This is a genomic window from Corynebacterium kutscheri, assembly GCF_000980835.1.
Classification (GTDB): domain Bacteria; phylum Actinomycetota; class Actinomycetes; order Mycobacteriales; family Mycobacteriaceae; genus Corynebacterium; species Corynebacterium kutscheri.
In genome coordinates this window covers 2076179-2133849 of record NZ_CP011312.1, presented here as the reverse complement: position 1 = coordinate 2133849, position 57671 = coordinate 2076179, and the positions used below count along the sequence as shown (strand labels likewise).

Genomic DNA, 57671 nt, shown 5'->3' with positions numbered 1-57671 from the left:
CACGTCGAGTTGGCCAAATCGGTGAATTTCGCGATGAGGAAAATCCGCTTCCGGTAGTAGCGTATCGACGTCGGCCTTTGTATTTATTAGGTCATGGCGAACAATGACCACACCAATTCCTAGGCGTTCTAATTGTGCCTGGGTAGGATGTTTCGAAGTCATGCTTAAGCTGCGGATCATATCACCATCAACAAGTGGTATTGCATCACGAACTGCCCACGGTACTTCTAGAAGTGCCTGTGCTGGTTCGTCACGGGTGGTTCCCCATTCTTGCCGGGCAAAAGATGCCTGCGGCAGGATAAGTGTGCGTGTTTTTTGGGCATGGGTATTAATAAATTCAGCCGCTTCGACCCAATAATCAGGGATGCGTTCATATGCCCCAATTGGTAACAACCGTGTTGACCATGCGGGAGCACTCGCACCGATCATACATAGCGCAACCAGTAGTGTGCCAGCTAGACGCCTGCTAGTGATTCTATTTGTAGTAGCGTTTGCTTTGCTCACCGAGACTGTCTGAGCTATCCCCGCTATCTTGGTACTTTCTCTTCCTCGATTAGCAGCTACTTCTGATTGCGTAGAGAAAACTCCTAGCGAAGCAGGCAATGCAGCAATTCCAAGCATTAAGGGCATGCGAATGAGCAGATCAAATTTATGCACATTTCGTAGGGCAGCACCAGAACCATTGAGAAAATCCGTTGCTAAGTGCGCCCCACCGAGCACACTAAGGCCAACCCCAAAAAGGAATAACCAAAAATGATTGTGGGCACAGATAGAGCGCAAACCAATTAACCCTGCAGCAGCTACCATTAGTGTGAAAAACACAAAAATGGGTTGACTGACTAAAAGCGTTCCTGCCTGGCGTTCCCCATCAACAAAGGGTAACCAGCTTGTTGTACCCCGAAGAATTTCTGGCAGGCTAAGCCAGTGTGTTGTCACGCCTGCTGATTCAATATAATCAGTGAAATTAACCGAATAATGCCCCAAAACCAACAGTGGGACAATCCACCACATGCTTACTAATGCACAACCACATAACCAGCCAGCAAGCACCTTAAAGTGACGGCGGTACAACAAATACAATCCCGCTGGTACACACGCCGCCAGTGAGGCTGTGGCATTAACCGCTCCGAGCATTCCCACGGCACATACCGATAGTGCAATAGTGCGTATGGGAAGTTTAGTTAGTGGTTGTTTTTTTTGCTTTTCGACGTCTCCTACAGCGCTATTTTTCCCACGTGCAGGATCAGTAACACTCGGGCGGATAAAAGGCGCTAGTATCCAGGGGGCGACCATCATCGGCCAGGTTTCTGATGAAATAGCGGTCAAAGTGGTGAGCACACGTGGTGATAAAACATAGCCAAGTGCACCAAGCACTGCGCATGCTGTTACAAAACCATTACTGCTAGTTTTCACAGTGCTTAGGCCAGCACTGCTTAGGCCAGCACTCTTAAAAAGAATGCGCTGAATAAGTAGGTAAAAACCGGAGTATCCTACCCCAATAACTAGTGTCCACCACAGCCGTTGTGCTACCCAATCGGGAAGGCCATCGGTGAGTAGAAAAAATAGTCCCTGCGGAAAGAGATAACCATAAGCCTGGTTTTGTAGTTGGCCCATAGTAAAGGTATCAGTCCACGCCACGAGCGCGCCGCTAAGAAATTTAAGCGGATTAACCGCAAGATCAAGTTTGGTATCAGCAGCGGTGAGCCCCCACGGTTGACTAAAACAAAGAATAAGGGCGCATACCCAACCAAAAAGATGTGGTGCGAGCGGCATAATTTTTTTTAACCACATACTTTTTGATGCAGTTCGTAACACAGACAGTACAGACGACAGAGAGGACACAGTTGGCAGCACTTTTTGTGGCGCAGTAGCTATTTCAGTACCTATTTTCTGTGGTGTTTTTCGTGGCGTCATTATTGCCGCCTATCCCCGGTGGGTTAGTTCCGGGATCCGTATTCGGGATCGCCAAGGCGAGCCTCATCGGCATTGACTGCGCTGGAAGCGGGAACAGTGTTGTTATCAGAGAGTTGATTAACTCCTGCAACAGCAACGATTCCTAAAGCAATGCCTACTGCGGCGCTGGCCAGTGCCGGGCCAATGCTGCGCTTGGTTAAGGAATCGGATGTGTACGCCATGGGTATCAACAATAGCAGAGCTTAATAGCAGAGCTTGAACGCTGGCTTATGCCAATACAATCCGATAAGAGCCTTATCTAGCAGGTAGTATGTTGCATAATTAAAAAAGCTGATTAACTAGAAGAAGTTATGTTTTCTTCATTTTCTACCCTGGGCAAGGGTATTAGCACGGTTACTGGCACCGCTATAAGCATTGCTTTGTTCGTTGCGCTGTGTACAGCTTGCGCAGTAAATCCCGATTCAGATACGAAGACAGACAATAAAGCAGAACATAACTTAGCCAGCGAGGTCTTAGACAACACATCTGCTACCTCTACCAGTCCAACAGGTAGTTCCGCACCCACAGCACTTCCACAAGCAGCGCGTATTGCACCGATACTTCAACCAGTGGGGGATCTTCGATTAGCAGCGGCAAACTTGATGATGGTGGGTGTCCGCGATTATGACGATGCTTTGTGGGCATTGCAACAGGGTGTGGGCGGTATTTTTCTGTCATCAACAACTAACCCTGAGCTACTCACTACACCCGGAAGAGATATTGCGGCTTTGCGCGCTGCGATAGGGCGTGATTTTGATGTGAGCATTGATTTCGAGGGTGGCCGGGTACTGCGGTTTGCTGATATCTTGGGCTACTATCCCGCGCCGGGGCAGATGGCAGCCACTATGTCAGTAGAGCAGGTGCGTGCTTTAGCGCAGAACATGGGCTCATCTTTGGCTGCACGCGGTATCACGGTGGATTTTGCGCCAGTTGTTGATCTCGATGGTGCCGGCCTGGAAGTTGTAGGTGATCGTGCATTTTCCGCTGATCCATATCGTGCCGCCGATTATGCTGTGGCCTTTGCCCAGGGGCTTATCGACGCTAATGTGACCCCTGTTTTTAAGCATTTTCCCGGCCATGGGCGTGCTAGTGGTGACACCCATCTTGGTCAGGCGATAACCCCACCGTTAGCAGAATTACAACAACATGATCTGCTTGTTTACCACCGGCTTGCTGAGTTTAATAATGCGGCGGTCATGGTTGGTCATCTGGTGGTTCCAGATCTTGGTGAGCTACCTGCCAGTATTAACCCAGCAGTGTATAGTGTGCTGCGCAGTGGGCAAGTAACAGGCGGAGTGCCTTTTTCTGGGGTTGTTTATACTGATGATCTTTCCGGAATGAAGGCGATGTCTGATCGGATGAGTCTTCCGGAAGCGGTTTCTGCTTCCTTAATTGCTGGTGCGGATCGGGCATTATGGATTTCGACGGTAGGACTGAGCGAGGCTATCGACGCAGTTGTTCGTGATGTTGAATCGGGTGTGTATCCTTATCGGCAATTTGCGCAGTCAGTGCACCGGGTACGCGCAGCGACGGCAACCAGCTAGCTTAAGTGGTACTACCTAAGATCATCTATCTTCTGTTGAGACTTCGTTGCGCTGTGCAGTAGGTTAACCAGGCATTATGTTAGTGGCACTGGTCTAAGAAGAGGTAGAATGTGGCAAAAAGAATTGCTGCAATCGTTGGCTTATCCAGTACATTAGTTAGGGTGAGTGCTCAGTTAGAGAAGAATTCTTCTAAGAAGAACAACGTCGCCAAGTTTGCTGGTGGAGTGCTTCTTGGATTAACCGTGATTATTGGTGGCGCCTATGGGGCGGACTATTTTCTCAATAAGGATGCCGTGCCCCGCGGTGCTGCTGTCGGTGGTGTAGAAATCGGTGGACTTTCTCATGCTGAAGCAATTGATGTACTGAGTACTTCTCTTCATGATGTCACCTCTTATCCAGTGACGGTGGCAGCAGGTGAGTTACGTACCCAGATTGTTCCTGCTGATGCAGGTATCAGTATTGATTATGCGGCCACGGTTGCTGCCGCTGGTGAGCAACCCTTGAACCCTATTACTCGGATTACCAGCTTTTTTAGCCCCTATGAGGTAACTCCGGTAGTTGATACCCAACAACAGCAGTTTGCTGATGCAATTAATGAGGCTGAGGCTGCTTTGACTAGACAAAGCAGCGATGGTGGTATTCACCTTGGCGGTGGTGAAGTAGTTATTGATCCGCAGCCGGTTAATGGACAAACCATTTCTCGTAGTGAGTTAGAAAATACTTTTCTTAAACAATGGCTGAGTACGAGCAGTCCTGCCATGCGGACAAATTCGGCAGCTGAGGTTAACTCAGATGCGGCTGCCACCAAAGAGTTAAAGATTAATGCGTCGATTACCACGCCGGCTTTAGATGAAAAGGCATTGGATAAGGTAGCTAAAGGTGATGCTAAGCAGGCATTATCGGCTCCGATTACAGTTACTGGCCGTGATGGGGTGACCGGGGTTATTCCGGTTGATCGTATGGGGGAAGTGGTTACTTTTGTCCCTGAGGGCGATCACTTCCGCACGAATGTTGATCCGGATCGTGCGCAGGCTATTTTAAGTGAGACCCTAAGCAGTACTGAGGTAGCAAAGCGTAATGCTCAGATTTCTTTTGTCGGTGGTGGAAAATCAATTACTCCGCATGCTGATGGTGTGAAAATTGATTGGCCGGTTACGTTGGCTGATTTTTCTCACCGGGTTATTGGCAGTGGTGAGCGAACTTTTGATGCTGTCTATATTGATGAACCAGCAACTTTTACTACTGAGCAGGCACAAACTGCCACCTTCGATGAGGTGGTGGGAGAATTTACTACCTCTGGTTATTCGGCAGCATCCGGGATTAATATTGCCAAAGTTGCAGCTACAGTCAATGGGGCCATTGTTGCGCCAGGAGATACTTTCTCGCTCAACGGTTACACCGGACCACGTGGGGTAGCACAGGGATATGTGGAGTCTGGGGTCATTCTTAATGGCCGTTCTGATACTGCGGTTGGTGGCGGAATTTCTCAGTTTGCAACCACTTTGTACAATGCCGCTTATTTTGCCGGTATGGAAGATGTGGCACATACTGCGCACAGTTACTACATTTCGCGTTATCCAGCAGGCCGGGAAGCAACTGTGTATGAGGGCGCAATTGATTTGCAATTCCGTAATACCTCTCAGTATCCGGTGCGTATTGTTGCCTCGGCAGGTGGTGGTAGCGTCACAGTGCAGCTTTTGGGGGTTAAAACAGTTAATGTGGAGTCGATTAATGGTGGACGTTGGGCATATACTTCGCCACGTCCGATAACAGTCAGTGATGCAAATTGTACGCCATCGGGTGGTGCACAGGGCTTTACCACCAGTGATACCCGCATTATCCGCAACCTGTCGGGAGCAGAGATTAGCCGCGAAACCCAGACCACGGTGTATAACCCGCAGCCAATCGTGCGGTGTTCCTAATGAGTTAAGAAGTTTCAAACAGGCGTCGACAAGCACCATGCTTATCGACGCCTGTTTTTAATTCGGTTCAATGGAAAACACCCCTGCTTCTTTTTCCGTGAGGTAGAAGCAGGGGTGTTTACAAGTGTGAGGGTTAAAAAAATACTGAAGGAAATGAAAGTGCAACGAGGGTGGCGTCGATAAGACGCAGGTGTTCACTATGGGTGTGAACTTTTTCGGACAGACTGTGTGTCTGTACCAACTTTCATTTATTCAGATTTAACTATCTATGTTAGGCAGCCATGAACTCAGGAGCGCATTTTCCTGGCGTTGGGGTAATTCCCATGGAACCAAAAAGAGTGCGAATCTTTGTTTCAATGCTGTCTGCGACCATGCGGGCATGGTCAATATCGTCGTTAATCTCGTCGATTATCCAGTGGCGAGCGGCGATATCTTCGAGTTCCTCGAAGTTCAGGTTTCCCAGTATGACAACCTGATCGGCTTTATTAAAAGCATGTGGGTTGGCAGCCTTGGGGAAAAGGTTTTGTGTGTCGATTCCGCGTTCTTGTAGAACCTGCACAATGATTGGGCTAACCTCAGCGGCGGGAACCATACCGACTGATTTCACAAAGACATTATTGCCACCTAGGTGACGCGCAATCGCAGAAGCAAGCTGAGATCGACCAGCATTGTCTTCAGAGATAAAGAGGATCCCTGGAATGCTGTCGTTAGGGCGCTTGCTGCTGGATTTTTTGCCACGTTGGTCGCTGAATGCGCCGTTTTTAGCGCAGTGCTTTGCGATGGTGCGCTGCATAAAAGCATGCAATGCTTCGGTTGATTCGCCATCGTTGGTTAGCGTGGCACTGTGGAAAGGATCTTCCGCAGTGTTTTCTACTAGATTTGTCGCAAAAAGTTGCCCCCAACGGTTGGAGAGCTTCTTGGTGTTAAAACCAAATGTCATAGTCATAATGCGTGCGCCCCTTTCCGTATAGAGCAGTAGTAACAAGAAGACCGGGACCTACTGCGAGAGTCAAAGATGGTCATCTTAATTTATTAGCGATGATTAAACCTTACACAGGTCTAAACCATTGGTGCAAACCAATTATTGCTTTACTTCTATGATTAATTTCATGAAAATGGTCATTTTTGCAGCTCAACGCGGGTGAGTGGGCTTAAAAATTAGTGAAATTATTGGGCAAAATCTCACTAGTATCTACTGTGTGATGTGAATTTTTTCTTAGTTCAAAGATGTTGTAAACCCTAAAAAACCTTATTTTCTCCGTGTAAAAACATTACTCTGAGAAAAGTATGATGCAGCATGCTTTTGCCGCACGCCGCACTATATTTTGTTGCCTTTTATTGTCGTTATTGTCGATTATTCATTAAGGAAGACTATGTCCAGAAGTTTGATCGCCTTTGTTGCCAGTGTTGCTCTGGCGACAAGCATGACCCCTGCTTTGTCTGCACAGGAAGCAAAGCGGACAGCGGAAAGAAAATTCAACATCACCAATATCACCGATTTTCACGGTCACATTGAAGCCAATGATAAAGATCCTGGCGCAATAGCTTTGAAATGTGCTCTTGATAAGGCTGCTGACGGTTTACCTACCATTATTACTTCCTCGGGAGATAATGTTGGTGGTACGCCATTTTTCTCTGCGGTACTAAACGATAAACCAACTATCGACATTTTTAATGCCATGGGAGTACGCGTTTCTGCGCTAGGTAATCATGAATTTGATAAGGGCGCGGATGATGTTAAAACCCGTATTATCCCAGAGTCGAATTTTGTTACCTTGGGTGCAAATGTTACTGGTCTTGGAGATGGTCTGAAGGATTATTACATCGAAGATTTCAGTGGGGTAAAAGTGGCCTTTATTGGCACGGTTACCGATACCACTGATGATCTGGTTGCTGGTGATGCGGTAAAGGGAATCACTTTTACTAACCCTATTATCCGTACCAATGAGCTTGCCGACGAGCTGAAAAAATCCAATAAGGCAGATGTTATTGTCAGTTTGATCCATGAAGGATTAACCGGTGTTGAAACCTGGAGTGAAAACGTCGATATTGTTTTTGCGGGGCATACTCATCAAGTAATTCAGGCGCAACCAGGTAAGCAACCTCTGATTATGCAGGCCGGTGAGTATGGTCGCGCGCTCGCTGATGTTAACCTGACCTTTGATGCAGCGACTAAGAAGCTGACTATTGATGAGGCACAGGTTATTGAAGCGGAGGAAATTAAGAAGTGCACCACTCCTAATGCTGCTATTCAAAAAATCATTGATGAAGCTCGCCCGCAAGTGGAAGCAAAAGGTAATGAGGTAGTTTCCCATTCTCAAGTGTCCTTCTACCGGGGTAAGAACGAGGGTGGTGATTCTGGTACCAACCGTGGCGTGGAATCACAGCTTAACAACCTCTTAGCCGATGCGGCGAAGTGGGCAATCACTCAAAACACAGGTGCGAAAGCAAATATTGGTGTGATGAACGCTGGTGGTGTGCGTGCCGATTTAGAAAAAGGCGATATTACCTATGCGAAGGCATTTGCGGTGCAGCCGTTTGGTAATGACATCACCTACACCAAGCTTAGTGGCGCAAAATTTAAAGAAGCCCTTGAACAGCAGTGGAAAGGCGATGCCGAATCGCGTCCAGTGCTGAGCCTGGGGGTATCAGATAATGTCAGCTACACCTATGATCCTGCTCGTAGCCAGGGTGATCGGATTACCTCGGTTACTATCGACGGCGAACCTTTGGATATGAATAAAGAATATGTTGTTGCCGGTGCTACTTTCCTTCTTGGTGGAGGTGATTCTTTTACTGCGCTTTCTCAAGGAACCCCGTTAGCTCAGACTGGTTATGTTGATGTGCAGGCTTTTATTGACTACCTCAAAGAACATAAGAACCTTCAAGGTCGTGCTGGTCAGTCTAATATTGCGATTACCCCTCGGGGAAGCTGGAAAGCTGGCGAAAAGATTACCCTTGATCTTGCTTCATTGAAGTACACTCAAGGCGATGACTCTTCGATGGTTACGGTGAGCTTGGGTGAGGCAAAGGTGGAAGCACCGATTAATCCTACTTTGGGTGCTCCTGGTTATGGTGAGGCTGGAACCGCAACGGTTGAGTTGGCTATTCCGGCTGGTTTAACTGGTCAACAACAACTAGTAGTGACTACTGATGGTGGTACTCATATTTCCTTACCAGTAACTATCGACGGTTCCACTGATCCGCAAAACCCGAAGCTACCAGGTAGCTCAACTGGTTCCGTTATTATTGGTACGCTAGCAGTAATTGGTGGCTTGCTTGCGGTTATTGCTGGCCCGCTTCGTCAACAGCTTGTTGATCTACTGGCGCGGTTTAACATTCGCTTGCCATTTTAAAAATGTTTGTGAGTTTTCTAGTAAATATTTTTTGCTATGAAATTACATACAAAGTACCCCGAGCCTTGTGTGTAAGAAGCTAAGGTAAGAAAAGAAACGTTTCACCACCTGCACTAGCCTGCTAAAAACCAACTGGTGCTACGCAATGAGATAAGTTAACCCGGCTAGGTCAGCTCGCCAGGTTTATCAAGCTCGATACTGTGTGCGGTGGTGAAACTTTTTGGTCTTTATTTTTTGCTCGTTAGCAAGAGCAATACAAACCAGAGAGGCATTTCATGGGACGTCACGCTACAGCAGCTCCTTCATCTGCGTGGAATTTGTGGCGTCGATTATTGGCTGGGTTTTTAGCCCTGGCAGCCATGCTGACTATCGCCGGTATTGCCATGTTGTGGCCACATAAAGACGTGGTTAATATTGCTGAGGATTTTGTCACGACCTCCTCGCTCAATCAGGTGCAAGTGGGCGGCAAAGTAGTAGCACTTGTCGACGGCGCGTGTGCTAATGATGCCGTGGGTAAAGTATTCCGCGATAGCCCCATGTATACACCAGCAACTGGTGAGCATAGTTGCCAATTGGCTACAGTGGAGATAACCACTGGAAAAGACGCTGGTCAGCGTACTTTATTATCAAGTACTGGGCAACCTGGTGAACCGGTTTTTGCCATGGATGAAAAACTGCGCCTAGGGGTGTTAGAGAACTCAGATGGTAGTAGCACCTATACTTTTGCCGATTATGATCGTGGGCTTTCGCTAACCGTATGGGGCATTGTTATTGCCCTAGGCATTATTGTTTTTGCTGCTTGGCGTGGAGTACGTGCCATTATCGGCTTAGTCATTACTTTAGGTTTTATCGCCGCATTCTTATTGCCTGCGCTATTAACCGGTGGACACGCAGTATTGTTGGCAGTAGTAACCGGTTCGGCAATCCTTTTCGTGGTGGTTTTTATTGTCCACGGTTTTAATTGGAAGTCGGCATCTGCTCTTGCCGGTACGTTGGTTGCACTTGTTATCGCAGCTATTTTGACTAGTGTTGCTATTTCTTCAACCAGTTTGCGTGGCTTAGGCGAGGAAGCAAACCTAAAAATCTTGCTGTATTTACCTGAGGTAAGTATTTCGGGTTTGTTATTGTGTGGGTTCATTATTGGTTGTCTAGGTGTGCTCAATGACGTCACCATCTCGCAGGCATCGACGATTAAAGAACTCTATGAGCTTGATCCTCAAGCAACACCACTGCGGTTGTTTATTGGTGCAATGAAGGTTGGCCGCGATCATATTTCGTCGATGGTGTACACCTTGGCCTTAACTTATACCGGTGCTTTTTTGCCCACGTTATTGCTGGTTTCCGTAGCACAACGTTCGGTACTACAGACTTTAACTAGCGACGTTATGGCTACCGAGTTACTACGTTCTGGCATTGGTGCGCTCGCATTGACCTTGGCAGTGCCAATTTCTACTTTGGTTGCCGCAGTCACCGTACCGGATGCGACGCAGGCAAAAACTCCCGCGTGAGTATTACATGCGCTTAGCTATGTGCCACAGCATCGTAGCTATCTACCAAGAGTTCTTCTATGTCTACTGGTTCACACATATCAATGCGGGTACTTATCCAGTGAGTTTTGTTTATATGATAAGCCGGCGCATGCGCGGGGTGGGTAAGCAGCATGGCGATACGATCAGGATCGTTTTTGGTGATAAGAACATCGACAAGTTCTGTGGTTGTGCCACCGATCTTGTTGTCTTCGATACGCAGAAGTAACGCAAACCATTTACCACCAGGTACGCGAAATACAAAGTGCTCTGGATAAGTGGAAAATGGTGCGTCTTGAGGCGCCCCAAAACGGTGATGGATAAGTGTGATAACTTCTGAGCGGTTCACATTTTCAGGATAAAGCACTAGTGCAGGGTTAGCGCTGTACTAGCATCAGTACCACGATTGTGTGACATGTATATTGAAATACCTAGTGAATGTTTTCCAAACAGTGTCTGCAGATTTCAGAGGATTATCTCTTTTCATACGTCTTTTTGTGCTTATCGACGAACCTTACTAACTAGCTTGATTTGGCTGCTCTGGAAGCTTTAAAAGGCATTATTTTCGTGGCTAGACACTCTTATTACTAGTACTCACGATCAGTGGTTAATAAACCGGTGGCGGTAACAAGGTAATTCACTATTGCTCACCATGAGGTAACTTTGGCAGCAAGAATGTAGTGAGTGGGTGGTAGCTGTTAAAAAAGTAATCAGCACTTTTGGTTTTCACATAGGTGAGGATTGTTTAGTGACTGACTGGTTCATGCTAGTTGAAGCTCATTGTCGCAATATTAAATGGTGTATCTAAAAAGATGAAGCCCTCTTCACTTTTGTTTATAACAAGTGAAGAGGGCTTCAAAAAGATTCGTAGCTAGCTTATGCTACGTGGGTATTAACTAAGAATTAGTCCTTCTTATTTGCGCGACCACGGTAAGTAATGAACCCACCGACTACAGCAAGAAGAACCGCTACAAGTACTAACCAGATGACAGAAGCACCAGTATTAGCTAACCCTTTACCCTTATTCGTTTGGCTAGGGGCAGCAGCAGTGGTGTTCTTGCCACTGTTTTGCTGTGGCTGGGCAGTATTGTTGCCACCGTGGTGTGGTGCGGTGGTCACGCCTGGGGCAGGGCTATTGTTTCCACCATTCGGAGCAGGCACCGGTGCTGGTGCCGGTGCTGGTGCCGGTGCTGGTGCTGGTGGGAATGGTGCCGGAGGAACCGGAATAGGAATCGGGATTGGAATAATCGGCGGGAACTTAGATGTTGTGGTTGGAACAATCGGCTCAGTAGATGAGGTCGTTGTGGTTGGCTTTGATGACGAGGTGCTAGAAGCAGACGTTGTAGGCTTTACCGACGAAGACGTAGACGTTGTTGGTGTCACACTTGACGTTGCCGAGGTTGTTGGTGCTGGACGTGTTGTCGACGAAGACGTAGTAGTTGTTGTTGGCGCAGCAGAAGACGAAGTAGTCGTTGGTGCCGGCTTATCATCCTTGGTGTAGGTATTAACAGCCTTGACTACAAGTGGTTTTTCGCTTTCCTTATCACGTGGGCTAATAACAACTGCACCGTTTTCGGCTGCTTTTTCCTCATCATTAGTAAACCATTGAAGAGAATGGGTAAAGCCCTCAATATTTGAGTTCTTCTCTTTTACACGGCACTGGGAATCTAATGGAAGATCAGGAACTGTAAAAGTTTCCCCGTCTTTAAGCAAAGTACTACCACCAGCAACTAACTTGTTATCACTGCTATAGCACTGCCAGCTGAAATCAAACTTCTCTTCGGTCTTTGTGCCTTTAACTTCCTTCTTTAAAATGAACTCACCAATCGCAGACTTAGCAGTATATTCATTTTGAGCAATGAAATTAAACTTCTCATTTTGCTTCAAAGTGAATTGCACCTGAGATTCACCGATAAGTTTCAGGTTCTCAGGGTTACCGAGATAGTGAGCAGCAAACTGATGCGCAAAACCAGGAACCTGTGCACTGTTTTTATCCTCAGTCACAGTACACTCAGTGTTGAGCGGGAAATTCTCACTATTGAAACGACCATTAGCTTCCAGATCGAAGGTTCCATTGTGCTTTTTCTTATCTGGTGTGGTGCATTCCCACGTGAAGGTGAATTTCTTGTTTTCTTGCTTTAGTTTCTCAACGAGTTTTTGGGTTGCCAGATAGTCTTGGTTACCTTTGTCATCTTTAACTAAAACTGGTTTAAAGACCATAAAACTTGGCTGTGCAACCTTGCTATAAAAGTTCGTTGCGGTAAGAGTAAGTTCTTTTGCATCTTTTTTACGCGGAGTGACCGTGAAATCAGAACCATCTGGGCTTTTCTCGCCATTGGTTGACCAGGTTAATTCATGACTATAACCTTCAATAGTCGGATCCTTTTCGGACACCGTGCAGGAAGATTCCAGAGGTAGGTTTTCTACTACGACTTTCTTACCGGCTTGCAGCTTTTTAACGCCTTCGGTGACTTCCCCATTGTTGTCGACGCATTTCCAGGTGAACTCAAATTCTTTTTGGGTATCAACACCTTCAACCTTCTTTTCTAAGGTGAACTGACCTAGTTCTTCTTCAGGAGCGAGAGTGTACTCATTTTGAGCAATGAACTTAAATTCATCCTCGGATTTAAGAGTGAACTCTACCGTGTATAGGCCAGTCTGTTTGATGTTGCTGGTGTTACCCAAAGCATATACAACCAGGTCATTATGGAACCCCTTAATATATGCTGATTCAACATCCTCGGTGACAGTACACTTTGAACCCACAGGAATATCATTAGTTGTTCGCTGGGTATTATTTGGAATTTCAAGAGTACCGGTGTGCTTTGTGTTATCTGGATCAATGCATTCCCAATTGAAATTAAATTCTTTATCCGCCGATATCAGCACGTTCGGGGAATTTCCAGCCTCATCTTTTTTGATAACGGCGCGTTTGTACACCGTGAAACTTGCCAGGCCTTCAGATTCCGCGGGCACTGGGAGGTTTTCGTCATGTTGTGCAGGCGCAGGCTCAACCAAGTCCTGCCCAACAACAGGAATGTCTTCCCCAGCGTTTTCTTCTATGCCTAGAGCACCTTTCACAGCAGTGATAACCTGCTCAAGCAAAGAAGACTCTTCTACCGGAGTCTCTTCCACCTGGTGAGATACTACTTGTGCATCCTGTGGTGTTTGCCCACCTAGGTTATCAACACCATCACTACCGGTAGCATCAACGGTAGAAACCTGTGCATCAACAACAGGGGCGGCTTCTTGCGCAGTCGCAGTCAACAACACACGAGTCGAAAACGGAACAAGAGCAGCAACAAGAAAAACAACCGATAGCACAACAAGCCACGGGTTTTTCAACACACCTCTACCTACTCGAAATTCTCTATGAGAATGATTCATATTGTTTTTTCCATCTCTTTTTATCTTCCTAAAGAACAAAAAGACACCACACCCCTCATTCTTTTAGAAAACAAGCATGCAAAAAACAAACATGAGGCAGATAAAAGTGAGGGGAAAAACAAAAAACCTAGTTCATTAAGGAAAGAACTAAGCTTTTTGTGTCGATATCTTGCCACCACAATATTACTAAGAACAGGCTTACACAAAATTTAAATAACTATAAAACAAACAAAAAAACAAAAACCCTTACCCACACAAACAGAAAAACCCCTCTTTTTGTTTTTCTTTGAGAGTGTGCTTCTTCAAGAAAACAAAAAGAGGGGGTTGAGCTATTTATCTGTGATCAATCGTGTTTGAGCAACACGATTGATCTAAGAAGTATTAGCTTCTTCTCCTACCACGTGTGTAGAAGACGATAAGACCACCAATCATGGCTAGAAGTAGTGCTAACAGTGCTATCAGGTTCACTGAGGCACCGGTATTAGCAAGACCACTTCTACCTGTACCTGGTTGAGTCTTACCTGATGGTGCAGGTGTAGATGATTGTGTCACAGGTGTTGATGGTACAGGTGGTGTCACCTGGGTTGTTACCGGTGGAACAGGTTGTGGTGCCGGTGGGATTGGTATCGGGATAGGGATTGGAATGATCGGTGGAACCTGATGCGTCGTAGTTGGCACAATAGGCTCCGACGACGTGGTAGTCGTAGTCGTTGGTGTTGACGACGATGTGGTTGGCACCGGTTGCGTAGTCGAGGTGGTAGGAACAGGTTCCGTGGTCGTTGTTGTAGACGACGTAGTCGGAGCTGGCTCTGTAGTTGTCGTTGTCGCAGTCGTAGGAGCAGGCTCGGTGGTCATTGTTGTCGACGACGTCGTTGGAGCAGGTTCCGTTGTTGTAGTCGTCTCCGTTGTCGGTGGAACTGGAGGAACAACAGGGGTGTACTCATTTATCGCAGTAACAATCAAAGGATCATCAGACTGCTTACGTGGTGTTACCTTAATCGGATCCTCAGACTTTGGTTCACCATTGATTAACCACTTCAAAGTATGAGTGTAACCATCTAGTTTCTCAACACCGGTTTCTTTGATCGTGCAGGATGAATTCAGTGGCAGACCGCTAATAAGAGAACCTTGACCATTACCGAGTTCTACTCGACCCGTCTTGGAAGGCTCACCGTCATCAGTAATGCACTCCCATTCGAAAGTAAACTTCTTACCTTTTAGTTGAGCTCGCGCATCAGCATCTTTCACTTCTTTAACCAGTGTAAACTGACCCAACTCAGGTCCAGGCTTTTTAACTGGAGTGTATTCATTTCGTGCCTGAATAGTTAACAGAGTTTCAGAACCAATAGTGAAACTAAACCTGTTCCCCTCTTGTTTTACTTTTTCTCCATCAACGCGAAGTTCATGGGTAAATCCATTAACCTTGGCCGATTCTTCCGTCTCGGTAACAGTACAGCTGGTTCCTACTGGAAACTCTTGACTTTCAAATTCACCCTTGTGCTTGACCATGAAGTCACCAGTTTGTTTATCTCCTTGGCCTTCTGGTGGGGTGCATTCCCAGGTGAACTTGAATTCATGCGCACTCAGCTTTTCATCAAAGCTAGCTGTGTTGTCTTCATGGATAAGTGTAGTGGTCTTGGTGACCTTAAACTTACCCTTTTCAGGCTCAGGCTTCTTGACTGGGGTGTACTTGTTGTGTGCATTAATGCTCACCATCCGCTGAGAATCAATAGTAAAGGTAAGTTTAGTCCCGTCTTGCTGGATTTTATCGTCATCAACAACAAGTTCATGCGTGTATCCATCAAGCTTGGCAGATTCTGCATCCTCGATAACGGTACAAGTGGTACCTAGAGGAAAGTCTGGACTCTTAAAGGAGCTTGTGTCTTTAACCTTAAACTCACCGGTTTGCTTGTTCCCGTGTTCTTTTGGCGGAATGCACTCCCAGGTGAATTTGAATTCGTGATCAGTGATTTTTTTATCGTTAATCCAAGTACCATCGCTGTTGAAACCTGCAGCGTACTTGGAAATCCTGAAGTTACTGGTTTCAGGCTTCTTCTCTGGGGTGTACCGATTGACTGCAGTGATACCTACAGTAACTTTGGAATCAACCTTGAAAGTTAATCTATTTCCTTCTTTTTTAACTTTCTCGTCATTCACACTGAGCTCATGAGTATACCCATCAAGCTTGGCAGAGTCTTCGTCCTCAGTAATAACGCAAGTAGAACCTAAAGGAATATTCTCTTGCTTATGAACTCCCTTGTCTTTGAGTTTAAAGGAACCAGATTTTTTGTCCCCTTGCTGGTTGTGTGGAGTGCACTCCCAGTTAAACGTAAATTCTTTTGAACTGAGTTCTAGATTTACTGTTCTATCACTGCGCAAAGTCTGCTTGAGAATAGTAAAGCCACCAGTTTCAGGTTCAGGCTTTGGCTCAACAGGCTTATATGTATTAACAGCACCAAAAGTACCAATAAATTTGGCCTCAGTAACGGTAAACGTATAGCCATCTTTGTCTTGAGTCCGGCTATTAGTTTCGCTGTTTACTTGCCATTCTAATTTTTCGTAGTTATAGCCTTCAACATTTATGTCAGTTTTGTTTTCAGTTACTGTGCACTTGGTACCAATAGGTAATCCAGAGATGAGGGAACTGATTTGTCCATTTGCAAGTTCAACTGTTCCGCGTCTCTTTTCTGCTTCTCGCCCGTCGACGTTAGGAGGAGTACAAACGTAATCAAGCTTGAACTTTTTGTCTTTAATCTTGTTACGGAATTCTTCAGATGTAGTATCATCAGTAACGATTGCTGTCTTACCCAGCGTAAAGCTTCCGGTTGGTTCTTCAAACTTGTTGGTAACAACAACATGGATAGCTTCTGCAAATTTTTCATCAACGACGAAATCAATCATAGAAGCAGAGCCGATGCTCTTAACGTCCTTATTTTTTCCGTAAGCTACCCAGGATACGGTGAGTTTTCTTCCATCTTTTTGTGCTTCGGATATATTTTCTTTAACAACGCATGTCCAGCCTTTATCTAGGTCGTCGATGTGCATGAGATCTTCATGCTTGAGTGTCAAAGAACCATTTTTCTTAGAATTGCCTTGAGGATCTTTACACTCATAAGTGAATGTGTAGTCCTTGGCTTTGTCCTGTGGAGTTCCTACGACACTTTTTTCAACAGTAAAACCACCCTTACGACCGAATCCTTGACCACCGGAGTTTGGGAAGCGAACCTGACCTTCAACCTCAACAGTGTCAATCTTGGCTTTGTTTGTCACGATGCTACCTGGAGCAGGCTTGGTTTTTGTAACAGCCGTAAGCGTTAATATAGGACCACTTTGTTCGTCGAGCCCCCGAGGAAAGCTGACAGATACCTGCTTTTTGTCGCAGTTGATGGTGTAATTGTGTCCATCTCGGAAATCTTCAAGATGAGTTACGTTAGTAAAACCGGTTCGTGTTCCTCCACTGGGGGATCCGTCTCGATCATAGATTGCGTGACGAATTTGTTTCGGTTTATTGTCCTGCCCCTGAATAAAAGATGAAACGTATACCGGAGCATAACCGTCGTTATCATTACCATCACAAGTAAAATCCCAACCAACTGGGGCGATATCCGTAACAGTTACCGGTATGTCTTTATGTTTTTTAGGATTAATACCTACCGACCACTGGATGATATAGTTACCATTTTTCTTATCGTAACCACGATATTCGCCAATCTTAGAATCATCATGAAATAAGCCACCTTCGCGTTTTTCAAATTGTCCGTTTAATGTGTCATTACCGCAACCATTGAAACGTAATTGGCCATTAAAATTGTCGCTGGTATTCCATGCGACAGAGAGAAACACTTTACCGTGAACATCGAAGTGACGATCCTGGAAATCGGTTAAGGTGACAACAAATTTCTTTTTTTCATTATCCCATTGACCAGTAGCAACGATTTCACCTTTGTTGTCTTTAAGAACAACGAGACCTGTATCGACACCTTTAAGTTCTTTAGGTAGGTCGAATTCAAATTTACTTCCAGCTTCAGCTTCTTTTTTCGCTGTCCAGTCGAATTCAACTTCAGCATACCCACTAGGGCCTACATATTTACCATCATGAATGTTAGGGCTGTTTTTCCTCCATTGAAGATTTGACCAGTTACCGCCAGCACATTTTTCTTGCCCTAAGACGGTAGGTGCGTAGTGGGTGACAAGAGGAATAGAGCTTGCTACAAGAAGCAACACAAAAAGCACCACCAACCAAGGATTCTTTACAACACCCTTAGACATAGTGCGCTTTATAACTGATATATTCATATTCTTTTTTCCGTACCCACTACCCGGATGAGCCATCAAGGGGGTGAGTAACCGTAGGGGATTTGGATTACTAAAAATTAACTTTCTGAGAAAAATTAATACCGATGCTTCAAATATTTGATTTTCCTTATGAGAGATTTCAATATTTTTTCACATCACTCCTGGTGAGGATACTTTCTGTGAACCGTGTATGCAATTGCAACATTAAAAAATCCTAAGATTTTTGCTTTAGAAAAATATGGGGTAGTTATTTTTTGTGGTGCATCTTAAAAGGGGTGCGGTGGTGTATCTCTGAAAAGATGCGGTGTCATGTTGGGCTGGGCGGTAATTCCTAGTACGGCACCCGTGCACTTCTAATATTTTTGCGTTTCGTTATGTGGGGGGCGGATGGGTGGCGTCTGTGCCGTTTATTAATGTTTTTCTCTCCTTATATATATGCGCTTCTTTTCCCCCGTTTTCTTTTCCTCTGTTTATTGGGCACGTAGTAGCAAGGTGGGAATGTGAAAATTGGTTTCATTGGAGTTGGCTGCCGCAACCCTGATACTTGGGGCGTGATAACCGGTGGGTCTATGAAAGAAGTTTTATATCGAATGGCGCAGCTAACCGTGGGGGTATACCTGGGGCTAATTAAGATATAGTTAAGTTAGGTGAAGCTATCTTAAGGAATTATGATGTCGCCGTTCCCCTCATTAGATTCATTGTTGAAATGGAGTCGTTCGTTGAAGAGTCAACGTTTTCGTCACATGCTGACAACAACGGTAGCGTGTGCAACTCTTATGTCTCTTATAACTCCTCGTGCTTTTGCAGAACCAGCAGCAGAGGTTTCTCGGAATATTGATACTGTTCAGAGCATCGACACGGAAAAAGACTTTACGGTTACCGAAGAGGTAACCACAGATACCCATACTGTTGATCAGGCTGATTCGAAAAATATCACCGATACCTCAAAAGACCTTGATAAAGAAGACCTCGCTAAAGACATTAAGGATGCAGCAGACACTGCAGCCACTACCGGTGAGAAGACCTCAGCTCCTAAGAGTCCTGAGGCTGAAAAACCTGCTAAAGCTGAGGAAAAGAAGAGTCCTGAGGCTGAAAAACCTGCTAAAGCTGAGGAAAAGAAGAGTGCGGATAAGAAGAGCACTGAAAACGCCTTAACCTGGGGTGTACGCTCTTCTTTCAACAATTACACCGGTGGCCCTACCAAGGTGTTTGACGGTGCTGAGCAAAATGAGCAGAAGAACCAGTTCACTTTCCAGCTATATTCTGTTACTTACGATAAAGATAAAGAAAAGCTTGAAGCGAAGTTTAAGGGCGGTGTGCACTATCAAAAGTATTGCACTGATAACACCAACCACACTGGTTGTGAGCTGGATCTAAAGATTGAGAACCCACGGATCGTTATGAGCAAAGAGGGCTCTCATGTATTCGCTAAAGTTTCTTCGAAGAAGTATAAGTCTGCTGAAACTTATACCAATGAGGGTACCGACGATACTAAGCCCTTAGCGACGTTGTACACAGCTAATGCACGTTTTGAAGAAAAAGACGGCAAAGTCATTTGGTCGGAGATCCCAGCGCTGCTTACTAAAGACGGTAGCGAAATGTTCTCCGAATTCTATCCTGTTAACAGTGCGCTTGATTCGTTGACCTTTAGCTTTGAGAAGTCAAAACTTAATGGTTCCAGTGGGGACTATAAGCGTTTGTCCACGGATAACGCTAAGTATGTTGTGGCTGCAGAAAAGTTTGACAATGACGTTAAATATGAACAGCACCGTGAGTTGTTTAAATTTAAGGATCATGTCATTGTCGCAACCTCTGATCACCGTTTTACCCCTGAGAAGAACCCTGGCTTTGCACTTCTTGATCGTGACCTTAACCAGAAAGCCTCAAAGAACTTGAGGCTAAACAATTATGGTGCGGTTGCCTTCGATGAAGCTAATGGTGATCTTTACTATGTTGCGAAAAAAGAACCTGAGGGCAATGGTGGAAACCGGAATCTCCCAGCAAATGATGATCGAAAAGTTCTTCATAAGCTTCACGTAGATGTTAAAGATGGTTTCAAAGAAGCTAGCGTAGTTCATACGTTTGCTGATGAGATTACAGCTCTTGGATATAACCCATATACCAAGCAGGTTGTAGTGGTAACTGAAAAGCAAACAGCTATTGTCAACCAAGCTTCTATTTCTCCGATCAACCTGCCTGAGCAAAGTGAGCTAGCGAAACAGGGTGATTTTACTAATCCTGAGAACCTTTATGGTGAAGTGACAGATAGCAACCCAGAAGTTAATGAGCTTCTACCTATGAAGGATGGTTCTTTCGTTCTTAACGGTGATCTAAGCCGAGCTAAAAAAGGTGAGCAAAAATATTATGGTCTGATGGTGTCCATCAATCCTAAGGACACCAAGAATCCCGCTAAGCTTTTGAAGGATTCGGCAACCGAGTCAGCAGATATTGATTCTAGTGCTGCTCATACAAATGGTGAGACCATTATTCGCTACAACAAGAACGTGTCTGAAGAATACGCGGTCGCACAGTCCTTCAAGTTCAATAATGGCTCTTTGGCCAAGGAAAGTGCTGGCGTTGTTAAGGGTAAAGATGCCGATATCAAGAACTGGGGCAATGCTTTTGTCCTAGAAGATGGCATTGTTATGGCACTTGATGCTAAAGACGGCATGATCAAGCATGTCGATGCAAAGCTGTTCAAGACCATCTCGGATGAGAAACAAGATGAGTATGGTCGGAAGTTTGAGCCGATTGCCCTTCCTAAGGGGGCGAAGACTGGTTCTCATCAGCATGGTGCAATTTTGCAGCTTGATAAAGGAACTTTCTATGTTCCTTCCTATGAGGATGTAAAAGGTGAATCTGAGGAGACGTATGTTCTCCGCAAGATTTATGATCCGAAGTTTACTCCTAAGCCTCATGAGCAGGAGCGTGAGTTCCCTAATTTTGATGAGGATAAGGACAATGGCGATAACAATAATAACGATGGTCGCGACGGTAATAACCACAACAATGATGCCGGTAGTGCTCTTTCTAAGACCTGGGCGACCATTCTTGGTGTTCTCGGTGCGCTTGGTGGCATTTTAGGTATTTTTGGGGTGGCCAACCATTTCTTTGGTGATCATATCCGTCATCTCATTGATCAGTTCCGTCGCTAAATTAAGAATTTTTTATTTATCTTCTGAATAAAACTGTTAAATCGCCCTCTGCTAGTTAATGAGTGGAGGGCGATTTCCGTATATTTAGTGTGTTTTAGCTTAGAAGAATATTTTTAGAGCTTATCGACGTTTAATCTATCTGCCCTAGGTGCGCTTCACTAGTTGTGTTAGTTAATGCGTATGCATTAACTAATGTTCAGCAAATAGTGGGAAAAAATTTATTCCTTTTATATTGCATATTTAGGAATTGCTAAAAGTACGCAATATTTCAACTGTGTTGTTCCCTTGGTTATTGGTCGGTATGGAAACCGAAAATGTGATTAATCACAATACCTAAAACTTTATTCCCGATTTTTCCGTAACAATTTGCTTACGGCTTCATGGAAAAATGTGATCAGGTTAGCCTAATTCTTAAATAATGCTGTGTCGATACATTCTTGCCTGAAAGAGTTCTATTCCACTTGCTTTTACCGGTTTTATTTACCACATCATTGAAGGTCAGGGTGATGGCGGCGATGGACAATCCTTGACTCCAAAGCGCTCTTCTTTCAGATATTTTCCTTGCAGTTACCTTAGGGGAGATGTATCGAATTATATTCACATCATTTTTGGGGATGTGAAAATTAGGTTTTTCTTACTGAGTTGAGCGTGTGGAATTCTTTACTTGAAGATGATACGTTATGTGTGAACTGCTTAAGTGTCGCTGATGCATAGGTATGTCTCTAAATGATGCAGTATTGAACCCTGCCGGAATTTATTAATTTACTTAATTAATAATGAGAGTTTTAGCTCTGAATAGATAGTTAAGTGCTTTCTATTGCGTTAAGACTCGTGTGTGGGGTTGCACTTTTGGAATTTTAAGGAACAGTACACGGGTGTTTAGCAATAACCTGCGCTGTGTGGAAGTGGTTACTTCACGTGGTGTAGTCGCTTATCGCGGCATTGTTGTTGCCGGTGTTAAGAACTTTGAAAATCAGTACGCAAGTCAAGCAGTTGGCATGCAGTCAGAATGGCTGTTGGTCTTCTATGTCCATGTAGGAGATCGAGCAAATAACAAAATTTACTTCTGCACCATGATTTTCCCTCATGGTGTAGTTGTTGTGGCCGGTTCGTTGGGAAACGAGATGGGTAAGAGCGTTCAGCTGCCACAGCTTGGTAGTCAATCGACGGGTTCCCTTTGCTTGCATGACAATGCCATGGACATTAAGCCCCTCCTTAGTGGCGTGCTCCTCAAAGCGCCGCAAAGCCTAAAAGAATCTCTTATGTATAAATTAAGAAAGGATCAATATGCGTGCTGATAAGACGTCTATTGGCCGCCGGGTTATTGCGAGCCTTGGTGTTGTAGCTTTGCTGGCGAGCGGCTCGTTTGCTCCCGTTTCTGCGGAAGAATCACTCGGCGGAGCTGGTGCTGCGCAGAACAACCAGGCAGCTGCTGTTTATTTTGGCAATGTTGATAAGACTAAAAAAGGATCTGTAACGATCCATAAGCATGAGCACCAAGATGGTAGTAAGCCTGCTGTTGTGGGTAATCACCGTACCGGTGAGTACACCGGTACTCCTGCTGAGGGTATTGATGGTGTCAAATTTACCTATTTCAAGCTTGGTCTTGATCTAAGTACACAAGCAGGTTGGGATGCACTCCAAAACTATGGGACTCCTCCTAACGCATGTACCGGTGATGATCTCTCTGCTGAGGTTAAGCAAAAGTTTCCTCAGGCCACTAAAGTTGGAACAGTAACTACCGCTAATGGTGGTAAAGCTGATGTGACTGGTCTAGATGTTGACGCATATCTCTTCTGTGAAACTGATGCACCAGCTGACGTTGTTGACCGTGCAGCACCATTCATCGTTACTATTCCTTTCCCTGATACTGCGGAAAATCAGCAAAATCTTCCTACACCAACAAATGCTTGGCTCTATGATGTTCACGTCTTCCCTAAGAACGGTAAGACCAAACTAGGCAAGACTGTTGAACAGCAAGAACAGCATGGCTTGAGCATTGGTTCTGAAGTTCGCTTCCCAGTGACAGCTCAGGTACCTCGTATTGCTGACGGCAATGTATTTAAGCACTTCTACATTGTTGATCCTATGGATCCACGTTTTGCTCAGGATTCTCTTGGCGTTGAGTCCGTAACTCTTAACAATCTGCCTTTGACCCTGGATACCGATTACAAAGTTACTGTTACCGGTAGCCTTGTTACTGTCTCCTTTACTCAATCGGGACTCACCAAGCTTAAGCTTAATCCTGGCACGGAAGTTAAGGCTATCTTCAAGGGCAAGCTGGAAAGGCTTGATCATGCCGGACTTGATGCCGGAAAGATTAAGAACCGTGCCTACGTTTACTCTGATACCGAGCCAAAACCAGGCGACGATAACCCACCAGCAGAGCCTCCTACCACTCCACCAACCACCCCACCACTGACTCCTCCTCCAGGACCTACCCCTCCAGGTGGCACCCCTGAGGTCAACACTTTCTGGGGCGATTTGACCCTGAAGAAGGTTGATGCTGGAGATAGTGATACTCCACTAGAGGGTGCAAAGTTCAAGGTTTATCCTGCGGCTGATCCTTACCCAGCCACTGCTGATCAGTGTTCTAAGGACTATGGTAATAACTCTGCCATTAAGAAGGCTGGTACTACGGGTGAAGATCTAGAAGCAATTTCTGATAAAGACGGCAAGGTTGAATTCAAGGGTCTATTCGTTTCTGATGATCAGAATGATCCAAAGTCGAAAGAATTCCGTTGCTACGTGGTCGTAGAAACTGAAGCTCCTGCTGGCTTCGTTACCCCGCAGGGTGAGAACGCTAAGTTCGCTGTTGCTGTGAAGATCGGCAAGAACGCAGAAGGCAGCTACGACTTGACTGTAAAGAACAACAAGCGCGACACCCCTGATCTACCTCTTACCGGTGGCCAAGGCGTTGCTCTTATGCTTATCGCTGGTGGTATCCTTATGATCATCGCCGTTGGTTCAGGCTTCGTATTCGTTCGTCGTATGCGCGGCTAGTACCGGTTTGCCTCTCAATCCCTAGGATCAAAAGTTTAAAGTATGACAACAGTGACCGCTCAGCCAGAAAATCCAATTGAGGATTCTCCAACCGAATCAAAGAAATGGGTCTTCTCCTGGCTTGCATGTTTTGCTTGCGTAACGGCTGTGGCGGCACTTCTTGTCGGTCTCTACCCCGCCACCGCGTCGTGGTTTTCCGCACGTGAACAGGCGCGAATTGTAGATAGCTATGGTTCCCAAATTGAGAATGCAAAGCCGCGTAGTTCTAGTGAGCTCATGGCTTTGGCACATGAGTACAATGCGCAGCTAAGCGCAGGTGCTTCGTTAGACGCGTGGGCTAATATCCCACGCGGTACCGGCATGGTAGAAGATGTAGTCCCGTACAAAGACCAGTTGCGTTTTGACGGCTCAGATGTCATGTCACGTATCCGCATTCCAAAAATTAATGTGGATCTGCCTATTTATCACGGTACTGATGATGAAACTCTGCTCAAAGGTGCCGGCCACTTGGAAGGAACTTCTCTTCCAGTCGGTGGCTTAGGAACACACTCGGTGATTACCGCTCACCGTGGACTAGCAGAGGCAACCATGTTTACCAACTTAAATAAAGTTGGAGTCGGAGACCGCTTTACCGTCGAGACTCTCGGGGAAGTAATGACCTACGAGATTCGCGACACCAAAGTGGTTAGCCCGGAAAACACTGAATTTTTAAGAGCCAACGCAGACCAGGATTTGGTTACTTTGGTGACATGTACCCCCTTGGGTATTAACACACACCGCATTTTGGTTACCGCAGAGCGAGTAACACCAACACCACAAGCAGACATTGAAGCTGCCCGTGCAAAAGCCGAAGTTGGTTTCCCTTATTCCCTCCTAGGCTTAGGAATCGGCATCATCATCATCGGAATCCTATTCTGGCGTTCCGGCTATCTCGCCGTTAAAAAACCACACACCGATGATGAATAGCAACTAGAACGTACAAAACACACACTATTGCCCACCAGAAGAGAACTTCTGGTGGGCAATAGCACATTATGGGTTAAAAATAGCCCACCCCATTGCGGCCAGTGTACTTACAGCTGTACCATCAAAGAATCTTCTTCCCAGAAGAAAAAGCTAGCCTGCCAGTATTTCTACCCTGGCAGGCTAGCCCATTTTTCTCATCAATTAACTCAAGTCAGCGACCAACCCTGAGCATTCTTCCGTGCCTGTCACAACCTTCGATAGACACCATCAGAATGAATAAGCTCATCATGAGTACCCACCTGCGTTAAGGCACCGCTTTCATCCAACACCAAAATCTGATCAGCATTACAAATAGTATCTAGCTTATGCGCAATAACTAACACCGTAGAACGCGCACGAAGATCAGCAATAGACTGCGAAATATGGGCTTCATTTTCTGCATCCAGAGCCGAAGTAGCCTCATCAAAAAGCACAATTGGTGCACCTTTTAATAATGCCCGTGCTACAGAAACACGCTGACGCTCACCGCCAGAAAGACGCTTTCCAGCTTCACCAACACGTGCCTGCCAGCCACCAGGCAGACGCTTGGCAATCTCAGCAACCCCCGCGAGCTCATCAGCTGCTCGAACCTCTTCATCAGTAGCATCCGCGCGCCCATAGCGAATATTTTCCGCCAAAGTTGTGTCATAAAGATATACATCCTGGAACACCATGGATAGTTGCTCCATGAGCTGCTCGGTAGGCTGATCACGCACATCAACCCCACCTACTGTAATCTGACCACTCGTTGTCTCCCAGAAACGTGCAATCAATTTAAACAGAGTGGTTTTACCACTACCTGAAGGACCAACAATAGCTGTTAAACTGCGCGGAGGAATAACAAAATCAATATCTTTCAATACCGGATAATCAGGATCGTAGCCAAAATGAACCTGATTAAATACCACTTCGCCAGGTCGATTTAACACAGCGCGCTTAGTTGCTTCCGGAAGCTCTGGAGTAGCTAAAATCTGCTGGATTTCGGTAACCGGCTTACGTGAGACCTCAATGGCGATCGCAAATTCAGCAAGTTCGTTAAGAACCGTCGAAAAGCGCAGCGATATCCCAGCAAAAGCAACAGCTGCTAGCGGATCCAAGATGGCAGTAGAGCCAAGGAAAATCGACACAATAATCAAAGCGCAGCTCAGTGCTTGCCCACTTAACCCGTGAATAATATTAGCTGTAATACCTAACCAAAGATCTTTATGCGCAGCACGAAGATAAGTTTCCTTAGCCTGAAGCAGCGGCCGATAATTACTGGCCTGCCCACAGGAACGCAGCGAAGGCTGAGTAGCACTAAACTCTAAGATCCGATCGGCATAAGCAGTACTAGTGGGAAAAACTATATTTTCGCCGCGTGCTTTAAAATGCCTGGATGCTGTAGTTGCTAGGAACATTACCGGGATAGTAGTTAAAAGGATCAAACCTAGTTGCCACGACCAGAAAAACGCAAGGATAGTCATGGTTACTGTGGTACTGAGTCCACGCACAATTGGGCCGACAAAATGCGCAGCACCTTGACCAACATTCATCATAGAACTGGTCATTAATTGAGAAAGATTTGTACTGAGCGCTTGAGTAAAAAGTCCCAATGGAATGCGCGTGATTTTATTGCCTAATCGAATATTTAACTGGAATAAGGCATCAATAGCTGATAGATAGCTTGCCGTGGCCTGAAAATAGGTTGCTACTGAAGCAATAATTGCAAGACCAACAAGTACTACCACCCAGCCTATCCACTGCATCCCCAAAACAGCCTCACCACTGATAAAAGAAGTAATCGCTGGGATAATCGTAAAAATAGCAATGCCTTCTAAAACACCAATCAGGCCTGCCCAGAAAAGGCCTTTTTTAAACGTGTGGTAGCCCTTATGAGTAAAAATAACCCGGTATGCGTCGAGAAGAAAAATATCTACCGCCCATTGCAGCCACGCATTATGCGCCCTAGGGTTAGCTTGCTGGGTATCCGGGGACGGAGTGTGGAAGTTATTAGTATCTTTACTCATACGAGATTTCCTTTAAGTTGCTTCCAATATGGATGCTCAGCTAATTGCTCAGCCGTTCCCAATGCACTGATTCGACCCTGGTCAAGAATGCAGATTTGATGCGCACCCATCACAGATTCCAGATGGTGACCAATGGCTAAAACAGTACGCCCACGCGCTAAGCGGTTAAGTGCTGCCTGGATATGTGCCGCACAATCTGGGTCGGTAGCAGTGGTAGCCTCATCGAGAATAATGATGGGCGTATTAGCAAGCAGCGCACGCGCAATAGCAATGCGTTGTTTTTGGCCTCCAGATAAATCAGTATCGACTCCAAGGACAGTATCGAAGCCGCGGGGTAATGCGTCGATTTCCTGAAGGATGTGTGCATCCTTGGCCGCCTGGCGGATACGCTGCATGGACGCATCGGGATCACTGAGCGCTATGAGCTCAGCAATAGAAAGTTTTTGCAAATAAGGATTTTGCAGCACAAAAGAGACCGTGGAATAAAGTTCTTGTTCAGAGAAACTTTGAAGATCTTTGCCCCCAATAGTAATAGAGCCTAATTCGGGATCGGAAAAGCGGGCTAACATAGTAGCTAGCGTCGACTTTCCCGACCCCGAATGGCCAACGAGGGTAGTTACAGTTCCCGGCTTACACTCGATGCTTACATCGCTGACCGCTGTAACTAGTTCGTTATCTATTCGATAACTGTAACTAACATTACTGAATTCGACGACCCCAAGAGGAGTGGAGGGAGTGGGTGCATCGAGGTAATGGGAGGGAAAAGCTTCTGAGGAAGCCTGGTCACCTTTCATTATATCAACAAAACTATCAATAGTGTTAGTGTCTACCGTTTGGGGTGTGGCTACGGGGCTGATTTTTTGGGTTATTGGTGTGTCTGGGTAATCAATTTGCTCGGTGTTCAATATGTCGATAATACGTAGCGCTGCGTTGCCTGATTGTTGGTATGACCAGGCAGTATTGGATAAAACTTCTAGGGTTCGCGGCAGTACTAGCGCAATTAAACAACATACCAATACTTGTGGCACAGTCGACCAACCTAATTTAGTGATAAATAGGCCACAACCGATAATAATTGACATTAATGTAGCGGTAGAGATCGTGGCAACCGCTATAGATGAGGCTTTAATAAGTTGACCGCACCAATCCCAATAAAAGGTACTAAAAGCTTTACAAGCGGCAGAAAACCGAGAATGTACCTTTCCGGTATGACCAAAATTCTTAAGAACATAGATACCTTCGGTTAGCTCCACTGCTACCGCAGAAATATCGGCTAATTTATCATCCATTTCTGCGGTTTTTGAGCCCATATCTTTCATGCAGAACATTTGCAGTCCGATATAAATGGGCAAGGTTGCTAAAGAAAGCAGTCCTAGCCGCCAATTCACGCTAAAAGAATATATAAGCAATAACACTGGGGTAGTCGCTGCCGCCGTGTATTCCACTGGCGCATGTGCGATGAGCATGTGGATCTGCGTGGTATCGTCCTGTATCGCTTTGCGCACTCGGCCATGAGCGGTATCGCTAAACCACGATAGCGGGGCACGTGCCAAGGTAGCGATGATTTTGTCTTGAATAATGCGGCGAAGTTTGAGATCGGCAAAATGAGTGATACTTAATGCGAGAAAATAGAGGGAACCTTGAGTAAGAAAAGCATAAATTAAGATCAGCCCTTGTTGTTGAAGTGCGTGAGTATTTATCTCACCAGGGGCAAGTAGAATAGAGCCAATCTGGGTTAACGCATAATATGGGGCAACACCGGCTATGCAGGAAGCGATAGTAAGCACCCTGCTAATCAGAATCCGAGTGGCTACGGGAGCCATGAGTTCTTTTAATGCTCGCTGGGCTTGTTTGCGCTTAGTTTTATACTCGTGAGTGGTTTCTTTTACTGTCGGTCGGGTAACCAAGAGTTGATCGTCGGGAGTTACATCTTTTGACATTAGCGCGTTAATCCTGCCCGGTGGAAATGCTTGCGTGCTGTTCTTGCACCTAACCAACCACTACTCAAGGCAACAATAAAGATGACTACTGCCCAGATACCGATGATGGTAGGTGTAAAAAGGGAGCGCATGGAATCGGAATATTCTTGTCCCATGGTTGCGGTGATGGTTTCGTAGTAAGCATCGGCATTAAAAATAATGGGGATAAGCGGTACGACTATCCACAATTTGAAAACGGCATAAGCCAGGATTGCGCGGGTGGCTTGTAAGGCATCATTTTTGCCACAGTTACTCATGATCAGATCTGCGACAAAGCCAAATAGTGGGCACGCTACTAGAACCAGTGCAGTATGTCCTGGAGTCATAATCAATCCAGTAATCAAACCTACAACGCTTAGTGTGCCCACTTTAGGCACTCGTGCCATAAGTAACATGAGAACAATTCCACCTAGCACGATGCCGATGATCCAGCCGACAAACATAAATGGTGGGCCAAAGAACCCTAACATGCCTGGGATATAGAACGAGAGAATATAAACAACACTAAAAATCGTAATATTAACCAGATCGCGAACGTTGATTTTCTTCATAAAATCTTCCTTATCGAAGTAGACCTGCACGGTATTAACATGTAGGAGAGAGCTTGGGGATGCGAATAAGATAGTCACCGCACATCTGCACTAACTCAGGATCATGAGTAATAACAGCCACGATGCACCCAGAATCAGCAAGGCTACGAATAAGCTCACTAATGCCACGTAAATGGGTGTAATCAACCCCCGAAGTAGGTTCGTCAAAAATAACAATGCGGCGATGTGCGGCTACGGCTGCGGCAATAACAAGACGTTGTGCTTGCCCACCCGATAACGAAAGCGGGTGGCGATCCTGATACTCACTGAGCTCTAATTGAGTTAAAAGCTCATCAACGAGGCCAGTAGCTTCATCACTGGCAGAAAGCCCCAAAGTCACTTCGCGGTGTACTGATTCGCTAAAAAGTTGTCGCTGCACATCTTGCATGACGATTGCACACTCCTGGAGACGCGCTCGTTGCGATAACACCTTTTCGTCCAAGATAAACTGTGCTTTTTTACCTTGAGTATGGGTAGTATTTCGGCGTAACCAGCGTCGTTGGGCAGGTTTGTTTGGTGTCGCTAACCCACAAATAAGCCGGGCAAGGGTGGTTTTTCCCGCCCCATTATCGCCGCTAATAATAGTTACCGCACCCGTTGGAAGATGAAGATAACCACAGTCAAGGACTGGTTTTCCAGGTTCATAACCAAAGTGAAGATTTGCTATTTCTAACCCTGGTTTTACCCCGGATTCTTCTTTCGCCGCAGGTGGACTAGGTAAATCAGGCGGTTTTGGCGGGCTAAGCGAACGCAGGCCTCGTTGAATGCGCTCATCGGCAGTAAGCGCAAAAAATTCTTTACCGCTGAGTTTTTCGATGATCTTCTTATCCGCGATCCGGTAGACAACATCGCTAAGCTCAGCAAATAAATAGAGCCGGTGTTCTGCAACGATGATTGTTTTTCCTGCTGCTTTAAGGCGGCCGATAAGTTCTTGAAATTCTTGTATTGCCTCAGTACCAAGATTTGAGGTGGGTTCGTCGAAAAACAGTACCTCTACGTCCATAACCAGGGCGCATGCGCAGGCTACTTTTTGTAATTGGCCACCCGATAGGGTGTTCAAGGAGCGCTCTAAAAGATGACTAATTCCGGCCTGATTAGCTGCCTGCTGAATGCGATTTTTAATAATGTGAGGATCAACCCCGTAGTTTTCCAATGCAAAAGCAAGCTCGGTGCGCACTGTGCTCGTGAAAAACTGGGTGCGTGGATTTTGGAAAATAGTAGCCGACCAGCGACCAACATCATGAAGTTCTACGGGGCAAAGATCATGACCAGCAACTTGAACCGTACCAGTGAATTTTCCTTCATAAAATTTAGGTACCAGGGCGTTCATAACTCTTAACAGGGTAGTTTTACCCGATCCAGAAGCACCTACTAGTAACACTAATGAGCCAGCAGGAATTCTAAGACTTATTTCTTCCAACTGGCAGATTAATTCTGGTGGCGTTTGGGTAGTGGCATCCTTTTCCGCGAACAGGGAGGAATTGGGATCAGTACGCTGATAGGAATAGCTAACATCGCTAAGCGCAATAATGGTGTGATTATTCGTGGTGCTCATTACACCGCCTCCCATATGCGCCAGCTCAGCAAAACAATCAAAATGAAAATAATGAGTGCATCGCCCAGGCCGAAATGCGTTGGCCACGTAGTACTACGTTGTTTTTGTGCACCAAGGCCTTTCATAATGACAGCCGCGGAAAGGTTATCAGCAATGCGTGCCGCAGAAGCCAGGAAAGGAATAATAAGATATTCGGCAGTACGTAGTGGATGAAAAAGAAGTGTGCTGGTACGAGGAATCAAATTGCGCAGCTTCATTGCCTCAACAATGGCAGTGAACTCTTGCAGCGCCATGGGGAAAAATCGCACTACCACCATGATTGGCACATACACAAAAGTAGGTGCGCGCATTTGGGTTAACGCGGCGCCTATGCGGGAAATATCAGCAGCCTGAAAAGCGACTACTGCGATGCCAAAAATGCCACTAAACCGGAACATCCAAAAAGCAATAAATACTAAAAATGCAGATACTGATGATTCCCACACTAAGGGCAGCAGATAAAGGCAGGAAAGCCAGAAAAGAATAAACACCGCCCAGGAAAGCCAAATCTTTGGTGACGTGAGCAGTACCAAGCCAATAGAAATAAGCGCATTTATAGCTAAAGCAAACTCTGATGAGCCATTAGACGTTAATAAAACATTGACGACGATAAACATCAAGGTTAACGTGCGAGGATCAGCAATGTGGCGTTGGTTGGCACTGGCTGAACCAACGCCATCGGGAGGGTGGCCCAACGACACCATATTTTTTAACACAGCCTAACCTTAAACCTATGTTATGGCAGGGTAAAGGGCTATTGACCTACTTTAGGGGTAGTAACCTTTTTAAGAGGTAGTTTTAGGTGGGTAATAGTTCAATTATGGGGGGTGTGAAATAATTCTTTTTATTCAACCCTATGCAATACAGTTACACATTCACTGCGATAGTAGCAGTCTATTGCCCAGGTGCTAGCAGCTACCCCAAGTGTATGTGGATGTTTTTGTGTAAATTTTCCCATGCTCTTTGTGTCGCTTGAGCGGTCAGTAAAATTTCTTTAACCAATGAGCAGAATACAGTAGGCGGGAAGGGCTGCGTCGAAAAGTAAAAGTATCAGCAAACAAAAACATATGACCCCGGGGAAGTAGACTTCATACTTATGAAAATTGAACACGTGGCACTCTATGTTGCCGACTTAGAACAAGCCCGCGAATTTTTTGAAACCTATTTTGATGTTCAAGCAAGCCAGCGCTACGTTAACTAGCGCACGGGATTTTCCTCTTATTTCATGTCTTTTGCTGAAGGTGCGCGTTTAGAAATAATGCATAATGCTGCGCGCAAAGCTGTAGCTGAGCCAATGGCATTGGGCTATCACCAGCTTGCGGTGAGTGTGGGTAGCAAAGAAGCTGTTGATGCAAAGACCAATCAGCTTTTTGCTGCCGGATACGATTGCGTGAGTATGCCGCGTACCACTGGCGACGGCTACTATGAATCCGTCATTGTCGATGTTGAGGGAAACCAGATCGAAATTACTGTTTAAGCGGGTAGTTCCTATGAGGAATGTAGGTGGGTTTCTTGAGTTTCTACTGGGGCAAGCAGACTAGATTGGTAGTTAATTTCGCCAGATTTAATGCCGGCATAAAACTCCATCTTTGAGTCGATATAGCCCAGCATTTCCCGCAAAACCTCGATTTTCTGCTCAACAATAATCCGCTGGTTGGCAAGGATAGTTTCGCGCTGGGGAATAGATTCTTCACCTGCTAGGCACAGATTCATATATTCCCGCATGTGCTTAATGCCCATGCCGCACTCGCGTAAACAGCGCAAACCTTGTAGCCAGGCGATATCATGCTCATCGAAAACTCGATAATTGTTTTCATCGCGTAGCACACGCGGTACTAGCCCGATTTTGCAATAATAACGCACCGTCTCAATAGCAATGCCACTGGCTTCGGCAGCTTCTTTTGTTGAGTACACACCCACAAGGTACCTCTAATTAGTGTGACGGCGCTGCTGGATAAGATCCTGCATAAAGTCCACGGTAGCAGTGCTTTCATGGTCAAAGAAGAGGGAAGTGCCCTCATCGAGGCCAGCGATTTTTTCCATATCTGCTTCGGTTAAGCTGAAATCGTCGATAGCTAAATTCTCTTGCATGCGCTCCTGGCGAACAGATTTTGCCAGGCTGACAATGCCGCGTTGATATAACCAGCGCAACACTACCTGCGCTACCGATTTACCATAGTGCTGTCCGATCTCGGTGAGAACGGGATTATCAAAGAGACCAGAGCGTCCTTCACCAAAAGGTGCCCAGGCTTGAACGACCACCCCTAAGCGTTGTAGTTCTGCTACCTGCTCTGTTCGCTGGTGGAATGGGTTGATTTCAATCTGATTGACTACCGGGTAAACCTTGTTGAATGAACCCAGATCATGCAGGCGTGCGGGAGTAAAATTCGATACCCCAAGCGAACGAATAAGCCCTTCTGACTGCGCACGTTCTAGTGCTCGCCAGGAGCCATAAGTGTCATTGAATGGCTGGTGCAATAACACGAGGTCGATATAGTCAAGCCCTAATTTTTCCAGGGAGATGAGGATGCTGGCGTAAGCAGCTTCTTCGCCATAGCTATCAATCCAGATTTTGGTGGTGACAAAAAGTTGCTCCCGATCGAGCTCGCTTTGGCGAATGCCTTCACCGACGGCCTTTTCGTTGAAATAAGACTGTGCGGTATCAATATGACGATAACCAGCCTTAATGGCCTGGTAGGCCGCGTCGGCAGTATTTTCTGCGGGAATTTGGAACACTCCAAAACCCTGTGCCGGGATGGTATAGCCATCAGCTAGTGCGAATGAGTCAAGCATGGTGCTCTCCTTTTTCCTTGGTGTGGATACCTCTATTCAACTCCTTGGGAGCAGCTCCTAGGAAAATTGAGGGAGATTTTTATAACGTGCTTTTAGGCGACCCACCTACCCACACGCGTATACACCGTTGTGAATTATCTTCGCAGCAGGGTACGAGAAAGAAGGAATGCTGCTTATAGAGCTGTTATATAGCTTATATAGCTGGATTTTTGAATGAGCTAGTGAACATGCTGATGGGAATAACTAGTAGTGCTCCGGCACCCCAGTTATGAAATATGGTGATAAAGAGAATGCCTGCCCATATTTCTATGGTGTCGACTATAAGATTTGTTTTCGCATACTTTCCGCTGTGATAACGCCCTTTGGTTTGATTCCAGAACACAAAGGTAAAACTTGCCGCAGCGAAGAAAAGAAAAGCACTAGCTACCTGCCACTGATAGAAAAAACTGAGCACAAAAGCAATAACAAGAGCGCTAACACCAAAGTAGAACAGGTTTTTATATCGCATGCTTATTCCTGTCGGGTAGTTGATGAGTAACCGTTATAGATAAACAATAAGTGATTTCTTAGTGGTTGAGCTAGCACTTATTCGCTTTGTTCCTTCAAGAAGGCAGCAATAAAACCACGTGTGCTGGGTTAATAAAACGGGCTTATAATCGCTGCTGATTTCTCTACAATCCGCTGATAAAGTGACAAAACCAAAACCTAAACCAAAACTTAAGTCGATAGAAATAATCTGTGGGTCAGCGAGAAAGGTAGATAAATGTTGCCTGATAAATAGGGTAAACCCTGGTGAGGATAGCTTATTTACGGTATCACCATGAACGGAAGAGCTTATTAAAGAGCTTGTTTTGGTATGCGGCGGGTGTGGCTTGGTACCGCTTCATTGAGAGAACATGTCCATCTAAGAGCGAAGATTATCAGTATGAATGTAGTTACATTAACTAGTGTCACAAAAACCTATGGTAAAACAGATGTTGTTAGCGATCTTTCCTTAAATATTCCTCATGGTGCGGTCTATGGCTTCATTGGTCCCAATGGAGCTGGAAAATCGACCACAATGAAGATGCTTTTAGGTCTTATTGCCCCCAGTTCTGGTTCAATTAGTCTTTTCGGTGAGCAGCTGACAAAAACTAATCGCGGAAAATTTGTGGCCGCTATCGGATCCATGATTGAAGAACCTTCCGGGTATGCACACTTAACCGCTGTGGAAAACCTTAAAGTAGTGCAGTCATTACTGGGTTTTGCAGATGAAAACATTGATTGGGCACTTGATATTGTTGGCCTCAATGAGGCAAGAAACAAGAAAGTCAAGGCTTTTTCTTTAGGTATGAAACAACGTCTTGGCATTGCTCTTGCTATTTGCCGTAAGCCATCGTTGTTGGTACTTGATGAGCCTACTAACGGTCTTGACCCTTATGGAATTGAAGAGATACGCCAGCTGATTGTGCGCCTTGCCACCCAAGAGGAAGTAACGGTCATGGTTTCCTCACATGTGCTTGCCGAGTTAGAAAAGATCGCCTCACATTTGGCCATTATTAATAAGGGAAAACTGGTTTTTGAGGGTGCACGTGATGAACTTATCGCTCAGCATTCTCCCGCGGTGCTTATCCGAACCCACGATATTGAGCAAGCTCTTTCGGCTATTCCACACTCTACACCGATTCATGGTGGCATTGAGGTTGCCCAAGTAACTGATGCTGAAATCCCGGCACTGTGCCAAGCGCTTATCGACGCTCGCATTGGTTTCTACGAAGTATCGAGACCGCATCAGAGCCTTGAGTCAATTTTCATGGAAATGACCAAGGAGTAACCATGTTCCAACAAGAAATTCTGTTTGAATTAAATAAAGTGCGCGCTTTAAAAGCGCACTATATTACATTTTCTGGTGCATTAGCGATTACGGTGTTAGCCACCTTTTCACTGTGGTCGGGTAGATCATCTGAGGAGGTAATCTTAGCGACAGCCTTATTATCTTCCGGGTTTATGTCGGCATTAATCTGGCCGGTGATGGCTGCGGTTTTGGCTTCGCGAATGGTTGATATTGAGTTTGCACACCGGGGATGGTTATTTTTGGTCACCTCTGGCTGTTCCGTGCGAAGCATCATTGGTGCTAAAGCTTTAGTCGGAATGATACTCCTTGCTCTTTCGATAGCACTGCAAGCAGTTTTTACTTTTGCTATTTGTATCGCCTTAGGTGCTACCAATATTGATGGTGTGCGCTGGGTAGGATTTTTTATTTTACTGTGGGCGATTACTACCGTCTTTTTTCTTTTTCTTATGTTGGCTGCCTGTGCTGTTGAATCACAGATTGTGGTGTTGCTCAGTGGCGTCGTTAGTGCATTTGTCGCTGTGTTTTGTTTCCTAGTGAGCACACCTATTTTTTATTTCTTTCCGTGGGCGTATTATTCGCTCATCCTTCCAGTGCGACAATGGGAAACCACGATTATTCCTAACCACGTCAACCTGCCAGCGATTGCTGGTTTTATCTTGGTTAGCATCCTTATCTGGGTGGTCTGTTTAAACAAACTTCGGATCTGGCGGTAAATAATGTTGTGCAGTGAATTAATAAAATTAAAAGGATCGCATGTGTGGACAATATGTTTGATTATTCCACTGCTTTCCGTAGGTCTGGGCAGCTTGAACTTCTATTGGAATCAAGATCAACTAGAGCAAGGCTGGTATTCGCTTAACGCTCAAGTAGGGCTCTTTTATGGGCTGATCTTTTTTAATATTGGTGCCGCAATTATTGTTTCTTCAATTTGGCGTGACGATATAAAGAAAAGCAATTGGCAAGCTATGCAAAGCTGCTACCGGAAGCCACATTTGATTTTTATTGTAAAAGCACTTATTGGTGCACTGTTGATTGCCATCATGCACCTCATCTTTACCTTACTGGCTATCGGTGCTGGCTTGGCGATGCGCGTCGATGGCATTGATATAGCTCAAGTGATGCGAGATTTCTTGCTACTTATTCTTGTCAGTGCTCTTCCATTAGCGTGCTTTCAAGGTTTATTGTCTTATTTAACCCGAAGTTTTGCCTGGCCAATCGGCATTTCAATGCTACTTTGTGTTTCTAGCTTCGCTGTTGTTAGCAGCCAGTCGATGATGGCATTAAGGTACGTTATTGCCCAAGCATTATCTACTTTTACTATTGCTATCCCGTCGGTGGCATTTAGTATCGAATCAAATTCCACCTGGACACTTCTTAGCTGCTTGGTAGCTGGTGTTTTCCAATCAACACTATTCGTAGGTTTAACGCTTGTGCTTTTTGCTCGACGGCTCAATACTACCTAGCTAGGGTAAAAAGAATGCGTGTCGACGTGTGCTTCGCTTTGGCTACTGCTTACACTAGTGACACGTGTGCCTTATGGCGCGCGACATTTAACTGGAGGATAGTTTATGAAGGTTCTTATCACTGGTGGCGCAGGCTACATTGGCTCAACCATTGCAGCATGTTGTACAGATAATGGCATGACGCCGGTCATTGTGGATGACTACAGCAAAGGACTACGTGAATTTGCTCGCCCTTATGCACACTATGAAGGCGATATTGCCGATGTCACGGTGATTCGACGCATTCTATCCGAGCACCCCGATATTGAGGCCGTGATTCACTGCGCGGCAAAAATCGTGGTGCCAGAATCCGTATCTGCCCCGATTGACTACTACGAGAATAACGTCGCAAAGCCATTAACCTTGCTGCGTGAACTTTCTGCTGCCGGCATCCATCGTTTTATTTTGAGCTCAACGGCATCCATGTATGAGCCGGGCGAGAACTATATGGTTGATGAGACTGGAGTAGTTGATCCACAAAGCCCGTATGCTGCATCAAAATGGATGCTAGAGCGTGTGCTGCGTGATTTCGCGGCAACCGGTTCCATGAATGCGATCGCTTTGCGCTATTTCAACCCGATCGGTGCCGACCCACAGCAGCGAAGCGGTTTACAAGATCCAAACCCAACCCACGCACTAGGCAAAATGATTGAAGCACACCATAATAACGGCGTATTTACCGTTACCGGTGTTGACTGGCCTACCCGCGATGGATCTGGACTCCGCGACTACGTGCACGTATGGGATCTAGCACGTGCCCATGTGGCAGCGCTACGCAACTTTGATGAAGTCATCTCGGCCTCAGATGTTGCTGGCTTTGATGTGATCAACCTAGGCACCGGTACCGGCACCACAGTATTCGAGCTCGCCAATGCCTTTGGCGATGCAACCGGGAAACCACTCGATATTGCCACCGCACCGCCACGTCTTGGTGATGTTGTCGGTTGCGCAACGCTAACCGATAAAGCCGAACGGCTTTTGCACTGGCGTGCCGAGCTCAGCATTGCTGATGGAGTAAAAAGCTCGCTGGAGTGGGCAGAAAAACTCCCGACAGTGCTCAGCCGTGAGCAGGCTGCGGAGAAGTAGCAGTAAGCATTAGCTGTTTGTAGGCTGCGGCTATAAAAGGCCGTGGCCTGTATGGCGATTTGGTTAACTTCGTGGTTAATCCTACGTATTAAAGGTTGGGAGAGGTTTAAATGATTCACTACCTCATTGAGTACAATCGGCGCACCGGGCAGGTATCGGTATCCGACAACCTTACGCTGGAAGAAGCGATACACGCACGAATTGAGAAGAACCGAAAAAGAAGCAGCAAAGATATTGAAGTGGTTGTGATAACTTCTCCCTCGCGTGAGTCTCTTGAACTTTCTCATTCGCGATATTTCCGGCGTCATAAAGAAAATGCATACACCGGTAGAAGCTCATTGTGATCGGTGATTCGGGTGCGCTCTAGATAATAATTCTGGGGCGCATATTTTCTTTCTAGACTTTTGTATATAGAGACGTATTTTTGTTGGCGAAGATTTTGAGTTTTTATTTTAGGTTTTATCCTGCTTAAAAATAAGGTTGAGGCTTTAACTACCTTAATTCTTAACGAACATGGCAGTGCTAAATCAAGAATAGGAAAAGCCACCCTAAGTAAATGAAGGGTGTTTGTGCCTGGTGGTGGTTATGTGCTTTCTGCCGGCAGTAGGGATTTTTCTACATCTTATTGATTGCTTGTGGTTGCCTTTGCTTCGGCTTGTTCGAGCTCACCTAAGGTAACACCGGCTTCGTTCTTCCAGTATTTCTTTCCGTTGACCGACGAGCCAATGAGGAAGGATGCGGCTCCGGAGGGAGAGCTAAATAAGGTGTCGCGGAGGAGCTCGCCAGTGTTGCTGATGCGATCAGCGAAGCGTTCCCGATTTTTCTTTGCCGATTCGGGCATCGACTGTGTTGTGCTCGTGCGCAGCTTAGCTCCGGTGAGGATTACGAATCCGTCGGGTGTTTGTCGACCCGTCCCAGCAACACCTGAAGCATGAAGATATAGCAGGGGCTCGACGGTTGATAGGTCATTTACATACGTGGAGGTTATTTGCTTGGCGTTATCGACGGCATCAAAGGCTCGATAGCCAAGTGAACCAATAAGGATTTTGGCGGTTGCGATGAATTCATCGAGCGCAGCTTGTTTTTCCTCAGTGACATTTCCAGGAGAAGGATCGTTGCCGTTCGTGACTGTTACACGCCCAGCAGCGAGGGCTTGCTGGTAGAAGGCATTTTCAAGATATGAGATCTCGGTAGGACCGAAGGAATTATCGGAGTCGATGATAAGAATTGCATGGGTGAAGTAATCGAGTTTTTCCTGACCAATGTGTTCAGCGACGCGGGAGAGAACTCCGTTGCCGTTTTTCCGCTGTCTGCTCTGTCCAACGTAGAGGAGCTGATCATTGGTAGTAGAGTCTGCGCCAAACAATAGATAGATTCCTGTTTGGCTAAGTTCGGGGCGATCTTTAGAGCGAGAAATCTCGGTACGCGGGATGAGATAAACCTTGCCGACCCAGTTATCCAGTGAGCACTTGATTCGTCCACTGGGTGTGCCATCAATTAAGAACAGCTGCACAGTTCTGGGAAAAGTCACGGGATTGCTTTGTCTTTCTTTTCTGGTCATTGCGTTGGGAACATGGCTATAAATATATCAATCTACGACGTATTTTGTACTTTCTTGTTAAGGCTAGTGAACTTAATAGATGGTTGGATCGCTGAAATTACTTGAAAGAGTGCGAACAATATTTACTAAGGTAGTAGCTGAAGTCTTGTATTTTGAGATATTTTCTACCCTTTTGATGGATTTTAGGGTGAGATTCAGCAAGGTATTTCTTAAAAATTTTTAGGCTTAAGCAATATTCCCAGCAATGCACCGTACCTATCCTCATCAGCTGCTAGGTGAAGGAAGTGCCTGCTTGGCAACCTTTTTAATGTGAAACTTCATGATGCTGGGCGCTGTGGTGCGCTAAGCGAGGAGCGTGCAGCCATCTTTGACATCGGCAGCCTCGTTGATGAACGGGAGGAACTCAGGTTACCCTTATTCGGATCGGAGGCTGTATTCACCGACATGGTTGCTCGCAACGAGCAGGTCGCCTTCAAACAAGACGACTACACTACCGAGACAGTAGAGGGGATTGCGTGAGCCCGTCTATGACGGGCATATCAGTGATGTCGTGCTGTGAAGAAAGAAATTCATCCTTGTGATGCTTAATAGGGTTAGTGATGTTGTGCCTTGATGGATTGAATCTAGGCGAGAAGGCCACGGTCAGTGAAGACCTTGCGAACGACTGCGACGGCATTGAGTGCTCGGGGGAACCCGCAATATACTGAGGCATGCAGAAATGTCTCTATGATCTCTTCTTTAGTGAGACCTACGTTGAGGCTTGCGCCGATGTGTACTTCGAGTTGAGCTTCACAACCTCCGAGCGCGGTGAGCACACCGAGGGTGATGAGTTGCCGCTGGCGTGGTTCTAGCTCGGGACGGGAGTAGATATCGCCGAATCCCCAAGCGACGATTTGATGCCCAAGTTCTGGAGCAATGTCGGCCAAGCCATCAATGACATTTTGGCCTGCTTGACCGTCTATGGTGTTGAGTACCCGAAGACCATGGCAAAATCGTTCTTGGTGTTGTTTATCAGTGGGGGTCATAAGTGTCTCCTTGTTGGTTAGTGATCATTTGGTCGTAGATACTGATCTTTGAGTCGAGCGCATGCTTGTGTGAATTCAGCTTGGCGATTTGAGAAAGTATTGCCTGTCGATGCGCGATGAGCATGTCGCGGCGTTCAATGAGAGTGGATGTTCCTGCTTTTCGGAGCTTCGCGTACCTGCGCATCTGCGAAATATGCATGCCCGTTTCTTTCAAGCGCAAAAGGAATCGTACCCACTCGATGTCGTCTGTGCGATAACGGCGCTGATTCCCGCTATTTCGTTGGACTCCTTCGATCAGTCCTTCTTGTTCCCAATAACGCAATGTATGCGTCGAAAGACCTATCGTCTCTGCCATTTGGGTGATCGTCAGGTTCGTTTCGTTGTTGCGCATACGTCCAAGGTAGAACTTCGAGTGCACTCGAAGTCAAAGCGCGCACGCAAGCGGTAGATCTGCTTATTCCAGCCCTGAGGACTGGTATACTACCTGCTGTTTAAAGGCATCCTTACCAAGATTGATTTTATTCGAGGTGCTTCGAATTCATTGGAGCATGGCGAAGTGGGGTAGAGGAAGTGAAATCTCTACGGTTTTGACTGAGACAAGTGGGCTTAGGGACTTGTGCACAAAATTTCCAAATCAAACGGGGTATTGACCTGTTTGATTTGAAATTCTCACCTGCTTAAGAAGTTGTGGGCTGCCAAGCTTTACAAGATACGGCTCAACTAAACGCAATTTTAGGTGAACTCGATGCAGCTTATCTGAAATTGGCTTTTTGTTTGGTTTACCTTGAGCAACAGCAAACAGGGTCATACTTCCGTTAGTTGGTTTTTCAGAATCAAAATTCTTAATTTTAGCTGGATCTAACAGAAGTTCATTGACGGGTCTCTCAGATAGTGGCGTATTTATTGGCGTATCGCTTTTGCACACCAATGCATAGTGATAACTCCTGGTAATAGGTTCACCTTTTTTGCTAAAGGCAGTAGAAACAACTTGACTACCCTCGGGAAATGGGAAATTTTCTCCGGTTAATATTTCGGTTGCCGAGTTCCAAACCCTAATAGTTTTCAACTCTTCATTAATGAATTGTACGTCTTGCGGACGAGGCTTTGAAATGATCTGGCTGATCACAACCTGAGGATCTTCTTCTACCTCATCAAGAAAGTGTTGTAAACGAGTATCAGACACGCTGCTACCTAAGCCCCATAGGAATATGCGATCTGGGTTATTTATTCGTTGTAGTTCTTTGACGTTCAACGTGGAAGTCAAATTAAGGCTCGATTCACTTCCTGCCTTGTGCCAGAGAAACATCTTAGGTAGTGACTCGTTCATTCCAAACCTTTCTCAATAACAGTTTCTTTAAGTGTAAATTTGGAGCGTCCCCTGATGGCTGAAAATGGTACTAATCGAGGCGGCCGCCGTGTAAGAGCGAGCTGCATCCGACCCCCGTATGAAAAATACGCCAAAGGCAAACCTGCCACCTATTTGAGATCACTACAACCCGTAGAACTAGATATCTACGACTTCATCGGCAAGGATATGGGCGATGGTGCAGAATTAACCGGTTCCTTTATGTAGTTCCCATTCGATTACCTTTTCTGCCAATTAGCATGAGGACGAATCGCTGAGAGTCAATATGGTCTATAAGGAAACCTAGCAGTTGCTCGATGAGTGAGCGTATGGTCATGGTATTTGCGTGGGCTGAAGGGCTACCGCTCGACGCCGATGGTTACGAGTGTTCTTCTTATATGAAGGATTAGCTGTTGATGTGCCAGAGTTGGAGTTCTTGCCAGTCCTGCGGTGCACCAATATGGCTGATCGGTACAGGTTCCACGGTTGTGGGGTAAGTGGCAATGACCTCGGGGAGCATGTTTCGACCACGGAGATCAAGGGTGGTGATGAGATGTTGGATCAACGTGAGCTGCCCGAAGCAGCGGTTCATCACGCCTCTCACAGCGTTCAGATCTGGGTTCTCCTCAGGTCTTGGTAGTCGAGGTTGCAGCACGTAGACGCGGTTGAACATCCGTGCGTGGTGTGCGGAGTAGTTGCGCACGATATTGAGTGACTTGATCCATGACCCGAGTTGGGCAGGTGTCAGCTCGACTCGGGCTGCGATGACCTCACGGACGTTGTCTGGGGACAGCCGATACAAGTAGTTCAGAGCGCCGAAGTCCATGACCTCAACAGCTGCCCATATGGGTAGTCGGCCACCGTACGTTTCGTTGTGGTGAGTGACGAAATCTTCACGTGAGGCGCTGAGCCCCCTGTCGTAGCGGGACAACCAACGATTGTAGTCAGCAGAAGGCTCATTCGCTGACTGCGGTGCGCGAGCCAAGGATCCAAGAATGTCAGGGTGAAGATGGCAGTGGGGGTCGATTCGGCCCAGCTCGTGCCCGATCAGTGCGCGCAGTGCAAGCTCAATGATGCTGACTACCTGAAACACCTGTGAACGTAGACGCTCATCGAAATCATAGAGCGCAGTGACCTGTTCGAATGTCGTCCCGTCCACGAACTCATCGCTTCTGTGAGAAGAGTTCTCAACCATACGCCGCAGCGAATACCAATAGCCGGATAGACGATAGTAGTTGACCTGCTCAAGGAGTTTTCGGGCATAGGCCTCGTCGTCGATGCGCATGCCTCGGGATCGTAGGAGAGCGATCTGTTCGTCGTAGGTTTTGAATGCCTTGGGTGAACGCTCGACCATAATCGGTACCCACCTCCGGTGCTCAGAAAGATGAAGACCGGCCCTGGACCCTGAAGGGCGGAACCGGTCGTGATGCTTACATTCTACCCGATTGGAGACGCCCGAAGCAATAGATAGGTGCCCTGCATATCAGCCACAGTCAAGCCCTGCAGCAATGACTGCTTTGGATTCCCATTGAAGCGGACAGTGGAACCCGTCATGAATGAGGGTGCGCAGCTTGCGATCAAACTCGTAGAGAGCGGTAACCTGAGCGAAGGTTGTGTTAGGGACGAATTCATCGAGTCGTTTCGGCTGCCTCGGATCGTCTGGAACCGGAAGAACCCGGTAGATGTGCCAAGTAGCTAAGAGATACTAGAAAGTCACTATCGAGCTAAAGCCTCGTCCACGAGCATGCCTCGGGACTTGAGGATTTCGAGTCGCTGTGTGAGCAACGTTGGCTGCTTGATAGTGCCCATGTGCTTACTCCTGGGTTTAGCTAGAAATCCAGCCCGTCTGCGACCTAGGAGTCGTAGCGGGTTGAACGATTATTTTAAGACTACCGCAGTCAATGTTAAAGGCATCACAACGCCCGGATCGTATCGGATGCTTCAGTACCTTCTTGTGTCGAGATTTAGAGGGGTTGCTTCTGAGGCGCTGGAGCGACTTAACATTTTCACGCCAGGTCAGTACTGAGGAGAAACCCTGTGCTCACCCAGTCATGCTCAACCACGTTGTTCTTTGTTCTCTCTTGATACCGGCATGTCAATGCCCCGGCGAGAATACCTGTCCAGATTTCTCTGTCAGATAGCGCTCCACCGGGGCTTCGCTACCAACTCTAGTAGATGCCTGCAGCTTTATCACGCAAACAGGACGGCTGGAGGTGAACAACAAGGGCTGGTTCCGGACTCCCACCGAAGCGGGCAGCGGAACCGGTCACGTTGACCCTAACCATACGGCATCGTTCCAAGCTGTTGCTGTCTTAGTACTTCATGAAGACTCGCTAGTGAGGTGAGGCTCCTATGTATCGTCCGGCGTGAGGAGTCGATGTAGGGCTTCTTAGGAAGGAGTGCCTCGATGACATGTATAACCGATGTGAGCTAAAGGACAAAATGTGTTAGTGAAATAGCCTTTTCTGTACCTTGAACTGGCGTTATAAAGGGTGCGCATCTCTCCTAGGGGGCTGATACCTACCAGATTCGTGGGAAATTACCGACCTTCGTGGCTCAGTGTGCTACCGACAAGCTGATGATATAAGGATGAGTAAAAACCTTCCTACACGCCCTAGCTGTACCGGTTACCAGCATCAAATTTAAAACCACCTCCAGCAAACACCAACGCTTTCGCTACAAATCCTGTAAACACTCTTTTACCGCAACAAAGACGAACACCAACGCATCGCCTGCGACTGGTGGGGCTACCTACACACACAGTTGCCTGACGATCTCGTAAAGGTCGCCAGGCAACATAACTGGGGCAAGGCGCACTTACCAAAGCAACAAACCTTGCCACCAAAGAGCAACAGGGCGAAACCGGTCACGAAGACGGACGACCAACACTACTAGGCAACGCCATTGACACTGCCTACAACCACGATATCGGAATCAGAAAAGACCCGATGAGCTAACAACCACCAACACATTTTGTCCTTTAGCCCGAAAAATGAAGACCGGCTCTGGGTCCAGAAAGAGTAGAACCGGTCGTGATGGTTCCATAAAACTGCGTCAAACCAAGTAAAGCACGAACGTGCCGATGCGAGTGGAAACCTAGGCTCTTTAGAGGGTATGTGCAAACACGTACAAATGCCACATCACATCCAACGTGCAAGTGGATGTTTTAGACGCTATTCGGCTACAAGGACACAGGTGGTGCCTGCGCGATTGGCTCTACCCAGTGTAAGCAGAGGGTAACAGTTCAACCCACCCTAACGAATCTTGGCAGTGGTCTGGATCTTTGCCTGATTATTTCCGGATGGGCTCCAGGGGTACTTGGTTGTGTGTCAGGCTTGTTTGACCTGGGTTCTTGCTGTATCTTTGGTGTTGATAGATCCCCAGTCAGGCCTCTTGCTCGTGAGAGTAATGCACAAATGACTGGGGCCTTTTGTTATTTACCGGAAGGTGCGGGATGTCTAAGAAGTGGCTTGAATACAAAGATCAGGTGGCGCTTCTACGTCAGCGTGGCATGCAGATTGATGATGAGTTATCTGCTGTTGACTTTCTATCCCGGGTGAATTACTACCGCTGGTCAGGCTACTTTCGGCACTGGCAGCAGAATCCACGTAAGGGTGAAAACAGATTCATTGAGGGGACTTCGTTCGAGACGCTGCGAAACTTGTATGACTCTGAGCAGCAGCTTGTAAACATCTGTGACAAACTACTTCACCCTTTGGAGGTGTTGTTACGTACCAGGTTCGCTTACTCTTATGGGCGAATCATTGGTCTGACGGGAACCTTTGCTAGGGGTGAAGGGTTCACCCAGTCGACACAGCCTGGTGCGGACCGCGTCGAGGAGCACCTTTTGCAGAACCTCGATCGAAGCAAGGAAGCGTTTATCACACACTATCGCGATGAGATCAAGGAAGGCCGGGTCTATAAACCGGAAGCCTACGCTCGAATGCCGATTTGGGTAGCTGTTGAGGCGTTCTTATTTGGCAGTCTTTCGAGGCTGATTGAAGCCTCGGGCCAGTCGGGAGTTCTTGACGACATTGCTGGCTCCATGAACACCTCTCGAAAGTTGCTGCCAGGGCAGGTGCGTTCCTTCGTCTACCTCCGCAACCGGATTGCCCACTGTGCCCAACTATGGAATCACCTCGTTCTGGACGTTCCAGGTTTGCAACCAAATACCTCACGACGAATCCAGAAGCACTATCGCAGATTCACAGATCATTCAATCTATAAAATCCTCGTAGCACTCGATGATGTCGCTACCCGATCCGGGATCTGTAGTAACTGGCTTCAGAACGAAGTAGAACCCATCCTTAATGAGCATCCACTTCTGGCTTGCGGCATCGCTGAACCAGCAAAGTTCGGACATATGCCACGTAAGTTTTTTCACTAGTTCTTTATGTAGAAGCAACACTCGTAATCACCGGCACCCATGCAGTTACATCCAATACTGTAACCGGAGAGATTATCGCCGAGCACAACATTGACACCAACCGGCGTTACCAACCTAATCAGATTAAGAACATTCACCGCTAGAAAAATAATACCGTCGCATAGAAAGAACACTGTTCTTTCTATGCGACGGTATCTGTCAACCATGTCTCGACTGATAGTGTCAACCATGTCCCGACTGATCAAATGGAGCCGACGACGGGAATCGAACCCGCGCCAGCAGCTTGGGAAGCTGCAGTTCTACCATTAAACTACGTCGGCACGCGCTAACTAAGACAACACATCACTGAACTTCTGTGGGTTCATCTAGGTGCCACGGTTGTTAGCATCGGGGTTTGATTATACACCATGGGCGCGCGGGTACCCCTAAACATGCACTGGGTGGGAAGCGCTAGACTAAAAGGGTGTTGCTTTCAGATAAAGATATTCGTGCCGCGATTAGTTCCGATGAATTAGTTATTGATCCTTTTGATCCCGCGCTGATTCAGCCGTCGAGTATTGATGTGCGGATGGATCGTTTCTTCCGGGTATTCAATAATTCTAAGTACACCCATATTGATCCTAAATTGCAGCAAGATGAGCTTACTAGCTTGGTAGAAGTTGCTGAGGATGAGCCGTTCGTGCTGCATCCTGGCGAGTTTGTTTTGGGCGCTACCCTGGAAAAATTTACCTTACCAAGTAATCTTGCTGGCCGTTTGGAAGGTAAAAGTTCACTGGGGCGCTTGGGTCTGTTAACGCATTCTACCGCTGGTTTCATTGATCCGGGTTTTTCTGGGCATATCACTTTAGAGCTATCTAATGTGGCTAATCTTCCGATTATGCTTTGGCCGGGTATGAAGGTTGGCCAGCTGGCCTTATTTAAGATGAGTTCGCCTGCCGAGGTGCCTTATGGCTCTGGTGTTTTGGGCTCGAAATATCAAGGTCAACGTGGTCCTACTCCGTCGAAGGCGTATTTGAATTTTCAGTAGGCTATGAGTCGCGTTGGCATGAATATTTCCGTGATTGGCACCGGTTATTTGGGTGCCACCCATGCTGCGTGTTTAGCTAGGCTTGGTCACAATGTTTTGGGCATTGACATTGATGCCCAAAAAATCTCCGCCTTAGAAAACGGTGAGGTTCCTTTTTATGAACCAGGGCTACAAGCCATCGTCGAGCAGGAAATTCATGCTGGTCATTTGCGCTTTTCGACGTCTTTTTCAGCGGCAGCAACACACGCACACCTACATTTTCTTACTGTTGGCACCCCACAGTGTGCAGATTCTTATGCAGCCGATACCAGTTTTCTTGAGCACGCAATTGATAATCTGGTGCCTTATCTTATTGGTGAGCACATCATTGTGGGTAAGTCCACGGTGCCGGTGGGTACCGCCCAGCGGTTGCAGCAACGCGTTGACCAGCTAGCTGGTGATCATGCTCGTGTTGAGGTGGTGTGGAACCCAGAGTTTTTACGCGAGGGTTTCGCGGTCAAAGATACTCTGCACCCAGATCGTATTGTAGTAGGCTGTGCTGGCACGCATATCCCGGTAGCAGAAGTAGGGCACCGCCTGCGAGAAGTTTATGCAGCAGCTCTTTTAGCGGGTACTTCGTTTATTTCTTGTGATCTAGCTACTGCAGAGCTAATTAAGTTAGCCGCGAATGCATTTTTAGCCACCAAAATTTCTTTTATTAATTCCCTCAGTGATGTGTGCACCTTAACCGGTGCTGATGTGGTTACTCTTTCTGCTGCACTAGGATTAGATAAGCGTATTGGGCACAACTATTTCAATGCTGGTTTAGGTTTTGGTGGGGGATGTTTGCCTAAGGATATTCGTGCATTTATGGCTAGTGCGCACGAGCTAGGTGCACTGCATACTTATAATTTTCTTGCTCAGGTAGAACAGATCAATCAACACCAGCGTGAGTCGGTAGTAGAACTGGTGTCAAAAAACTGTTTTTCGCTTCCGGAAGCAACTATCGCTGTATTGGGGTGTGCTTTTAAACCCCATTCAGATGATGTGCGTGATTCGCCTGCCCTAGCGGTTGCCACCGAGTTGGTACGTCGAGGCGCAAAAGTAAAAATTTATGATCCGCAGGCGATGACAAATGCACAGCGACACTTACATGAGCAGTCAAATATGCATTATGCACAGAGCGCGTGTAGTGCTTTAACCGGTGCGGATGTGGTGCTGCTTGCTACCGAGTGGCCAGAGTTTGTCCACCTTGATCCTACTAGGGCAAAACAGTGGGTGCGCACTCCGGTTATTGTTGATGCCCGCAACGTACTTGATCCCGCTTGCTGGCGGGAAGCGGGATGGCAGTATCATGGGATTGGCCGCTAATCAGCTTTTAGAGCCTAGAATTAGTCGGCAAATCCACAATACCTACGCCACAAGTAAGAAACTTAACGACGGTAGCGCTGCAGGAATCTACCCAAGCGATCCATTGCTTCTGAGAGGTCTTTTGCCCATGGCAGGGTAACCACCCGGAAGTGATCGGGTTTATCCCAGTTAAAGCCGGTGCCTTGAACCAAAAGAATTTTTTCTTTACGCAGTAGATCTAACATAAGCTGATCGTCACTGGTGATGTCATAGTATTCCAAGTCGAGTTTCGGGAATACGTAGAGTGCACCCATGGGTTTTACGCAGCTTACGCCAGGAATCTCATTGAGTTTTTCATAGGCGATATTGCGTTGTTCTAAGAGGCGACCATTTTTACCGGTGAGATCATAGATAGATTGCCGACCACCTAGTGCTACCTGAATGGCGTGTTGGCCGGGTACATTAGCGCACAGCCGGGTACCGCTGAGCAGTTCAAGGCCTTCGATAAAACCGCGCGCGTGACTTTTCGGCCCGGTGACAATCATCCAACCAGCGCGGTAGCCACACACCCGGTACGCTTTGGACAGACCGTTATAGGTAATACACAGCAGATCAGGTGCTAGAGAGGCGATATTGATGTGCTGGACACCGTCGTAAAGAATACGGTCGTAGATTTCATCGGCTAAAATAAGCAAATCAAATTCGCGAGCTACTGCCACTAAATCTTTTAATGCTTGCTCCGAATACACTGCCCCGGTGGGGTTATTAGGGTTAATAACCACAATAGCTTTGGTTTTTTCGGTGACTTTGGCGCGAATATCAGCAATGTCGGGGTTCCAGCCGTTTTCTTCATCGCAGCGATAATGCACTGGGGTGCCACCTGCTAGCGAGGTTGCAGCCGTCCACAGCGGATAATCAGGCTGTGGGATAAGAACCTCATCACCATTATTTAATAGCGCCTGGGTAGTCATGGTGATGAGCTCGGAAACCCCATTGCCTAAGTACACATCGTCAACATCGAACTCTGGGAAACCAGGGATAACCTCGTAGCGAGTGACCACTGCGCGCCGGGCAGGGATAATACCCTTTGAGGTGGAGTATCCCTGTGAGGTAGGCAGATTGGCGATCATATCCCGAATAATCACATCGGGAGCATCAAAACCAAATAGTGCTGGGTTGCCGGTGTTGAGTTTTAAAATACGGTGACCATCGAGCTCCATGCGCTCCGCCTCCGCGGTTACCGGACCTCGGATTTCGTAGAGCACATTTTTCAGTTTTTCCGACTGGTCTAACTGACGGCGCACCCGCCGCTTGGGAGCTTGGTAATGATCTGGCTTGCTAGTCACCTGCTCTATGTTGCCACTATTGAGTCAAATTGAACAGGAGAATGAGTAAAAAAGAGCTTAACGACGATTCTGAAAGCGCTTAAGAGCGTCGCTAGTTAAATCCATTGCAAGAGAATTAATCTCTTGTATTTTTTGCTGACGCAGTGCCTTTTGCTCTGCCTGCTGCTGAGCTATAGACATTTGAATTGCCTGTTTGTGCCGCATTTGTTCTAAACGCACCTCACGCATTCTTTCGCGTTCAAGCTGGCGAGCGCTTGGCTTATACCATGATTCCGGACCAAGTTTCATCACATAGAGCAAGATAAAAACGGTGGGAATAAGTATGATCATGATTGGATAAGCATATGTGCCAGCTATAGCCGCAACGATGCTGAGTCCCATAATTCCGTGACGAATATTGCCGCCGCGTTGAGCCGCCTTATCTATTTCAGCGGCAGTATAAAATCGGTCGTGAGAAGCGGCAATGGCGGTGTTTGCTGGAAGATCGTCGAAAAGCGGACTGATTTCAGACTTCATTGTTGCTTGAGCAACTTGGGTAAGCCGGGCGTCGTAAGTTTCACTGTCAAGACGTCCGGCTGCGAAATGCGCGCCGAGATCCTGCATAGCTCGGTGACGCTCTTCATCGCTGATGCGGTAATCGGGGTTGAATGGGTCACTCATAATAAACACTATACGGGAGTAAGCCGGTAAGCGGTTGTGGCTAAGCTTACGGCTATACGCAGTTTCAGAGTGGGCGTATTGATGTGTTTGGTTTTATAACAAGCACGCAGGACCGCTAGGCGGTTCATACTTATCTACTCCGATACGTCTGAACTGTCCACACAACCATAAATAAACCACACAGCAAAACGACGATCATTGCTCCAGTGGGAAAATCAAGTGACCAAGAAAGATACACCCCTAGTAACGAACCCACCGCACCAATAGCAGCTGCTATCAGCATGACTTGATAGAAATGGTTACTCAGTAGTCGCGCGGTAGCAGCCGGGGTAATTAGCAGTGCTAGCACTAGGATATTTCCGATAGTGCTTACCGAGATCACGACACTTGCCGTTACCAATAAATAAAGGGCGATATCTAACCAAAACACTTTAAGCCGCATAGCATGTGCAGTTTCTCTATCTAGGGTAATAGCGATAAACCGTGGGCTTAACACTAAGGTGAGAGTAATAACTATGGCCGATACAATTCCGACAATAATGACATCTTTAGTGCTTGCCCCACCGATGGAACCGAGTAAAAAGCTACTTAAGTTGGCGGTATAGCCTTGCACCCGGCTTAGGATTAACACACCAATAGCAAAGGCGCCGGCAAAGAAGATACCAATGAGTGAGTCTTCTTTAATAGTGCGTTTTTGTGAGGTTATTGCAATAAGTATGGCAACGAGTGCTCCGGCAAGTGCACCTCCTAGCAAAATAGAAGTTTGCAGGACAAAGGCAATAACAATACCGGGAAATACCGCATGAGCGACCGCATCGCCAATAAAAGCCATGGATCGGGTTACCACATGAGTACCTACCACTGCGCAGACCACTGCAGAAATAATCGCAACGCAGAGTGCGCGCGGTAAGAAAGCAAGGGCGGGGTTATTCAGGTCGTAGAAAAAATCAATGGGACTGAGCATGGTGTTCGACCAGTGTTAGTAGGGAAGAGTTATCACGGACACGGAATGCTTCTTGCCAGGTGGCAGGGCTAATTCTGCTAGCAATATCGTGGGCAAAAATACGTTGGTTTAATAAAACAAGCTCATCGCAGAAACTTAATGCATCACCAATATCGTGGGTGCTCATAATAACGGTCACCCCATCTTTGGTTAGCGAGCGAAAAACATCTAGGAGGAGTTCACCAACCTCGGCATCTACGCCAGTAAGAGGTTCGTCGAGAAGCAAAATTTGGGGACGACGAACCAAAGCACGTGCTACAAGTACTCGCTGGCGTTGACCGCCAGATAGTTGGGCAATCGCCCGGTGAGCGAGTTCGTCGAGCTGGACAGTAGCTAATGCTTCGTCAACGGCAGCGGAATCTTTGGGTAAACCTAGCCGTCCGCTTCGTACACAATCAGCAACGCTAATAGGAAAATCCCACTGTACTTCATGGCGCTGCGGCACATAGCCGATATAGTCATCAAAGCCTTTTTTTAATGCAGCAAGCTGAACATTTTTAGTGCGGATCAATCCTAAGATAGAACGCATAAGGGTGGTTTTGCCAGCCCCATTAGGCCCAAGCAACCCGATAAATGTGGCCTCACGGATACGCAGGTTAACATCATCAAGCGCTTGGTGCCCACGATAGTTAATATCCAGATTTTCAATGATGATAGCGAACTGAGCGGTGTTGGGTGTTTTATACGTGGGCGTAGTGAACTCAGCAGCTTTTCGACGGGCATGTTTAGCGCTCACGACGACCTGCCTTGCGCATAATGGCAATAAAAATTCCCACCAACATCAGCGCTAAAACAGCAACCAACCAGGTCAAAGGATCCATTAGCCAACTACCTTCGGAAGCAGTGGCAGCATCAGTGGCATGAGCACCGCGTGCAGTGGGGTTGGCATCGTGGGCAATATCGAAGTTAAGGCTAGCGGTGGTGGTCATTGGCTCAGCGCCGGGGATATTTAACTCAGCGTTGAGCTCTACTGTGTGACTACCGGGGGCAGTAAAAGTCCAGTTAGCATGGGTGTGGGTATTGATCTCTGCCCATACGGAGCCACCATTGCTTGTGGTCCATAAAACCAGTGGTGCACCAAAACCACCGGATTGTAAAAATAGAGAATGCTCGCCCTCACCGGTGTGCTGGGCTAATTTTAGGTTTACTCCAGAAGGCGATAGCTCAGCTAGCGTTGGTGATTGAGTATTCCAGCCTAGCCACGGCAGGGTAGGGGATTCTGTTTGTGGAAGTACAAAGAGTTCATCACCAGTACGAGCACCGGTAAATTCATAACCAGTGCCATCTGGCAGGGTCAGTGATTCATTGATCTCAAAAGTAATATCTTCCAGATAACGCCATACTGGCTGGCTACCAGTATCGTCGCGGGCAAGAAGCTCAAGGGTTCCATTGCGATATACCGGGCCGATATCAACATGGCCGTGACTAATACGTACTTTTTCTCCTTTAGGGGCAAAGTTTTCTGCATCGGTGACATTTTGTACCAGGGCTGGATCATTGACCTGTGCTTTTGCTAGCGGTACGTAGGCTGTGCTTATTCCTAAGACAGTTATTATCGCTACTAGGAAAGAGAAGATACGTAAATATTGCACACAATAGAAATCAAATTTGCTACCTTTTTGGTTACCAGTGAAGGCATGGGTACGTCGATAGTTGAAAGTCATATTCGGTCGGGAAGCGATGGCAGCTAAGAAGGGTGGATGAATCATTGTAGACAGTCCTTAATTGTTGTGGCATTAGTACGCATCAGGTCGATATAGGTGTGCACATCACCGCTAAAAGCATCGCTATAAATAGTGCACACAGAGACGTTATTATCGGCAGCAATAGAGCGAAGGTGAGGTGAGGCTGCGCCGGGCTCAACAAAAACTGCTGGTACTTGTAAATTTTTAATACTGTTACTTAGGGCAGTTAATTCCCGTGTGCTGGGTTCGATGCTGGGATTCGGTGAGGCAAAACCGGCTACAGTAAACCCATATGCTTGAGCAAAATAACCATAAGCGTCGTGAGTGGTAATCAGATAGCGTCGACTAGGAGCTAGGCTAGCCAACTGAGTAGTAATATCTTCATGTAGTACCTGGAGTTGCTGGGTATAAGCATGCGCATTGTGTGCATAGGTGGCCGCGTTTGCTGGATCGATACGGCTGAGCTCTTCGCGCATAACCTCTACCCAGGCGATCACATTACGCACATCCAACCAAGTATGCGGGTCAATTTCTCCGTGCACATGTTTGCCTAATACGGCTTGCGGCAGCATAAAAATCTCTCCGCGGCCAAGGAACCGAAAAGCTGGTGAACCAGGAATTTCTTGCAAAGCAGTGTTCGGTACGGAAATAACAGTGGCATCTAATTCACGGATTACGTTTGTTGATGCTGGTGTCTTATCTTCTGTTGGCGCGGCATCGCCATATAAAACGATCCCGTTTTCACCTACCGCAATGTCATGGTGGCCAGAATCGACTACCTCTTTACTTAGCTGGTGAGCATCAACACCTACTGCTACTGAAACGGTAGCGGTATGCTCACCGGAAGCGATGTCGAGCTCATAGTAGCCAGGCTTAGTAAAAGCCCAGCTCATATGAGTATGAGCGCCCACTGGAAGCGAAACGGTGTCATTATCAAAACCATCGCTAGAATCAAAATAGGTGCTCGGGGTACCAAAAGTGCCAATAAGAAAGGCAAAAACAGCGCCGGGGCCTCGGACGTCGATAAGCTTTAATTCGGTATCGCCAGTGCTATTAAGTGGAAATAGTGAACGCATACCCAGCCATACAGTGTCTAAGCTGGCATCTTCAACCAACGGGATAAGCTCAGCACCATGAGATTCTGAGCGTTCCGATACTGCAATATGTGGTACTCCGATGGCAGTGATTGCCTTCATCATTGCTTGTTCTTCAAGTAGAAGATGGTTGGTGAAAATAACATCTGCATTAGCCGCAGTACGTAGGCTACGCAAGGTTGGCTCATAAATGTGTGGATCGGCACCAGGCGGTAGCAATGAGTGAACATCGGCCTGATCACCAACAATATGACGGGCAATATCTGCTAACACGGCAGTAGAGGTAGCGATCTGGGTGCGCTGATTTTCTCGCTGGATCGAAGGGGCAGCGCAACCAACGCAGCCAATAAGTAGGCTAGCGAAGGTTATCGCAAGAGATCTTTTCATTGCAGTAGAACTTTGGCAGTACGGTTATCGGTGAAGTGGTAACACCATATGAGCTGGTTTTTAACCGGTGAATATGCGCACATATGGTGCTTATGGGGTGAGATTAAAAGTGCGGCTTAAAAAATCGGCTAGCTAAAAAACCTAAGCCTAAAAGGCTGCCGATGATTCCAGCCGCAAAAATACCCCAGGTGCTCGCCCCGGTATTGGCAAGTTCAGCAGGAGCAGAGCTTGTCGAACCACCTGTATGTGGTAGTTGATTTCCTGGGTTATGTGGGGCTGGATTATGTGGTTGTGGTGAAGCACTGCCATCGCCAACAACCCAGGTGTAGGTAGCTTCATTGGATTGTGCTGAACCACCGTTAGGGGTGTAAGCCGTGGCATGAACCTTCATGCGGTATGTTCCTGGAGCATCAAAAGCCCAGTTCACATGCACATGTGAGGGAGAGTTTTGTCGGATAATGGAGCCAGACTGTAGTGCAAGGCCGGAGTTGGCTACTGCACTAGCGCCACCGAATGCAGATTGGCTAAAGGCAAAAATATTTCCTGGGCCTTGAATATCGAGAAATTGGATATCAACGACCTCGAAACCACCTTCTCGTACATGAGTGGTATCCCAACCTGGCCATAAAAGCTGTGGGTCTTGGGTTTGCGGCAGGTAATAGGTTGGTCGGCCAATGCCGGCAACATTGTTGGTGGCCTCAGTATAAGCGGACTGATTGACTTTTAGTATGACATCTTCTGGTGCCCTGGTGACATGGTTGCCGGTGACATCTTCTTTTAGGGCTAACAAAATATTTTGGCCATTGGCGGAGACGGCAAAAGCATCAACGTGTCCATGGTCGAGAGTAACGGATTGGGCATGGGCATAGCCGATCGGGCTGAGGGGATAAGGGGTGTGGGTGGGGGTAGTGCCAAAAACTAAAGTAAGGGTTAGTGGCACGGCAATCAAAGAACTCTTTTTGAAAAACATAAGCTATACCTTCAGGGTGTTAGGTATGAAATAAATACCTTATTGAAAATGATTTTATAAACTTCTAGGGGAAGTAAATACCGATTCAAAACGAATGTCAACCAATGTTTGACGGGGGTATTTATGAAAGTTATTGTCATTTATGTCTTTATTTATTTTATAAAATCCCCAAGGATAATCCATGACGTTAGCTAGATTTTCCTCACTTTATCGCGGCTTATGCGTGGGTATATGTGCGCTCATATTCTGTGTATGCGCCATGCCTTTTTCTGGTATTACTACAGCGTTGGCATACGAGGCTACGGTAGGGTCTATTGACGACACTCCGGTGCGTCTTAATAGCGGACACATTGATATTGGACCGGTAAAAATAGGCAACGAAATACATTTTGCTATTGGTGACGATTCTCATCAGCATGCAACAACTTCTGTGTGGCGCAGCCCGGAAGCAGTAACTTTTGAAGTTGGCGAAACCCACAAAGTTCGGGTACCGGATAATGTTTCTGATACTGGTTTGGGTTTTCTTGGTGCCCCCGGAAGCGAGATTTATTTTCTCTCCCAAACCCAACAAGGAAATAGTTTATGGCCGGGTTTTTCTTCCGAGCATGCCGATGGCCGTGGTTGGAACTGGGAGATAGCCACCAATAGTCTTCCGGAAGGTGCCCGGTGGTGGGCATATACCAGTAGTAGTGTTAGTACCGGGGTGCAAGAAATGCTAGCTAGTTATGAGCATCCAAGTGTTATTGAGCGCTCAAAACCAGTGCACCTGCATAATAACTGGGTGTTTAGCTCTCCTGGTACCTATGTTATTGATATTCGAGCCGTACCTGGTGACGATTACGCTGCAGCAACCCAGTGGCATACGCTGACTTTTGAAGTAGGTGGCGCAGATGCACAGCCGCAACCACGCCCGACGCATACTACTTCAACTCAGCGCCCGGTGCCGCCAACGAGTTTTCCAACTACTACTCGTCAACACGATCCGATTGATTCAGGTAATAATTCCGGTGATAACCGCAATGGCGAACTAAATACTGATCATGTTGAAATAACCAAAGGTCATATTGATTTAGGGCCAGTTAAACGCGGCGATCGGTTCTTGTTTGCACTAGGCGATGAGTCCTATCAACATTCTCCCAACAAAGAATATCGTGATCCTTCTTCAGTAACGATGGTGGTAGGCGATCATTTCAAACACACTCTTAGTGCTAGCAATGCTCGCGGCGCATTAAGTTTTGCCGGCAATGAAGGCGATACGATCTATTTCGTTGACCAAACTCAGCACGGTAATGCCCTATGGCCAGGTTTTTCCTCGGAACAT

Annotated in this window: 47 protein-coding genes and 1 tRNA gene (2 of these 48 running past the window's edge); 20 read left to right on the top strand and 28 right to left on the bottom strand. The window is 46.7% G+C overall.

Annotated elements, in window-relative coordinates; all coding sequences use genetic code 11:
* Nucleotides 1-1773 carry the 5' portion of an alpha-(1->3)-arabinofuranosyltransferase domain-containing protein gene (locus tag UL82_RS09590; protein WP_158407836.1) on the bottom strand. 1605 nt of this gene lie to the left of the window's left edge, so the window shows 1773 of its 3378 coding nt (coding positions 1-1773); it begins with the start codon at nucleotides 1771-1773; the stop codon falls past the left edge of the window.
* A 164-nt stretch (nucleotides 1774-1937) separates the two neighbouring features.
* Nucleotides 1938-2135, bottom strand: coding sequence for a DUF2613 domain-containing protein (locus UL82_RS09585; protein ID WP_046440680.1), 198 nt, complete (start codon nucleotides 2133-2135; stop codon nucleotides 1938-1940).
* Nucleotides 2136-2264: 129 nt separating this feature from the next.
* Here UL82_RS09585 and UL82_RS09580 point away from each other — a divergent pair, with 129 nt between their 5' ends.
* Entirely contained in the window at nucleotides 2265-3497 is a 1233-nt protein-coding gene (locus UL82_RS09580) for a glycoside hydrolase family 3 N-terminal domain-containing protein (RefSeq protein ID WP_083966471.1), read from the top strand.
* Between the two features lie 110 nt (nucleotides 3498-3607).
* The gene (locus UL82_RS09575) at nucleotides 3608-5419 is read left to right on the top strand and encodes a VanW family protein (RefSeq protein WP_407921678.1); all 1812 of its coding nucleotides are present in this window, start codon (nucleotides 3608-3610) and stop codon (nucleotides 5417-5419) included.
* 271 nt (nucleotides 5420-5690) lie between these two features.
* On the opposite strand, the gene UL82_RS09570 is transcribed toward UL82_RS09575, so the two are convergent.
* Nucleotides 5691-6365: an arsenate-mycothiol transferase ArsC gene (locus tag UL82_RS09570; RefSeq protein ID WP_046440678.1), complete on the bottom strand. Its 675-nt coding sequence runs from the start codon at nucleotides 6363-6365 to the stop codon at nucleotides 5691-5693.
* Nucleotides 6366-6792: 427 nt separating this feature from the next.
* Between UL82_RS09570 and UL82_RS09565 the strand changes: the two genes are divergently transcribed.
* The gene (locus UL82_RS09565; protein ID WP_046440676.1) at nucleotides 6793-8775 is read left to right on the top strand and encodes a bifunctional metallophosphatase/5'-nucleotidase; all 1983 of its coding nucleotides are present in this window, start codon (nucleotides 6793-6795) and stop codon (nucleotides 8773-8775) included.
* 275 nt (nucleotides 8776-9050) lie between these two features.
* The gene (locus tag UL82_RS09560; protein ID WP_046440675.1) at nucleotides 9051-10283 is read left to right on the top strand and encodes a YibE/F family protein; all 1233 of its coding nucleotides are present in this window, start codon (nucleotides 9051-9053) and stop codon (nucleotides 10281-10283) included.
* Between the two features lie 13 nt (nucleotides 10284-10296).
* Here the strand turns inward: UL82_RS09560 and UL82_RS09555 are convergent, their stop codons facing one another.
* Both UL82_RS09555 and UL82_RS11105 read right to left on the bottom strand, forming a co-directional pair.
* Entirely contained in the window at nucleotides 10297-10650 is a 354-nt protein-coding gene (locus tag UL82_RS09555) for an MmcQ/YjbR family DNA-binding protein (RefSeq protein WP_046441505.1), read from the bottom strand.
* Between the two features lie 554 nt (nucleotides 10651-11204).
* The gene (locus UL82_RS11105; protein ID WP_126363910.1) at nucleotides 11205-13688 is read right to left on the bottom strand and encodes a DUF5979 domain-containing protein; all 2484 of its coding nucleotides are present in this window, start codon (nucleotides 13686-13688) and stop codon (nucleotides 11205-11207) included.
* Here UL82_RS11105 and UL82_RS11200 point away from each other — a divergent pair.
* Entirely contained in the window at nucleotides 13680-13901 is a 222-nt protein-coding gene (locus UL82_RS11200; RefSeq protein WP_148668914.1) for a hypothetical protein, read from the top strand. The two genes, UL82_RS11105 and UL82_RS11200, sit on opposite strands and share 9 nt — an antisense overlap.
* 168 nt (nucleotides 13902-14069) lie before the next feature.
* Here the strand turns inward: UL82_RS11200 and UL82_RS10705 are convergent, their stop codons facing one another.
* A complete protein-coding gene (locus UL82_RS10705; RefSeq protein ID WP_052735952.1) occupies nucleotides 14070-17957 on the bottom strand; it encodes a DUF5979 domain-containing protein in 3888 nt (1295 codons plus the stop codon).
* A 746-nt stretch (nucleotides 17958-18703) separates the two neighbouring features.
* Here UL82_RS10705 and UL82_RS09535 point away from each other — a divergent pair.
* The 4 genes from UL82_RS09535 to UL82_RS09520 all read left to right on the top strand — a co-directional run bounded on the left by UL82_RS09535 (nucleotide 18704) and on the right by UL82_RS09520 (nucleotide 25108).
* On the top strand, nucleotides 18704-21139 hold the full coding sequence (locus tag UL82_RS09535) for an HtaA domain-containing protein (protein ID WP_046441499.1): 2436 nt from the start codon (nucleotides 18704-18706) through the stop codon (nucleotides 21137-21139).
* A gap of 875 nt (nucleotides 21140-22014) precedes the next feature.
* Nucleotides 22015-22437: a hypothetical protein gene (locus UL82_RS09530; RefSeq protein ID WP_046440671.1), complete on the top strand. Its 423-nt coding sequence runs from the start codon at nucleotides 22015-22017 to the stop codon at nucleotides 22435-22437.
* Nucleotides 22427-24142 carry a SpaH/EbpB family LPXTG-anchored major pilin gene (locus UL82_RS09525; RefSeq protein ID WP_046440669.1) on the top strand — a complete coding sequence of 572 codons (1716 nt, stop codon included), beginning with the start codon at nucleotides 22427-22429 and terminating at the stop codon, nucleotides 24140-24142. Before UL82_RS09530 ends, UL82_RS09525 begins: the two co-directional genes overlap by 11 nt.
* A gap of 42 nt (nucleotides 24143-24184) precedes the next feature.
* Entirely contained in the window at nucleotides 24185-25108 is a 924-nt protein-coding gene (locus tag UL82_RS09520) for a class C sortase (RefSeq protein ID WP_046440667.1), read from the top strand.
* Nucleotides 25109-25353: 245 nt separating this feature from the next.
* Here UL82_RS09520 and UL82_RS09515 read toward each other — a convergent pair whose 3' ends face one another.
* The 5 genes from UL82_RS09515 to UL82_RS11100 are packed head-to-tail and all read right to left on the bottom strand — an operon-like array spanning nucleotide 25354 to nucleotide 32032.
* Nucleotides 25354-27153, bottom strand: coding sequence for an ABC transporter ATP-binding protein (locus UL82_RS09515; RefSeq protein WP_083966470.1), 1800 nt, complete (start codon nucleotides 27151-27153; stop codon nucleotides 25354-25356).
* Nucleotides 27150-29093, bottom strand: coding sequence for an ABC transporter ATP-binding protein (locus UL82_RS11500; RefSeq protein WP_232009486.1), 1944 nt, complete (start codon nucleotides 29091-29093; stop codon nucleotides 27150-27152). The genes UL82_RS09515 and UL82_RS11500 overlap by 4 nt, the downstream gene beginning before the upstream one ends.
* Nucleotides 29093-29683 carry an MptD family putative ECF transporter S component gene (locus UL82_RS09505; protein WP_046440665.1) on the bottom strand — a complete coding sequence of 197 codons (591 nt, stop codon included), beginning with the start codon at nucleotides 29681-29683 and terminating at the stop codon, nucleotides 29093-29095. Before UL82_RS09505 ends, UL82_RS11500 begins: the two co-directional genes overlap by 1 nt.
* Nucleotides 29684-29717: 34 nt before the next feature.
* Nucleotides 29718-31277, bottom strand: coding sequence for an ABC transporter ATP-binding protein (locus UL82_RS09500; RefSeq protein ID WP_052735951.1), 1560 nt, complete (start codon nucleotides 31275-31277; stop codon nucleotides 29718-29720).
* Entirely contained in the window at nucleotides 31277-32032 is a 756-nt protein-coding gene (locus UL82_RS11100) for an energy-coupling factor transporter transmembrane component T (protein WP_232009485.1), read from the bottom strand. Before UL82_RS11100 ends, UL82_RS09500 begins: the two co-directional genes overlap by 1 nt.
* Nucleotides 32033-32412: 380 nt before the next feature.
* Here UL82_RS11100 and UL82_RS11610 point away from each other — a divergent pair, with 380 nt between their 5' ends.
* Both UL82_RS11610 and UL82_RS09490 read left to right on the top strand, forming a co-directional pair.
* The gene (locus tag UL82_RS11610; RefSeq protein WP_330217320.1) at nucleotides 32413-32517 is read left to right on the top strand and encodes a VOC family protein; all 105 of its coding nucleotides are present in this window, start codon (nucleotides 32413-32415) and stop codon (nucleotides 32515-32517) included.
* Nucleotides 32518-32541: 24 nt separating this feature from the next.
* Nucleotides 32542-32793 carry a VOC family protein gene (locus UL82_RS09490; protein ID WP_083966469.1) on the top strand — a complete coding sequence of 84 codons (252 nt, stop codon included), beginning with the start codon at nucleotides 32542-32544 and terminating at the stop codon, nucleotides 32791-32793.
* 11 nt (nucleotides 32794-32804) lie between these two features.
* On the opposite strand, the gene UL82_RS09485 is transcribed toward UL82_RS09490, so the two are convergent.
* The 3 genes from UL82_RS09485 to UL82_RS09475 form a co-directional block, all read right to left on the bottom strand.
* Nucleotides 32805-33230, bottom strand: a complete 426-nt coding sequence (locus UL82_RS09485) for a MerR family transcriptional regulator (RefSeq protein WP_046441491.1) — start codon at nucleotides 33228-33230, stop codon at nucleotides 32805-32807.
* A gap of 15 nt (nucleotides 33231-33245) precedes the next feature.
* Nucleotides 33246-34109: an aldo/keto reductase gene (locus tag UL82_RS09480; protein ID WP_046440663.1), complete on the bottom strand. Its 864-nt coding sequence runs from the start codon at nucleotides 34107-34109 to the stop codon at nucleotides 33246-33248.
* A gap of 193 nt (nucleotides 34110-34302) precedes the next feature.
* Nucleotides 34303-34617, bottom strand: coding sequence for a hypothetical protein (locus UL82_RS09475; protein ID WP_046440661.1), 315 nt, complete (start codon nucleotides 34615-34617; stop codon nucleotides 34303-34305).
* Nucleotides 34618-35034: 417 nt separating this feature from the next.
* Between UL82_RS09475 and UL82_RS09470 the strand changes: the two genes are divergently transcribed.
* The 4 genes from UL82_RS09470 (at nucleotide 35035) to galE (ending at nucleotide 38531) form a co-directional block, all read left to right on the top strand.
* Nucleotides 35035-35922 carry an ABC transporter ATP-binding protein gene (locus tag UL82_RS09470; RefSeq protein WP_046440658.1) on the top strand — a complete coding sequence of 296 codons (888 nt, stop codon included), beginning with the start codon at nucleotides 35035-35037 and terminating at the stop codon, nucleotides 35920-35922.
* Between the two features lie 2 nt (nucleotides 35923-35924).
* Nucleotides 35925-36656: an ABC transporter permease gene (locus tag UL82_RS09465; RefSeq protein ID WP_046440656.1), complete on the top strand. Its 732-nt coding sequence runs from the start codon at nucleotides 35925-35927 to the stop codon at nucleotides 36654-36656.
* A gap of 3 nt (nucleotides 36657-36659) precedes the next feature.
* Nucleotides 36660-37406 carry an ABC transporter permease gene (locus UL82_RS09460; protein WP_083966468.1) on the top strand — a complete coding sequence of 249 codons (747 nt, stop codon included), beginning with the start codon at nucleotides 36660-36662 and terminating at the stop codon, nucleotides 37404-37406.
* Nucleotides 37407-37511: 105 nt separating this feature from the next.
* A complete protein-coding gene (gene galE, locus UL82_RS09455) occupies nucleotides 37512-38531 on the top strand; it encodes a UDP-glucose 4-epimerase GalE (RefSeq protein ID WP_046440653.1) in 1020 nt (339 codons plus the stop codon).
* A 622-nt stretch (nucleotides 38532-39153) separates the two neighbouring features.
* Here the strand turns inward: galE and UL82_RS09450 are convergent.
* Entirely contained in the window at nucleotides 39154-40062 is a 909-nt protein-coding gene (locus tag UL82_RS09450; RefSeq protein WP_232009484.1) for a GIY-YIG nuclease family protein, read from the bottom strand.
* A 339-nt stretch (nucleotides 40063-40401) separates the two neighbouring features.
* Here UL82_RS09450 and UL82_RS09445 point away from each other — a divergent pair, with 339 nt between their 5' ends.
* Entirely contained in the window at nucleotides 40402-40611 is a 210-nt protein-coding gene (locus UL82_RS09445) for a hypothetical protein (RefSeq protein ID WP_046440649.1), read from the top strand.
* A 104-nt stretch (nucleotides 40612-40715) separates the two neighbouring features.
* Here the strand turns inward: UL82_RS09445 and UL82_RS09440 are convergent, their stop codons facing one another.
* The 5 genes from UL82_RS09440 to UL82_RS10960 form a co-directional block, all read right to left on the bottom strand.
* On the bottom strand, nucleotides 40716-41117 hold the full coding sequence (locus UL82_RS09440) for a carboxymuconolactone decarboxylase family protein (RefSeq protein WP_046440647.1): 402 nt from the start codon (nucleotides 41115-41117) through the stop codon (nucleotides 40716-40718).
* Nucleotides 41104-41508, bottom strand: a complete 405-nt coding sequence (locus UL82_RS09435; RefSeq protein WP_046441489.1) for a MerR family transcriptional regulator — start codon at nucleotides 41506-41508, stop codon at nucleotides 41104-41106. Before UL82_RS09435 ends, UL82_RS09440 begins: the two co-directional genes overlap by 14 nt.
* Nucleotides 41509-41751: 243 nt before the next feature.
* Nucleotides 41752-42300: a hypothetical protein gene (locus UL82_RS09430; RefSeq protein WP_046440645.1), complete on the bottom strand. Its 549-nt coding sequence runs from the start codon at nucleotides 42298-42300 to the stop codon at nucleotides 41752-41754.
* 568 nt (nucleotides 42301-42868) lie between these two features.
* Nucleotides 42869-43747 (bottom strand): Abi family protein, encoded by an 879-nt coding sequence (locus UL82_RS09420; RefSeq protein ID WP_232009483.1) that lies wholly within the window; start codon nucleotides 43745-43747, stop codon nucleotides 42869-42871.
* Nucleotides 43748-43945: 198 nt separating this feature from the next.
* The gene (locus tag UL82_RS10960) at nucleotides 43946-44146 is read right to left on the bottom strand and encodes an Abi family protein (protein ID WP_083966528.1); all 201 of its coding nucleotides are present in this window, start codon (nucleotides 44144-44146) and stop codon (nucleotides 43946-43948) included.
* Between the two features lie 1770 nt (nucleotides 44147-45916).
* Here UL82_RS10960 and UL82_RS09415 point away from each other — a divergent pair.
* Nucleotides 45917-46849, top strand: coding sequence for an Abi family protein (locus UL82_RS09415; RefSeq protein ID WP_046440642.1), 933 nt, complete (start codon nucleotides 45917-45919; stop codon nucleotides 46847-46849).
* Nucleotides 46850-47095: 246 nt separating this feature from the next.
* Here the strand turns inward: UL82_RS09415 and UL82_RS09405 are convergent.
* Nucleotides 47096-47169: transfer RNA gene (locus UL82_RS09405), tRNA-Gly, on the bottom strand.
* 143 nt (nucleotides 47170-47312) lie between these two features.
* Between UL82_RS09405 and dcd the strand changes: the two genes are divergently transcribed.
* Both dcd and UL82_RS09395 read left to right on the top strand, forming a co-directional pair.
* Nucleotides 47313-47876: a dCTP deaminase gene (gene dcd / locus UL82_RS09400; RefSeq protein WP_046440639.1), complete on the top strand. Its 564-nt coding sequence runs from the start codon at nucleotides 47313-47315 to the stop codon at nucleotides 47874-47876.
* Between the two features lie 18 nt (nucleotides 47877-47894).
* Complete coding sequence (locus tag UL82_RS09395) at nucleotides 47895-49226, top strand: UDP-glucose dehydrogenase family protein (RefSeq protein WP_046441487.1); 1332 nt, start codon at nucleotides 47895-47897, stop codon at nucleotides 49224-49226.
* A gap of 62 nt (nucleotides 49227-49288) precedes the next feature.
* Here the strand turns inward: UL82_RS09395 and UL82_RS09390 are convergent, their stop codons facing one another.
* The 7 genes from UL82_RS09390 to UL82_RS09360 form a co-directional block, all read right to left on the bottom strand.
* Nucleotides 49289-50551 carry a pyridoxal phosphate-dependent aminotransferase gene (locus tag UL82_RS09390; protein WP_232009482.1) on the bottom strand — a complete coding sequence of 421 codons (1263 nt, stop codon included), beginning with the start codon at nucleotides 50549-50551 and terminating at the stop codon, nucleotides 49289-49291.
* A 57-nt stretch (nucleotides 50552-50608) separates the two neighbouring features.
* Entirely contained in the window at nucleotides 50609-51211 is a 603-nt protein-coding gene (locus UL82_RS09385; protein WP_046440635.1) for a DUF1707 SHOCT-like domain-containing protein, read from the bottom strand.
* A gap of 130 nt (nucleotides 51212-51341) precedes the next feature.
* Complete coding sequence (locus UL82_RS09380; protein WP_046440633.1) at nucleotides 51342-52175, bottom strand: anchored repeat-type ABC transporter permease subunit; 834 nt, start codon at nucleotides 52173-52175, stop codon at nucleotides 51342-51344.
* Entirely contained in the window at nucleotides 52159-52950 is a 792-nt protein-coding gene (locus tag UL82_RS09375; RefSeq protein WP_083966467.1) for a metal ABC transporter ATP-binding protein, read from the bottom strand. The genes UL82_RS09380 and UL82_RS09375 overlap by 17 nt, the downstream gene beginning before the upstream one ends.
* Nucleotides 52940-53923, bottom strand: a complete 984-nt coding sequence (locus UL82_RS09370; protein ID WP_052735948.1) for a choice-of-anchor M domain-containing protein — start codon at nucleotides 53921-53923, stop codon at nucleotides 52940-52942. Before UL82_RS09370 ends, UL82_RS09375 begins: the two co-directional genes overlap by 11 nt.
* Nucleotides 53920-55380: an anchored repeat ABC transporter, substrate-binding protein gene (locus UL82_RS09365; RefSeq protein WP_046440630.1), complete on the bottom strand. Its 1461-nt coding sequence runs from the start codon at nucleotides 55378-55380 to the stop codon at nucleotides 53920-53922. Before UL82_RS09365 ends, UL82_RS09370 begins: the two co-directional genes overlap by 4 nt.
* A 103-nt stretch (nucleotides 55381-55483) precedes the next feature.
* Nucleotides 55484-56350 (bottom strand): choice-of-anchor M domain-containing protein, encoded by an 867-nt coding sequence (locus tag UL82_RS09360; protein ID WP_052735947.1) that lies wholly within the window; start codon nucleotides 56348-56350, stop codon nucleotides 55484-55486.
* Between the two features lie 181 nt (nucleotides 56351-56531).
* On the opposite strand from UL82_RS09360, the gene UL82_RS09355 reads away from it, so the two are divergent.
* Nucleotides 56532-57671, top strand: the 5' portion of a protein-coding gene (locus UL82_RS09355; protein ID WP_083966466.1) for a choice-of-anchor M domain-containing protein. 660 nt of this gene lie beyond the right edge of the window; only the first 1140 of its 1800 coding nucleotides appear in the window; the start codon lies at nucleotides 56532-56534; the stop codon falls past the right edge of the window.

Bases quoted from the DNA above. Each gene is read 5' to 3' on its own strand.
- UL82_RS09585 (WP_046440680.1), bottom strand. From the start codon at position 2,135: ATGGCGTACACATCCGATTCCTTAACCAAGCGCAGCATTGGCCCGGCA.
- UL82_RS09580 (WP_083966471.1), top strand. From the start codon at position 2,265: ATGTTTTCTTCATTTTCTACCCTGGGCAAGGGTATTAGCACGGTTACT.
- UL82_RS09570 (WP_046440678.1), bottom strand. From the start codon at position 6,365: ATGACTATGACATTTGGTTTTAACACCAAGAAGCTCTCCAACCGTTGG.
- UL82_RS09565 (WP_046440676.1), top strand. From the start codon at position 6,793: ATGTCCAGAAGTTTGATCGCCTTTGTTGCCAGTGTTGCTCTGGCGACA.
- UL82_RS09560 (WP_046440675.1), top strand. From the start codon at position 9,051: ATGGGACGTCACGCTACAGCAGCTCCTTCATCTGCGTGGAATTTGTGG.
- UL82_RS11200 (WP_148668914.1), top strand. From the start codon at position 13,680: ATGATTCATATTGTTTTTTCCATCTCTTTTTATCTTCCTAAAGAACAA.
- UL82_RS11105 (WP_126363910.1), bottom strand. From the start codon at position 13,688: ATGAATCATTCTCATAGAGAATTTCGAGTAGGTAGAGGTGTGTTGAAA.
- UL82_RS10705 (WP_052735952.1), bottom strand. From the start codon at position 17,957: ATGTCTAAGGGTGTTGTAAAGAATCCTTGGTTGGTGGTGCTTTTTGTG.
- UL82_RS09525 (WP_046440669.1), top strand. From the start codon at position 22,427: ATGCGTGCTGATAAGACGTCTATTGGCCGCCGGGTTATTGCGAGCCTT.
- UL82_RS09520 (WP_046440667.1), top strand. From the start codon at position 24,185: ATGACAACAGTGACCGCTCAGCCAGAAAATCCAATTGAGGATTCTCCA.
- UL82_RS09515 (WP_083966470.1), bottom strand. From the start codon at position 27,153: ATGAGTAAAGATACTAATAACTTCCACACTCCGTCCCCGGATACCCAG.
- UL82_RS11500 (WP_232009486.1), bottom strand. From the start codon at position 29,093: ATGTCAAAAGATGTAACTCCCGACGATCAACTCTTGGTTACCCGACCG.
- UL82_RS09505 (WP_046440665.1), bottom strand. From the start codon at position 29,683: ATGAAGAAAATCAACGTTCGCGATCTGGTTAATATTACGATTTTTAGT.
- UL82_RS09500 (WP_052735951.1), bottom strand. From the start codon at position 31,277: ATGAGCACCACGAATAATCACACCATTATTGCGCTTAGCGATGTTAGC.
- UL82_RS11610 (WP_330217320.1), top strand. From the start codon at position 32,413: ATGAAAATTGAACACGTGGCACTCTATGTTGCCGACTTAGAACAAGCC.
- UL82_RS09490 (WP_083966469.1), top strand. From the start codon at position 32,542: ATGTCTTTTGCTGAAGGTGCGCGTTTAGAAATAATGCATAATGCTGCG.
- UL82_RS09480 (WP_046440663.1), bottom strand. From the start codon at position 34,109: ATGCTTGACTCATTCGCACTAGCTGATGGCTATACCATCCCGGCACAG.
- UL82_RS09475 (WP_046440661.1), bottom strand. From the start codon at position 34,617: ATGCGATATAAAAACCTGTTCTACTTTGGTGTTAGCGCTCTTGTTATT.
- UL82_RS09470 (WP_046440658.1), top strand. From the start codon at position 35,035: ATGAATGTAGTTACATTAACTAGTGTCACAAAAACCTATGGTAAAACA.
- UL82_RS09465 (WP_046440656.1), top strand. From the start codon at position 35,925: ATGTTCCAACAAGAAATTCTGTTTGAATTAAATAAAGTGCGCGCTTTA.
- UL82_RS09460 (WP_083966468.1), top strand. From the start codon at position 36,660: ATGTTGTGCAGTGAATTAATAAAATTAAAAGGATCGCATGTGTGGACA.
- galE (WP_046440653.1), top strand. From the start codon at position 37,512: ATGAAGGTTCTTATCACTGGTGGCGCAGGCTACATTGGCTCAACCATT.
- UL82_RS09440 (WP_046440647.1), bottom strand. From the start codon at position 41,117: ATGACCCCCACTGATAAACAACACCAAGAACGATTTTGCCATGGTCTT.
- UL82_RS09435 (WP_046441489.1), bottom strand. From the start codon at position 41,508: ATGCGCAACAACGAAACGAACCTGACGATCACCCAAATGGCAGAGACG.
- UL82_RS09420 (WP_232009483.1), bottom strand. From the start codon at position 43,747: ATGCGCATCGACGACGAGGCCTATGCCCGAAAACTCCTTGAGCAGGTC.
- UL82_RS09415 (WP_046440642.1), top strand. From the start codon at position 45,917: ATGTCTAAGAAGTGGCTTGAATACAAAGATCAGGTGGCGCTTCTACGT.
- UL82_RS09395 (WP_046441487.1), top strand. From the start codon at position 47,895: ATGAATATTTCCGTGATTGGCACCGGTTATTTGGGTGCCACCCATGCT.
- UL82_RS09385 (WP_046440635.1), bottom strand. From the start codon at position 51,211: ATGAGTGACCCATTCAACCCCGATTACCGCATCAGCGATGAAGAGCGT.
- UL82_RS09380 (WP_046440633.1), bottom strand. From the start codon at position 52,175: ATGCTCAGTCCCATTGATTTTTTCTACGACCTGAATAACCCCGCCCTT.
- UL82_RS09370 (WP_052735948.1), bottom strand. From the start codon at position 53,923: ATGATTCATCCACCCTTCTTAGCTGCCATCGCTTCCCGACCGAATATG.
- UL82_RS09365 (WP_046440630.1), bottom strand. From the start codon at position 55,380: ATGAAAAGATCTCTTGCGATAACCTTCGCTAGCCTACTTATTGGCTGC.
- UL82_RS09360 (WP_052735947.1), bottom strand. From the start codon at position 56,350: ATGTTTTTCAAAAAGAGTTCTTTGATTGCCGTGCCACTAACCCTTACT.